Annotated in this window: 48 protein-coding genes (1 of these 48 running past the window's edge); 24 read left to right on the top strand and 24 right to left on the bottom strand. The window is 36.4% G+C overall.

The genetic code is table 11. From position 1 onward, the window contains the following. The 5 genes from ACY651_RS17500 to ACY651_RS17480 all read left to right on the top strand — a co-directional run. On the top strand, positions 1–1339 hold the 3' portion of the coding sequence (locus ACY651_RS17500) for a rhamnogalacturonan lyase (RefSeq protein WP_462254790.1). The gene continues 536 nt to the left of window position 1, outside the view; the window shows 1339 of its 1875 coding nt (coding positions 537–1875); its start codon lies beyond the left edge, outside the window; it ends in the stop codon at positions 1337–1339. Positions 1340–1451: 112 nt separating this feature from the next. Beyond that, a complete protein-coding gene (locus tag ACY651_RS17495; RefSeq protein WP_462254789.1) occupies positions 1452–2222 on the top strand; it encodes a rhamnogalacturonan acetylesterase in 771 nt (256 codons plus the stop codon). Between the two features lie 4 nt (positions 2223–2226). Further along, the gene (locus ACY651_RS17490) at positions 2227–3021 is read left to right on the top strand and encodes a rhamnogalacturonan acetylesterase (protein ID WP_462254788.1); all 795 of its coding nucleotides are present in this window, start codon (positions 2227–2229) and stop codon (positions 3019–3021) included. A gap of 130 nt (positions 3022–3151) precedes the next feature. Continuing rightward, positions 3152–6646 (top strand): DUF4450 domain-containing protein, encoded by a 3495-nt coding sequence (locus tag ACY651_RS17485; RefSeq protein ID WP_462254787.1) that lies wholly within the window; start codon positions 3152–3154, stop codon positions 6644–6646. 562 nt (positions 6647–7208) lie between these two features. Further along, positions 7209–9341 carry a hypothetical protein gene (locus ACY651_RS17480; RefSeq protein ID WP_462254786.1) on the top strand — a complete coding sequence of 711 codons (2133 nt, stop codon included), beginning with the start codon at positions 7209–7211 and terminating at the stop codon, positions 9339–9341. Between the two features lie 11 nt (positions 9342–9352). On the opposite strand, the gene ACY651_RS17475 is transcribed toward ACY651_RS17480, so the two are convergent. Beyond that, positions 9353–10654 (bottom strand): PQQ-dependent sugar dehydrogenase, encoded by a 1302-nt coding sequence (locus ACY651_RS17475; protein WP_462254785.1) that lies wholly within the window; start codon positions 10652–10654, stop codon positions 9353–9355. A gap of 52 nt (positions 10655–10706) precedes the next feature. On the opposite strand from ACY651_RS17475, the gene ACY651_RS17470 reads away from it, so the two are divergent. After that, on the top strand, positions 10707–12779 hold the full coding sequence (locus ACY651_RS17470) for a TonB-dependent receptor (RefSeq protein ID WP_462254784.1): 2073 nt from the start codon (positions 10707–10709) through the stop codon (positions 12777–12779). A 7-nt stretch (positions 12780–12786) separates the two neighbouring features. Here ACY651_RS17470 and ACY651_RS17465 read toward each other — a convergent pair whose 3' ends face one another. Further along, entirely contained in the window at positions 12787–13104 is a 318-nt protein-coding gene (locus tag ACY651_RS17465; protein WP_462254783.1) for an MmcQ/YjbR family DNA-binding protein, read from the bottom strand. A 372-nt stretch (positions 13105–13476) separates the two neighbouring features. Beyond that, positions 13477–13887 (bottom strand): DUF1801 domain-containing protein, encoded by a 411-nt coding sequence (locus ACY651_RS17460; protein WP_462254782.1) that lies wholly within the window; start codon positions 13885–13887, stop codon positions 13477–13479. Positions 13888–14052: 165 nt separating this feature from the next. On the opposite strand from ACY651_RS17460, the gene ACY651_RS17455 reads away from it, so the two are divergent. The 4 genes from ACY651_RS17455 (at position 14053) to ACY651_RS17440 (ending at position 19823) form a co-directional block, all read left to right on the top strand. Beyond that, positions 14053–15240, top strand: a complete 1188-nt coding sequence (locus ACY651_RS17455) for an MFS transporter (protein ID WP_462254781.1) — start codon at positions 14053–14055, stop codon at positions 15238–15240. 99 nt (positions 15241–15339) lie between these two features. Beyond that, positions 15340–16368, top strand: coding sequence for a PAS domain-containing sensor histidine kinase (locus ACY651_RS17450; RefSeq protein ID WP_462254780.1), 1029 nt, complete (start codon positions 15340–15342; stop codon positions 16366–16368). A 13-nt stretch (positions 16369–16381) separates the two neighbouring features. Next, positions 16382–17116: a phosphodiester glycosidase family protein gene (locus ACY651_RS17445; RefSeq protein WP_462254779.1), complete on the top strand. Its 735-nt coding sequence runs from the start codon at positions 16382–16384 to the stop codon at positions 17114–17116. A 202-nt stretch (positions 17117–17318) separates the two neighbouring features. Then, a complete protein-coding gene (locus ACY651_RS17440) occupies positions 17319–19823 on the top strand; it encodes a TonB-dependent receptor domain-containing protein (protein ID WP_462254778.1) in 2505 nt (834 codons plus the stop codon). A gap of 82 nt (positions 19824–19905) precedes the next feature. Here the strand turns inward: ACY651_RS17440 and ACY651_RS17435 are convergent, their stop codons facing one another. Further along, a complete protein-coding gene (locus ACY651_RS17435) occupies positions 19906–20754 on the bottom strand; it encodes a hypothetical protein (protein ID WP_462254777.1) in 849 nt (282 codons plus the stop codon). A gap of 29 nt (positions 20755–20783) precedes the next feature. After that, a complete protein-coding gene (locus tag ACY651_RS17430) occupies positions 20784–22025 on the bottom strand; it encodes a hypothetical protein (protein WP_462254776.1) in 1242 nt (413 codons plus the stop codon). A gap of 411 nt (positions 22026–22436) precedes the next feature. Here ACY651_RS17430 and ACY651_RS17425 point away from each other — a divergent pair, with 411 nt between their 5' ends. Continuing rightward, positions 22437–24113 (top strand): PQQ-dependent sugar dehydrogenase, encoded by a 1677-nt coding sequence (locus ACY651_RS17425; protein ID WP_462254775.1) that lies wholly within the window; start codon positions 22437–22439, stop codon positions 24111–24113. Between the two features lie 25 nt (positions 24114–24138). On the opposite strand, the gene ACY651_RS17420 is transcribed toward ACY651_RS17425, so the two are convergent. The 3 genes from ACY651_RS17420 to ACY651_RS17410 all read right to left on the bottom strand — a co-directional run bounded on the left by ACY651_RS17420 (position 24139) and on the right by ACY651_RS17410 (position 26688). Beyond that, on the bottom strand, positions 24139–24696 hold the full coding sequence (locus ACY651_RS17420) for a helix-turn-helix domain-containing protein (protein ID WP_462254774.1): 558 nt from the start codon (positions 24694–24696) through the stop codon (positions 24139–24141). An 83-nt stretch (positions 24697–24779) separates the two neighbouring features. Continuing rightward, positions 24780–25100, bottom strand: coding sequence for a hypothetical protein (locus ACY651_RS17415; protein ID WP_462254773.1), 321 nt, complete (start codon positions 25098–25100; stop codon positions 24780–24782). A gap of 115 nt (positions 25101–25215) precedes the next feature. Continuing rightward, positions 25216–26688: a Gfo/Idh/MocA family protein gene (locus tag ACY651_RS17410; RefSeq protein WP_462254772.1), complete on the bottom strand. Its 1473-nt coding sequence runs from the start codon at positions 26686–26688 to the stop codon at positions 25216–25218. A gap of 149 nt (positions 26689–26837) precedes the next feature. On the opposite strand from ACY651_RS17410, the gene ACY651_RS17405 reads away from it, so the two are divergent. From ACY651_RS17405 to ACY651_RS17395, 3 genes are all read left to right on the top strand, one after another. Then, the gene (locus ACY651_RS17405; protein WP_462254771.1) at positions 26838–27239 is read left to right on the top strand and encodes an RNA recognition motif domain-containing protein; all 402 of its coding nucleotides are present in this window, start codon (positions 26838–26840) and stop codon (positions 27237–27239) included. 100 nt (positions 27240–27339) lie between these two features. Continuing rightward, positions 27340–27786 carry a peptidylprolyl isomerase gene (locus ACY651_RS17400; RefSeq protein WP_462254770.1) on the top strand — a complete coding sequence of 149 codons (447 nt, stop codon included), beginning with the start codon at positions 27340–27342 and terminating at the stop codon, positions 27784–27786. A gap of 64 nt (positions 27787–27850) precedes the next feature. After that, positions 27851–28747, top strand: coding sequence for a M48 family metalloprotease (locus ACY651_RS17395; RefSeq protein WP_462254769.1), 897 nt, complete (start codon positions 27851–27853; stop codon positions 28745–28747). A 76-nt stretch (positions 28748–28823) separates the two neighbouring features. Here the strand turns inward: ACY651_RS17395 and ACY651_RS17390 are convergent, their stop codons facing one another. Next, positions 28824–29114 carry an isoamylase early set domain-containing protein gene (locus ACY651_RS17390; protein ID WP_462254768.1) on the bottom strand — a complete coding sequence of 97 codons (291 nt, stop codon included), beginning with the start codon at positions 29112–29114 and terminating at the stop codon, positions 28824–28826. A gap of 317 nt (positions 29115–29431) precedes the next feature. Then, complete coding sequence (locus ACY651_RS17385) at positions 29432–29830, bottom strand: hypothetical protein (protein ID WP_462254767.1); 399 nt, start codon at positions 29828–29830, stop codon at positions 29432–29434. Between the two features lie 573 nt (positions 29831–30403). Between ACY651_RS17385 and ACY651_RS17380 the strand changes: the two genes are divergently transcribed. Continuing rightward, on the top strand, positions 30404–31555 hold the full coding sequence (locus tag ACY651_RS17380; RefSeq protein ID WP_462254766.1) for a hypothetical protein: 1152 nt from the start codon (positions 30404–30406) through the stop codon (positions 31553–31555). Positions 31556–31617: 62 nt separating this feature from the next. Beyond that, complete coding sequence (locus tag ACY651_RS17375; RefSeq protein WP_462254765.1) at positions 31618–32544, top strand: hypothetical protein; 927 nt, start codon at positions 31618–31620, stop codon at positions 32542–32544. Here ACY651_RS17375 and ACY651_RS17370 read toward each other — a convergent pair. After that, positions 32541–34046 carry a YfcC family protein gene (locus tag ACY651_RS17370; protein WP_462254764.1) on the bottom strand — a complete coding sequence of 502 codons (1506 nt, stop codon included), beginning with the start codon at positions 34044–34046 and terminating at the stop codon, positions 32541–32543. The genes ACY651_RS17375 and ACY651_RS17370 overlap by 4 nt on opposite strands. Positions 34047–34109: 63 nt before the next feature. Here ACY651_RS17370 and ACY651_RS17365 point away from each other — a divergent pair, with 63 nt between their 5' ends. Genes ACY651_RS17365 through hutI form a run of 4 tightly spaced genes read left to right on the top strand, consistent with a single transcriptional unit; the run spans position 34110 to position 38570 of the window. Further along, positions 34110–34580, top strand: coding sequence for a hypothetical protein (locus tag ACY651_RS17365; protein ID WP_462254763.1), 471 nt, complete (start codon positions 34110–34112; stop codon positions 34578–34580). A 56-nt stretch (positions 34581–34636) separates the two neighbouring features. Then, positions 34637–35863 carry a TCR/Tet family MFS transporter gene (locus tag ACY651_RS17360; RefSeq protein WP_462254762.1) on the top strand — a complete coding sequence of 409 codons (1227 nt, stop codon included), beginning with the start codon at positions 34637–34639 and terminating at the stop codon, positions 35861–35863. Further along, entirely contained in the window at positions 35860–37239 is a 1380-nt protein-coding gene (locus ACY651_RS17355) for a UDP-N-acetylmuramate--L-alanine ligase (RefSeq protein ID WP_462254761.1), read from the top strand. Before ACY651_RS17360 ends, ACY651_RS17355 begins: the two co-directional genes overlap by 4 nt. A gap of 50 nt (positions 37240–37289) precedes the next feature. Then, the gene (hutI, locus tag ACY651_RS17350; RefSeq protein WP_462254760.1) at positions 37290–38570 is read left to right on the top strand and encodes an imidazolonepropionase; all 1281 of its coding nucleotides are present in this window, start codon (positions 37290–37292) and stop codon (positions 38568–38570) included. Between the two features lie 35 nt (positions 38571–38605). Here the strand turns inward: hutI and ACY651_RS17345 are convergent, their stop codons facing one another. Next, entirely contained in the window at positions 38606–39895 is a 1290-nt protein-coding gene (locus ACY651_RS17345; protein WP_462254759.1) for an acetyl-CoA hydrolase/transferase family protein, read from the bottom strand. Between the two features lie 178 nt (positions 39896–40073). Between ACY651_RS17345 and ftcD the strand changes: the two genes are divergently transcribed. Together ftcD and ACY651_RS17335 are read left to right on the top strand one after the other, a co-directional pair. After that, complete coding sequence (ftcD, locus tag ACY651_RS17340) at positions 40074–41720, top strand: glutamate formimidoyltransferase (RefSeq protein ID WP_462254758.1); 1647 nt, start codon at positions 40074–40076, stop codon at positions 41718–41720. Between the two features lie 513 nt (positions 41721–42233). Continuing rightward, a complete protein-coding gene (locus ACY651_RS17335; RefSeq protein WP_462254757.1) occupies positions 42234–42794 on the top strand; it encodes a helix-turn-helix domain-containing protein in 561 nt (186 codons plus the stop codon). Between the two features lie 30 nt (positions 42795–42824). Here the strand turns inward: ACY651_RS17335 and ACY651_RS17330 are convergent, their stop codons facing one another. The 3 genes from ACY651_RS17330 to ACY651_RS17320 all read right to left on the bottom strand — a co-directional run bounded on the left by ACY651_RS17330 (position 42825) and on the right by ACY651_RS17320 (position 48134). After that, positions 42825–43214 (bottom strand): DoxX family protein, encoded by a 390-nt coding sequence (locus ACY651_RS17330; RefSeq protein ID WP_462254756.1) that lies wholly within the window; start codon positions 43212–43214, stop codon positions 42825–42827. Between the two features lie 163 nt (positions 43215–43377). Next, on the bottom strand, positions 43378–45456 hold the full coding sequence (locus tag ACY651_RS17325) for a CHRD domain-containing protein (protein WP_462254755.1): 2079 nt from the start codon (positions 45454–45456) through the stop codon (positions 43378–43380). A 728-nt stretch (positions 45457–46184) separates the two neighbouring features. Then, on the bottom strand, positions 46185–48134 hold the full coding sequence (locus ACY651_RS17320) for a T9SS type A sorting domain-containing protein (RefSeq protein ID WP_462254754.1): 1950 nt from the start codon (positions 48132–48134) through the stop codon (positions 46185–46187). A 419-nt stretch (positions 48135–48553) separates the two neighbouring features. On the opposite strand from ACY651_RS17320, the gene yiaK reads away from it, so the two are divergent. Beyond that, positions 48554–49573, top strand: coding sequence for a 3-dehydro-L-gulonate 2-dehydrogenase (gene yiaK, locus ACY651_RS17315; protein WP_462254753.1), 1020 nt, complete (start codon positions 48554–48556; stop codon positions 49571–49573). 86 nt (positions 49574–49659) lie between these two features. Here the strand turns inward: yiaK and ACY651_RS17310 are convergent, their stop codons facing one another. From ACY651_RS17310 to ACY651_RS17270, 9 genes are all read right to left on the bottom strand, one after another. Continuing rightward, entirely contained in the window at positions 49660–50079 is a 420-nt protein-coding gene (locus ACY651_RS17310) for a contact-dependent growth inhibition system immunity protein (protein WP_462254752.1), read from the bottom strand. A gap of 17 nt (positions 50080–50096) precedes the next feature. After that, positions 50097–50585, bottom strand: a complete 489-nt coding sequence (locus ACY651_RS17305) for a PH domain-containing protein (RefSeq protein WP_462254751.1) — start codon at positions 50583–50585, stop codon at positions 50097–50099. 86 nt (positions 50586–50671) lie between these two features. Then, positions 50672–51124 (bottom strand): hypothetical protein, encoded by a 453-nt coding sequence (locus ACY651_RS17300; RefSeq protein WP_462254750.1) that lies wholly within the window; start codon positions 51122–51124, stop codon positions 50672–50674. A gap of 5 nt (positions 51125–51129) precedes the next feature. Next, a complete protein-coding gene (locus ACY651_RS17295) occupies positions 51130–51459 on the bottom strand; it encodes a hypothetical protein (protein WP_462254749.1) in 330 nt (109 codons plus the stop codon). Further along, the gene (locus ACY651_RS17290) at positions 51447–52238 is read right to left on the bottom strand and encodes a CPBP family glutamic-type intramembrane protease (RefSeq protein ID WP_462254748.1); all 792 of its coding nucleotides are present in this window, start codon (positions 52236–52238) and stop codon (positions 51447–51449) included. Before ACY651_RS17290 ends, ACY651_RS17295 begins: the two co-directional genes overlap by 13 nt. Positions 52239–52393: 155 nt before the next feature. Beyond that, positions 52394–53488: a DUF6544 family protein gene (locus ACY651_RS17285; protein ID WP_462254747.1), complete on the bottom strand. Its 1095-nt coding sequence runs from the start codon at positions 53486–53488 to the stop codon at positions 52394–52396. A gap of 20 nt (positions 53489–53508) precedes the next feature. After that, complete coding sequence (locus ACY651_RS17280; RefSeq protein ID WP_462254746.1) at positions 53509–54624, bottom strand: Acg family FMN-binding oxidoreductase; 1116 nt, start codon at positions 54622–54624, stop codon at positions 53509–53511. A 358-nt stretch (positions 54625–54982) separates the two neighbouring features. Further along, complete coding sequence (locus ACY651_RS17275) at positions 54983–55843, bottom strand: IS3 family transposase (RefSeq protein WP_462254745.1); 861 nt, start codon at positions 55841–55843, stop codon at positions 54983–54985. A 44-nt stretch (positions 55844–55887) separates the two neighbouring features. Beyond that, positions 55888–56259 (bottom strand): transposase, encoded by a 372-nt coding sequence (locus ACY651_RS17270; RefSeq protein ID WP_462254744.1) that lies wholly within the window; start codon positions 56257–56259, stop codon positions 55888–55890. A gap of 816 nt (positions 56260–57075) precedes the next feature. Here ACY651_RS17270 and ACY651_RS17265 point away from each other — a divergent pair. Beyond that, on the top strand, positions 57076–57543 hold the full coding sequence (locus ACY651_RS17265; RefSeq protein WP_462254743.1) for a hypothetical protein: 468 nt from the start codon (positions 57076–57078) through the stop codon (positions 57541–57543). Positions 57544–57671 lie beyond the last annotated feature (128 nt).

Here is a 57671-nt window from a genome sequence, read left to right as displayed (position 1 = left end):
TACTTTTTTGTGGCAAATTAATTTGGGAAAAAATGTAAGAGAGGGCGCTCACTACACACAGTTTATTGTGTACGATCTGGATGGCGATGGCAAAGCAGAAATTGCAATGAAAACAGGCGATGGATCAATGGACAGCAAAGGAAATGTAATTGGCGACTCTTCTAAAGACTGGAGAAATGAAAGAGGGTATATTTTATCAGGCCCCGAGTATTTGTCAGTATTTAATGGGTTAACCGGCGAAGTAATTAATACAACAGATTATACCCCTCCACGAAGTGAAAAATTAAATCCCACAACAGAAGAATTAAAAGCAGGTTGGGGTGATGGTTATGGAAACAGGATGGATAGATTTTTAGCCTGTGTGGCTTATCTTGATGGAGTTCACCCGAGTTTAGTAATGTGCCGTGGTTATTATACCAGAACAATTTTAGCGGCCTGGGATTTAAAAGATGGTAAATTAAAAAAACGCTGGGTGTTCGATAGTAAAGATGAAGGCAATAAATCTTATGCAGGTCAGGGTAATCATAATTTATCTGTTGCCGATGTAGATGGCGATGGTAAAGATGAAATTGTTTATGGGCAAATGACAATTGATGACAATGGCAAAGGGTTATACTCAACAGGTATTGGTCATGCCGATGCGTTGCATGTTTCAGATCTGGACCCTTCACGGCCCGGTTTGGAAGTGTTTAGCATACAGGAACGTTTTGATGATGCCGGTGCAAATTTTAGAGATGCAAAAACGGGGGAAGTAATTTGGAAAAAAGCTTCGGTAAAGGCTGGCGGCGATGGCGAAGGGCCGGGCAGGGGTTTGGCATTAGATGTTGATCCACGCTATCCCGGTTTTGAATGCTGGGTTGCAGGGGCAGGCATAACAGGTATGTTTGATAATAAAGGAAATAAAATTGCAGAAAAAACACCTGCCTGCAACATGGGTATATTTTGGGATGGCGATGCAATGAGCGAAATTTTAAATGGCGTTAATGTAAGCAAATGGATGTACGACAGCAGTAACACTAAAACATTATTTGATGGAAGAAATTTTGATTGTGTGAGTAACAACGGTACAAAAAGTAATCCTTGTTTATCTGCAGATTTATTTGGCGATTGGCGTGAAGAAATTATTGCCCGTACCAAAGACAGTAAAGAGTTACGCATTTTTACTACAACAATACCAACAGACAAAAAAATGTATACGCTGATGCAGGATCCGCAATACCGTTTAAGCATTGTATGGCAAAACGTGGCGTACAATCAACCGCCGCATACCAGTTTTTTTATGGGCAAGGATATGCCGCCGCCGCCCAAACCGAATATTATAGTGATGAAGAAACGATAAATAATGTATAATTAATAACGGAATAATGTATAATATTTTTTTTTCGCAGCCCTTGATTTTTGTTTCTTTTCATCAGGGAAAAGAAAAAAAGAAATGAATAAAATAATTTACGATGAAAAAAATAGTTATTTATTGTATTGTATTTGCAACGCTCACATCTTTTGTATTACTGCAAAAAGAAAAACCAACTTTATATATCATTGGCGATTCCACCGTTCGTAACAGTAACCGTCCACAATGCGGCTGGGGCGAAAAAATTGCCAATTTTTTTGATACTGCACAATTAAAAATTTCCAACCAGGCCATGGCCGGAAGAAGCACCAGAACTTTTATAAAAGAAAAACGCTGGGAAAAAGTAATGAGCACTTTGAAAAAAGGCGATTACATTATTATGCAGTTTGGCCACAACGAAGGCAGTAAGCCTGATACTAATAAAGCCGGTTACCGTGGCGTATTAAGAGGCGTTGGTGAAGAAACGGTAGAGCTAACCTGGCCCGACAGCAGCAAAGAAATTGTACATACTTACGGCTGGTACTTACGCAAATTTGTAAACGATGCAAAAGCAAAAGGCGCTATTCCAGTTATTGCCTCCATGATACCACGCAACCAATTTGTGGATGGCAAAGTAAAACGTGCCGGTAACGATTTTGGAAAATGGGCTGCAGAAGTTGCAGCAAGCGAAAATATTTCTTTTATCGATTTAAATAAAATTACTGCAGATAAATATGATTTACTCGGTCCTGATAAAGTAAAGGATTTTTTCCCCGGCGATCATACGCATACCAACGAAGCCGGAGCAACAGTTAATGCGGCATCTGTTATCGACGGAATAAAACTATTGTATCAATTAGGGTTGAATAATTATTTATTAAATAAAAATTAAGCGCATGTTTGCTAACAAAAAAAGAAATTTATTTTTAGTTGTTACCGTAATTTTATTTTCTTCATTTATTATTTTTAATAACGAAAAAAAGAAACGCACTCTTTTTTTTATTGGCGACAGCACGGTAAAAAATGGCCGTGGCGATGGCAGCAGCAACATGTGGGGCTGGGGCGATTTAATGGCACCATTATTTGATACCACAAAAATAAAATTAGAAAATCATGCATTGGGTGGCACCAGCAGCCGCACTTTTTTAACCAGGGGCTTATGGGATAAAGTGCTTTTAAAAATTCAGAAAGGCGATTTTGTGATCATGCAGTTTGGTCATAACGACAGCAGTCCGCTGGATGATACCGCAAGAGCAAGGGGAACGATAAAAGGTGTGGGCGATTCTGCAAAAGAAATTTATAATCCTATCACCAAACACAAGGAAGTGGTGCATACTTACGGTTGGTATCTTACTAAATTTACCAATGAGGCTAAAGCAAAAGGCGCTACTGTTTTTATTTGTTCGCCTATTCCCCGAAACGATTGGAAAGATGGGAAACTGATTCGTTACAATGGAACAAGTTATGGGTTGTGGGCAAAGGAAACAGCAGAAACCACCGGGGCCTATTTTATTGATTTAAATAGTATCACTGCAGATGAATATGATACACTGGGCCAGGAAAAAGTAAAACCATTTTTCCCCAATGAGCATACGCATACTTCAAGAGAAGGTGCCGCAGTAAATGCCGCCAGCATTGTAAAAGGCATTAAGCAATTAAAAAAATGCGAATTGAAAAAATATCTTAATTAATAAATTTATTTTTTTTGAACCCAGCTAAGTAACAATGTTCAACTTCATTGGCAGAGTTTATCCTGAGGAACGAAGGACACTCTTGTACTGTAAATCTTTATTCAGCTTTAATTGTGTTTTGCAGAAATCTTTGCAACAATCTCCGCATCAATCTCCTCCATTTCCCTTCCCTTGGGGAAGGATAGGATGGGCTTTTTTCTTTTTTGTTTGTACACTAAATGTTTCTGCTCAAATTTCACCTGCTAATTTATGGCATGGTCTTGAACGCACCATACATTACCAGCCGCATGGTAACGATTTTATTTTATACAAAGGCACACGGAAATTCAACAGGGCATTGTATGGAACCAATACTGGTTTTAGGGTGGAAACAGGTGATTTGCCAGAGTTTGCTTTGTACATGCCGGGCATGGGCGGCAATTGTAAAATTGGCATAAGTGTAAATGGAAAAAATAAATGGATTACTGAGGCAACTCAAATAAAAACTATCTACCGACCCGGTATAATGCTGTACGAAATTACAGACAGCTTACTGGGTAAAGGCGTTATCAATCTTTCTGTATTGGCAATGGCAGATGCCGAAGGAATGATTTTGAAAATAGAAAACATAAATGTTCCTGCAAACGCACACTTAATAATTGTTTACGGCGGCGCCACCGGAAAAAAATTCAGCCGTGATGGAGATATTGGCGCCGACCCTGAGTCAGTTTTTTATTTACAACCGGCGTATTGTAAAGACAACAGTTTTAAAATTGATAAAAATAATTTCCAATTATTTTATGGTTTGTCAAAAGCATTAAGTGAAGAAGAACGTTACGAAATTCAGTACGGCAATAAACAACCCGATACCAACGCAAAAGAAAAGCCAAAACTGCTTGCAGGTATTTTTCCACCAAATGCCATCCTAAAAATTACTGATGCAGAAAAGCAACTCTCACCCGACGAACTGTTTGCATCATCAGCAACTGCAGCTTTACCTGTTGTAGCCGGCAAAGTTTTGTTAAATAAAAATGATATTGTTTATTTCTCCATACAAAAACCGGGAGAAGCAATAAGTTATAATGATTTACCAAAACTTTTTATAAAAGCAGAAGCTGCAAGAAAAAAATTAGCTGATAGAATTATTTTGCAAACACCGGATGAATACATCAATCCTTTGGGTGGTGCATTAGCCATTGCTGCCGATGGCATTTGGGAAGATCCTTCTTACATGCACGGCGCTATTGCATGGCGTATGCGCTTGCCTGCTTGGCGTGGTGCTTATGTTGCAGATCCGCTTGGCTGGCACGACAGGGCAAGAATGCATTTTAGCAGTTATGCATTATCACAGGTAACAAAAATTCCTGCAGGGCCTGTTGTATTTGATACTGCATTGCATATTGCAAGGCAACAGGAAAAAATGGGTACTGCTATGTTCAGCAATGGTTATATCAGCCGCAATCCCGGTGGTGATATTCGTCCACACCATTACGATATGAACTTAGTTTTTGTGGATCAGTTACTAAACCATTTTAATTACACTGGCGATATCGAGTATGTAAAAAAAAAGTGGCCGCTTATTACTTTGCATTTGCAATGGGAAAAAAGAAATTTTGATGCCGATGGCGATGGATTGTATGATGCGTATGCTGCAATATGGGCAAGTGATGCATTGCAATATAGTGGCGGCGGCGTTACACATTCCTCTGCTTATAATTACCGTGCAAATAAAACTGCCGCACATTTAGCCAAATTAATTGGCGAAGATGGAACGGTGTATGAAGCCGAAGCCAATAAAATTTTATTAGCCATGAATAAAAATTTATGGCTAAAAGATAAGGGCTGGTTTGCAGAGAATAAAGATTTAATGGGTTTGCAACTGGTGCATCCATCTGCCGGATTATGGACGATCTATCATGCCATTGATGAAGGGGCAGCGGATGCTAAGCAGCAATATCAAATGCTGCGTTATGTTGATAATTACATTCCGCATATCCCGGTAAAAATAAATGGATTGAAAGATGAAGGATATTATTTACTGAGCACCAGCAACTGGCAACCCTACACCTGGAGTATCAACAATGTTGCGCTTGGAGAAAATTTACATACTGCATTATCTTACTGGCAGGGCGGAGAAAATGACAATGCTTATAAATTATTTAAAAGTACATTGGTAGAAAGTATGTATGCCAGTGCAAGCCCCGGTGGTTTTCAGCAACTAAGTTTTTACGATGCCATACGTGGCGAATTGTATCGTGATTTTGCAGATGGATTAGGCATGACGGCAAGAACTTTGACTGAAGGTTTATTTGGTATTCTGCCGGATGCATTGAATGATAAATTGTTAATCAAGCCTGGTTTTCCTTCATCATGGAAATTTGCCAAATTATCTGTGCCGGATATCAGTATAGATTTTAAGGGGGATAAAAATATTTCTATTTACAGCATTCGCCAATCTTACAGTAAGTTATTAAATGTTGTGCTGCAACTAAAAGCATTAAAAGATAAAGTTGTGACAGTAACAGCAAATGGTAAAATAGTTAAATGGAATTGGTTGCAAAATGTGGTGGGACAACCAATGATAGCTATTTATGCAGGAAAAGAAAAAAATAGTACAGTTAAAATAATTTGGGGAGGAAATGATTTTGAAAATATTGTTTTTAAACCTGTGTTATTTGCCGCAGAAAAAATTGTTATTGGTTTGTCTGGAGCAAGTTGTATTGGTATTGATGATCCTCAACAGGCAATCACAAAATTTAATGTGGATAAAAGTAACTTGCTTTTTGAAGTTGCTAAGGATGAAAATTATTATTCTGCATTTCTTCGTTTAAAACAAAGGGACGTTATTTGGCTTGAACCAATCAGTTTTAAAACAGTTGGCAGTGGCGTAATTCCTGATTCAGAATTTAAGCTTTCTGCAAATGCAAGTTTTACAACGATTGATTTGCAACCTTACTTCAATGATAAAGTAACACAAATTTTCAAGAACAAATATCTTTCACCAAGGCCACACTCACCCACATTACAAATTCCGTGGCAGGGCATTGGCAACTGGTGTTATCCATTAACGGAGGCTAACATTAATGATAGTGGGATGAGGGTAAAAGCTGGTGTGGAAAATAAAATTTACTTAGATAAAATTCCTTTTGCCACACCATCAGCAATGGAAGCTAAAAATATTATTTACACTTCGCAATGGGATAATTATCCAAAGTCTGCAACCGTACCAATATCAGGCAAAGCACAACATGCTTATCTTTTAATGGCAGGCAGTACCAATCACCATCAATCGCAATTTACCAATGCAACCATTGTTGTTACTTATTCAGATGGTACTATAAATAAATTGCCATTAATAAATCCCTGTAACTGGTATCCCATTGAACAGGATTATCTTGACGATGGCTTTGCTTTTACCACTGGTGCACCAAAACTATATCGCTTATTATTAAAAACAGGAACGTTCACAAAAACAATAGATAAATTCAATACAATAAAAGGTTTTAGCAACCGTGCTATTGATGGCGGTGCTGCAACGGTAATTGAAATGCCTTTGCAAAAAGATAAAGAATTAAAAAGTTTGCAATTGATTACATTAGCTAATGAAGTGGTGGTAGGTCTAATGAGTATAACGTTGGTGAAATAATGAATAATTGACTAAATAATAATCAATGTGCATGATTATGGATTGTAATTCTCAACTAATGTCACCCCATCGGGGTTGGGTCTTTAACTTTGTAACAATATCTATACTAATATCATCTCTTCGGGATTTTAAAGCCTGAAAGGCTGAAATTAATATAGCGCACAAATAAATTAAATGTAGCAAAACTCCGAAGGGGTGATATTAGGGAGTATGGAGTTTGACCTATCTAAATGACATTCCCTTTAGAGCAGGCATAAAATAAATTATAAGAGATAAGCTTTAGCCCAAATATCTTTTGGGCTAAAGCCCTGTTCAACTGAAAACTTACATCACCGCCCTAAAGGGACGGTGCAATTAAATAATGCAATGATATTTTTTAGTAACAGATGTTGAGCAATAGGTTATTAAGTTAAGGCAATTGAATTGCCCTGCCCTGCAGGGCAGGGATAAGATGGATATTTAGACAGGGCTTTAGCCCAATGAATATTTGGACTAAAGCCCTGTACAACTTGAGCTTTATATCGGTGCAATTAAATTAAAACAAAATTTAGATAGTTATTTAATGAAAAAAATATTTACATACACCATAGTCGCATTTTTGTTTTGTTTTCAACAAACAACAGCCCAACCCATCAACAGAAAAGCTCTTGTAGAAAGACATACTATCATCAATAAAACTATGGATACACTTTCATCTTTGTCTGTTGGCAACGGCAAATTCGCATTCACCGTTGATGCAACAGGTTTACAATCTTTCCCCGATGCTTATGCAAAAGGCGTTCCGCTGGGTACACAAAGCGAATGGGGCTGGCACAGCTTTCCCAATACAAATAATTATAGAGAAGAAGATGCTTTAAAAACATATCAACTTAACGGACGTGATGTAAAATATATGGTGCAATGGAATAACCCGGAACAAAATAAAAATGCTTCCAATTATTTCAGGCAAAATTTGCATCGTTTACATTTAGCCAATATTGGTTTGGAAATTATAAAGAAAGACGGCAGCACTTTTAAAGTGGAAGATGTAAAAAATATCCATCAAACATTAAACCTATTTACCGGCGAAGTGCATTCAAAATTTACGGTTGATGATGTGCCGGTTGAAGTAATTACATTTTGCCATCAGCAACTGGATATCATCGGAGTAAAAATTATTTCTTCATTAATTCAAAAAGAAAAAATTAGTGTGCGTATCCGTTTGCCTTATCCTACTGGTGGCTGGGCAGATATGGGAAATAATTTTAAAGATGAGGATAAGCATCAATCAACACTCAGGGAAATGTCGCACAACGATGCAGTAATTAATCATAGGTTGGATACTGCAAATTACGCAATAACTTTAAACTGGAAGGGCAGAGCCGATATCTCAACAAAACAAAAACATTACTTTGTATTAAAACCAAACAATACTAATGTATTTGAATTCAGTTGTCAATTTGCAGTAGATTCAAAAAATATCGATCTTCCTTCTTACGAAAAAATAAAAATCAACAGCATTAGTTCCTGGGCTTCATTCTGGCAACGGGGCGCTGCTGTTGATTTTACCGGCAGCACCGATACAAGAGCAAAAGAATTAGAAAGAAGAATTGTGCTTTCTCAATACCTTACTAAAATACAATGCGAAGGCAGCAATCCGCCGCAGGAAACGGGTTTAACCTATAACAGTTGGTATGGCAAACCACATATTGAAATGCATTGGTGGCATGCCGTACATTTTGCATTGTGGGGAAGAGTAGATTTATTAGAAAAAACTTTAGCCTGGTACGATAAGGTTGCACCAATTGCAAAAGCTATCGCACAACGACAGGATTACGATGGGGTACGCTGGCAAAAAATGACCGATAATGATGGGAGAGAAGTGCCATCGTCAATCGGTGCTTTTTTAATTTGGCAACAACCACATTATATTTATTTTACTGAGTTGGTGTATAGACAAAAAACAAATTTGCAAACATTGAATAAATATAAAGATCTTGTTTTTGCCACTGCCGATTTTATGGCTTCCTTTGCCCGATACGATTCAGTAACTAAAAAATATGTTTTAGGCAAAGGTGTAATTGCAGCCCAGGAAAGATTTAAAGCAGATACAACTTTTAATCCTACTTACGAATTGGCGTATTGGCATTGGTCTTTATCCAACGCACAAAAATGGAGAGAACGTTTGCACTTGCCACGTAATAAAAAATGGGATGAGGTAATTAATGATTTATCACCATTACCGATCCAGGGAGATAAATATTTGTTTACTGAAAGTGCAACTGACTCTTACACCAATCCCGAATTTAAAACGGATCACCCTTCTGTTTTTGGAGCATTAGGTATGGCACCCGAAACGCCGATGGTAAATAAAACCATCATGCAAAATACCTTTAACTGGATATGGGATAACTGGAGCTGGAACGAAACCTGGGGCTGGGATTTTCCGATGACAGCAATGACAGCCACACGATTAGGCCAACCCGAAAAAGCCATTGATGCTTTATTGATGAACATCACTACCAACACTTATTTAAATAACGGGCACAATTACCAGGATGGAAGATTAACCATTTATCTTCCCGGCAACGGCGGTTTACTTACTGCCATTGCAATGATGTGCGCCGGTTATGATGGTAACACTATTCAAAATCCAGGGATACCAAAAAATGGTAAATGGAAAGTGAAATGGGAAGGGTTAAAAAAGATGTTATAAAAATTTTATCATTATTTTTTTGCAACGCTCCAAATGGTGTTGCCCCTGTCATCTGCCACCAGCAGCGATCCGTTTTGTGTAAATGCCACACCCACCGGCCGGCCATAAACAGTGCTTTTATCTTTATCTGCAATAAAGCCGGTTAAAAAATCCTGCACAGGTCCTGATGGTTTTCCATTGGCAAAGGGAACAAACACCACTTTATAACCAGAGAGTACGCTGCGGTTCCATGAGCCATGCTGGCCTATAAACATGCCGCCAAAATAAGGACTGGTTAAATAATTATTTTCGTTAAAAACTAAACCTAACGATGCCGTGTGGGCTCCCATTGAAACATCAGGTGTAATAGTTGCTTTAACCAAATCCATCCTTTCGCCTTTCATTCTTGGGTCTGCATTTTTTCCATAATAGGCATAAGGCCATCCGTAAAAACCATTTTCTTTTACACTGGTTGCATAATCCGGTACAAGATCATCTCCTAAATTATCTCTTTCATTTACTGCTGTCCATAAAATATTTGTACCTGTTGCCCAACCCATTCCAACCGGGTTGCGTAAACCACCTGCATAAATTCTTTCGCCGCTGCCATCAGGATTTATTTCTAAAATATTTGCCCTGCGTATTTCATTATCAATGCCATGTTCTGCAACATTGCTGCCCGAGCCAACTGACACATAAATTTTTGTGCCATCTCTGTTGGCAATTAAATTTCTTGTCCAGTGATTATTATAACCGCCTGCAGGTAAATCTAAAATTTTTGTTCCTGTAACTGTCATTTCTGTTTGCCCGGTTTCGTAAGGATACATCCATAATCCATCGGTATTACCCACATAAAATTTATCTTTTAAAATAAGCATCCCTAATGGACGGTTTAACCCTGATAAAAACACTTTTTTAACTTCTGCAACACCATCACCATCATTATCTCTTAAAAATAAAATGGTGTTGCTGCTTTTGCCCAACTTTTTATCACCGGTGCTTTTTGTAAATCCATCGCTAACTGTATTGGCCATGGCTACAAAAATATCGCCGTTGGGTGCCACATAAATCCAGCGTGGGTTATCCAATCCCTCTGCAAACCTTGTAACAGAAAATCCTTCGGGAGCAATAGGAGCTTTATCCTGCGGCCAGCCAATTGTTTTAGAATTATTTCTAACCGCCGGCGTAGCAAACGGCGCAGGAAGTTGAACTGTATCAGCAAATCCTTCAGTGCTATTAGCATTTTTAGAACTTGCGTTGATGTTTTTTGTATTATGGCATGCCGTAAAAATTATCAGGCATAAAAAAGTTAAGTATGCAATTTTTGATTTCATCAGAAGTTATTTTTATAAAATTACGGCATAGCTTTGCTAAATAATGATTTTAATGAAAAAAAATATTCTTTGTTTATTAATCGTCTTATCGCTGCAAAAGAATGCTGCTGCACAGGAAAAAACTGTTACTGACTCATCCCTTACAATGAATGAAATTGTTGTTACGGCCTTTGAGCAAAACAGGATCATCAACAGCGGCACCATTGTAAAAGTGTTAAGTAATAGTAATGCCGACAGATTTAATAAAACTTCTTTGGTAAATGGTTTTAATGCTATTGCAGGCGTAAGAATGGAGGAGCGTTCGCCGGGCAGTTACCGTATCAATATCAGGGGCAGTTCGCTGCGTTCTCCTTTTGGTGTAAGAAATGTAAAAGTTTACTGGAATGGTATTCCTGTTACCGATGCAGGTGGGAATACTTATTTTAACCAGTTTGCATTTAATAATTTTTCTTCGATAGAAATAATTAAAGGCCCGGCGGGCAGTATGTATGGCGCAGGCACTGGTGGTGTATTGCTGATGCACAGTTTTGATAATTCTTTTACACCCTCGCTAAAAGCCGAATATGTTTTTGGCAGTTACGGCCTTCAAAATATTTTATCTTCCATAAGTTTTGGCGAAAAAAATAATCACAGTCTTATCAGTTATGCTCATAATGAAAGTGATGGTTACCGGAATAATGCAAAAAGCAAAAGAGATAATGCAAGTTTTATTTCTCGATTTAAAATTTCTGACAGGCAGCAACTGACAGCAAGTATTTTGTATAATAATTTGTTTTACGAAACACCCGGTGGTTTAACTAAAGCTGAATTTACAGCCAATCCAAAACAGGCACGGCCGGCAGCAGGAGTCTTTCCTTCCGCAGCCACAGCAAAAGCCGCCATCTATCAAAAAAATTTTGTTGCAGGATTAAATCATCAATATAATTTCAACGATAATTTTAAGAACACCCTAATACTTTACGGCGCATTTGCACAAATAAAAAACCCTACATTCCGTAATTACGAACGCCGGAACGAACCAGGCTTTGGCGGCAGAACTTCTTTTATTTATGATAAAAAAATAAATGAAACTAAAATACAATTGGTTGCCGGAGGAGAATTGCAGGAAGGATTTTTTAATACACAGGTTAGTAAAAATAAAAATGGCAACCCCGATACTTTACAAACCAATGATGATATCCGGTACAGCACCTACAGCATTTTTGCACAGGCAGATATTAGTATAAAAGAAAACTGGATTATTACTACAGGTGCCAGCATTAATAAATCGAAAGTTGATTTTACAAGATTGAACAGTTACCCAGTGGTGCAGCAAAACCGCACTTATAAAAATCAATTATCTCCAAGGCTTGCACTTCAAAAAAAAATAAATAACCATGCAGTATTTGTAAGTATTTCAAAAGGGTTTTCGCCGCCAACTATTTCGGAATTGCTTCCATCCACCGGGGCTATCAGCACTTTTTTAGAAGCAGAAGAAGGAATTAATTATGAAGGGGGAGGGAAATTTTCTTTTTTAAAAAATAGATTACGTGTAGAAGCAACAGGTTTTTATTTTAAACTAAACAATGCGTTGGTAACAAGAAAAGACAGCAGCAACGCCGATTATTTTGTAAACGCAGGCAATACGCAACAAAAGGGAATTGAAATAAGTGCCGACTATTCTATTGCTTTTAAAAATACTTTTCTTAATTACTTGGTGTTGAAATCTTCTTACACACTCAGTAATTTTAAATACGGGGATTTTAAAAAAGGTACTGTTAATTTTTCAGGAAAATATTTACCCAGTGTGCCTAAAAATATCATTGCTGTTTTGGCAGACGTACAATTTAAAAGAGGAATTTATTTTAATAGTACCTGGTATTATGCAGATAAAATATTTTTAGATGATGCTAATGCGGTATCGGCAGATGCTTATCACTTATTAGGTTGCCGGGCTGGTTGGAAAGTTAATTTGAAAACAAATAACAAACTTAATTTTTATTTTGGTGTTGATAACCTGCTTAACGAAACGTATAGTTTGGGTAATGATATCAATGCTGCAGGCGGAAGATATTATAATGCAGCTCCGGCAAAAAATTATTATGCTGGCATAGCTTTTGAATGGAGTAAATCTAAAAATCCTTAATGGATAATTATTTTTTTTCTTTCGATTTTATTAGATTGGTTAATTTTTTTGGTGCTACTTCACCATAAGCAAGGGTTAAAGCATCAGTAAACAGTTGCTTTTTAATTTTTGAAAGATCAATAAATGTCCATCCCTGTTTACCCCATTTGTTGGGCACCGGAAAAATAATTGACTTATCATAAAGACAAAAAATATCCTGATTGGGTATTGATAATTTAATACAGGCCCTGTTATTTTTACTGTCGTAAGTTGCAAATATTTTTTTACCCACCCTGAAAGATGTTTTTTCAAAATGCGGTTGTTCATTTGTTTCAGCAAATGACAACGCAATTTTTTTGAATGTCGCTATATTAATCATGTTGATGATTGTTTTTCAAGATTTATACCAATTAGACATTGAAAGAATACTGTCAAGCCTGTGCTTGTCGAAGGCGGGTTGACATTGCACCGGTTTCGACAAGCTGCTAATTACACATTATGCAAAACACTTACTTTCAAATTATTAGACTGTCAGCTTGAGCTTGTCGAAAGCGGGTTTAAAGAAGCACATCGGCTTCGACAATCCCGATTGCAATCGGGACTGACACTCCGATGGAATCGAAGTTTTGTCATTTGCAAAGAGCTTAAATTTTTCTTTTATGAGTACCTCAGCCTGACATTTTTTTAATCGGATAGATTCAATGTCTAATTGGTATTATTAATCTACAAGCTTCAACCATTCTTTAATAATTTTTTGTAAAGCCTTTTCTTTTACTCTAACATCCGCCATATCTTTTAATACTACAATTCTTCTCCCATCTTTATAATCACCGGTTAATAAGCCTGGTGTATCTTTTACTTTGGCGCCACTGGGAAAAACCAGCATTATCTTTTCTTTAAAAAGATTAAACACCACTATCTCTCTTTTATATTCTTTCGGGTCAAAAGGCTTCATTTCTCCGGTATAATAAAAACTGGGGTTGTTCCATTTTATGCGTTCACCAACCGATGGGTCGGCACTTAAAATAATTTTTCTGATGGTGTCAATAATTTTACCAAAAGCCGGGTCAAGTTTTTTTATATGTTGCGTTACCTGTTCCTCATCAGAAAGTTTAATTGCTTTTGCCATCTTAAAATATTTTGGGATACTAATTTTTAGTTAGCCAAATATACTCTACAAAATAATTAGTATTCTATTCGCCGCAAAACTTTATATAAATGGTTACCTGTCAAAATGGTGGTTTAAAAAAAAGTTCGTTTCTTTAATTAAAATCATAAAGCGAAAAATTGAATTATGAACGATAGCAGCACTAACAAATGGATATTGCCTGTAATTGTTGTTTCGCAATTTTTTTGCACCTCGTTGTGGTTTGCAGGTAATGCCGTTATGCCCGACATTATAAAAAATTTTGCAGCTGCCCCGGCTTTTTTAGCAAACCTTACCAGTGCAGTACAATTTGGTTTTATTACAGGCACTTTAATTTTTGCTTTATTCACCATTGCCGATCGTTACTCTCCTTCAAAAGTTTTTTTTGCATGTGCTGTTATTGCTGCGTTGTTTAATCTTGCAATAATTATACAGGGTATTTCTTCGGTAGAATTATTACTCTTCAGATTTTTTACAGGTTTTTTTCTTGCAGGCATTTATCCCGTTGGTATGAAGATAGCATCCGATTATTATGAAAAAGGCCTGGGCAAATCGTTAAGCTTTCTGGTAGGTGCTTTGGTTTTAGGAACTGCTTTTCCTCATTTATTAAAAAGTATTACCGCACAGTTTTCCTGGAAGTATGTTATCTATTCGATCTCTGCGCTTTCTTTACTTGGTGGTTTATTAATGCTAGTTTTAGTTGCTGATGGTCCGTATAGAAAGCAGGGGCAGCAATTAAAATTTTCAGCATTATTTTCAGGATTCAACAATAAAAATTTTAGATCGGCTGCTGTTGGATATTTTGGCCACATGTGGGAGCTGTACACTTTTTGGGCATTTGTGCCCGTAATTTTAACTGCTAATAAAAATTATTATCACAACAGTTTAAATGTTTCCTTTTTTTCTTTTTTAATAATTGCCTGTGGCGCTTTTGCATGTGTAGCAGGAGGTTTGCTGTCGCAATATTTTGGTGCAAAAAAAATAGCCACCATCGCCTTGTTTTTATCCTTTTGCTGTTGCCTGCTTTCTCCACTTTTTTTATTCAGCAGTTCGGCACCAATACTAATTGGCTTTTTATTTTTTTGGGGGCTGGTGGTTATTGCTGATTCTCCACTTTTTTCAGCATTAGTGGCACAAAATGTTCCTCAACAGTCAAGGGGCACATCGCTTACAATGGTAACCTGCATTGGGTTTTCAATAACAATTATCAGTATTCAATTACTAAAACTATTGGCTGAAAATATTAATGCACAGTATATTTATATGATACTGGCAATTGGGCCTGCAGCGGGACTTATTGCTTTGCTTAATAATAAAAAGACTAAGCAACTATAATTGTTGATAGATAAACTGCAGCTAAAGATAATTTTGTTTTAAATTGCAAACACTCCATTTAATTTTTTACTTTAAAAATAGCAAGATAATAATAACCTTATGAGCGCTGAATTTGAATTATCTGCTTTTTTTGAAATGACACCGGATCTTGTATGCATTGCAGGAAAAGATGGGTTCTTTAAAAAAATTAACCAGGCTGTTATTGATAAGTTAGGGTTTACAAAAGAAGAATTATTTGCACAGCCAGTTGCAACATTTATATATCCTGAAGACAGGGGTTTTACACAAAAAAACAGGGCTGGTTTACTTAGTGGTAAAACGTTGCGAAATTTTGTAAACCGTTATGTAACAAAAAAAGGTGAGATTGTTTGGCTAGAATGGACTTCGATATATTCGCCGGATAAAGAAATAGTATTTGCTATTGCAAAAGATGTTACAGAAAGAAAAGTGATTGAAAAAGAAGCGGAAGAAAAGTATATAAAACTTAAAAACATAGCTGCAAATTTTAAAAAAAGAGTAGAAAGAGATAAAAAATATATAGCTTATGAATTGCATGAAGAACTGGCCCAGCTGGTAGTTGCAGTAAAAATGGATGTAGAATGGATAGCTGTTAATATGCCCCGCTTGCCCGAAGCATTAAATTTACGGATTGAAAATGCCGTAGCTGTTTCCAAAATGCTGATCAAAGCAATTCAAAGAATTTCTTTTTCAGTTAGCCCGGCTATGATTGATGAATTAGGATTAAACGCCACTCTGGAATGGCTGTGTAATGAGTTTTCACTTTTGAATGGTGTGTCCTGCAGGTTTGCCAGTGCATATGACGAAGAAAATTTAACACCTGAAACGAGAATAGATTTTTTCAGGGTTTGCCAGGAATCCCTCATCAATATAACTTCTCATGCAAGGGCAGAGAATGTAGTAATAAATATAAAAGCTGTTGAAGATAAAATTCAACTAACCATTTTTGATGATGGTAAAGGGTTTGATGTAAATCAACAAAAAGAAACCCCGGGATTGATTAATATGCAAGAGCGTGCTGCTTCTATAAATGGACAGTTTGCTATTGAAAGCAAAATAGGAGCAGGAACAAAAATATATTTTACAGTAGAAAAATATAAGGCAGTATAAATTAATGGTATTTATGCGGAAGAATATTGTTTTTATATTAACGGCTGTCTTATTTCTTGCGCTTGCAGGAATATTTGTATTTGCCCAAAACAAAAATAACGCCGACAACCGTTTTGTAACTTATATGGTTGATATTAAAAAGAAGGAACTAAAATTGTATTGGAAAAATGAGACCAACGAAAATTTTAAAAGTATTGAAAACCTAAAATTGTGGGTAGAGAAAAAAAATAAAAAATTGTTATTTGCTGCAAATGCAGGAATGTATAAAACGGATAATTCTCCCCTTGGTCTTTTTATAGAAGATAAAAAAATAGTTTCCCGTCTAAACAAAGCAAATGCAACGGGTAATTTTTACCTTAAGCCTAATGGCGTTTTTCATATTACTGATGATAACGTTCCTTTTATTTGTACTACCGGCAAATTTTTAAACAATGGTAAAATAAAATATGCTACACAATCTGGCCCCATGTTGGTAATTGATGGAAAAATACATTCCGCATTTGTAAAAGGTTCTGCCAATGTAAATATCAGGAATGGTGTGGGGATTTTGCCTGATAACACCATTGTTTTCGCCATGTCGAAAAATGAAATCAATTTTTATGATTTTGCAATCTATTTTAAAAATATGGGTTGTAAAAATGCTCTGTATTTAGATGGCTTTGTTTCCCGAACTTATTTGCCTGAACAAAACTGGATACAAACTGATGGAAATTTTGGAGTAATGATTGGGGTAACTGGAAACAAATAATAAAAAATCGCTCAACTTCTCTTGATACACATTTAGTACCCCCACTCATCAGCAATAAAAACCAAAACTGCTTTTTTTATTTTTTTACTTTCCTGCTGTAAATAATTATTACCCTTTATCCTGTTTTAGGTTTTCTATACCTGCTCAAATTTACATTTTCGTTGCGCCATTATTAAAGTATAGAATACCAAAACAAATAGTCATGAAAAAAACAATCTTCATGCTTGCCGCTGTTGTAATAACAGCTGCAACGCATGCCCAAAACAAACCCGGGTCCATCTCGGGAACTGTTATCAGCAATGAAAATAAACCTGTAGAAGCTGCTACAGTGCAATTATTAAAAGCAACAGATAAAAGCCTGGTAAAAGTTGCCGTAACCGACAAGACCGGTAATTTTTTGATCGACAAAATTGCAGAAGGAAAATATCTTATCAGTATCAGTGCCATTAGCTTTGTAAAAAAAATTACAGATATTGTTGAAATAACAGCTGCTAATTTAAAAATTGATTTGCCCCAGGTGCAATTAGCTGCACAGGCAAAGGGATTGAGCGAAGTAACTGTAATTGCAGCAAAACCTTTTATTGAGCAGAAGCCCGATCGCACTATTGTTAATTTAGAAGCATCGCCATCCAATGCCGGTGCAACTGCATTGGAAGTGCTGGAAAAATCTCCCGGAGTTACAGTAGATAATGATGGTAACATCAGCCTTAAAGGAAAGCAGGGAGTTATTGTTATGATGGATGGAAAACCTACTTATCTTTCCGGCGCCGACCTGGCGAATATTTTACGTAATCTACCAGCCTCTGCATTAGATCAAATTGAGATTATGACTAATCCATCTTCTAAATATGATGCTTCAGGCAACTCGGGCCTAATCAACATCAAAACAAAAAAGAATAAAGGCAAAGGTTCCAACGGAAGTGTTGCAGTGGGTACTACCAATGCCCTGTTTAGAAAAAATGGTAACGAAGAAATGACCTGGAAGCCTTCTGTTTCTATAAATTACAATTATCGTAAAAATAAAATTAACTTTTTTACCAATGGGGTGTACAACTACCGTGAAGGAAGAGCCGCACTGGATATTACAAGCCGGTATTACCGTGATGACAAACCAATTGACAGCATCAATCATGTAAACACTTATTTTCGTTTTCGTAATAATAACTATACTTTAAAAACAGGATTTGATTATTCGCCCAATAAAAAAAATACCTATGGTGTGGTATTAAATGGTTTTCTTTTTGCAGGACGGCCGCAGCCAGCCACATTTACTACCTTTTCAAACTTAAACGGACAAATTTTTTCAAGGCTTCATACCAATATCAAAAATGAATTAAGCTGGAATAATTTTGGCGCCAACTTTAATTATAAACATACATTTGATACTACAGGCACAGAGCTAACACTCGACCTGGATTATTCCCGTTACAATAATGTATCCGACCAATTTTTAAGTACAGGTTTTTTTGATGGCAATTATAATAAAACTGCCGACTCTATGTTTTTAAAAGGGCATTTGCCTTCAACAATAAATATCTTTTCTATAAAATCAGATTTTGTACATACTTATAAAAACGGTTTACGTTTTGAAACCGGTATTAAATCGAGTTATGTAACTTCCGATAACCTGGTGGATTATTTAAGAAGCAATGGCGGAAACTGGGTACCCGATTCTAGAAATAATCATTTTATTTATAAAGAAAATGTTAATGCTGCTTATGTTAATTTGAATAAGCAATTTAAAAAATGGAATGTGCAAACGGGATTAAGGGCAGAAAATACCAATACGAAAGGGGTGCAGGTGTCGGATAATTCAACTGTAAAACGCAATTATGTAAGTTTGTTTCCAACAGCATACGTGAGTTATACAGTTAATGAAAAAAATATGTTTACAGTGTCGGCAGGAAGAAGATTGCAGCGCCCTAACTACCAGGACCTTAATCCATTTACTTTCTTCCTCGATTCGCTGAGTTACCGCCAGGGCAACCCTTATCTTACGCCGCAATTTTCCAATAATTATGAACTGATACATACTTACAATGGAAAAATAACCACCACATTAAATTATACCAGCACTACAGATGTAATTTCTCAAATTATAAAAAGAAAGAAAGGTAACAGTGGGGAGATCATCGGTTTTCTTACATCTGATAATATTGCAAAATATACCAACACCGGTATTGCCATTAGTGCACCTGTAAAATTTGCTAAGTGGTGGACCTCCAATCTTTACGGTAATGTTTACCGCAATCATTACATGGGTACTTATATCAGTAACGAAACAGGGCAACCGGTAGCGGTAGATCTCGATCTTGCTTTTACTTCTTTCACCATTAATGTTAACAACAATTTTACCATCGGTAAAGGTTGGAGTGCAGAACTAAGCGGTTGGTACCGTTACAAAACCATTGAGCAATTATCGCTCTCTTACCCAATGGGCCAAATGAGTTTGGGGCTTGCAAAAAATAATTTGCTTAAAGGTAAAGGAAGCCTGCGGCTAAATGCACGTGACCCTTTTAACTGGCAGCGCTACAGCGGCCTTACAAAATACGGCACTGTTGATATTGATATAAAAAACCGTTGGGATAACAGGCAATACGGTGTAAACTTTACTTACCGTTTTGGAAAACAGCAGGGGCAGCCACAGAACCGAAGAAGATCATCGGCAACAGAAGAAGAGCAGCAAAGAGTTGGCGCTGGAAATTAAAGGTACCCGCCCAGTTTTTTTGTTAGATCAACCTGCTGATATTATTTGAACAACGGTTAGTAAAAGTATTAACCGTTGTTATTTAAAATTTTATTGAAACACTTTTTGTGCGGAGTCCGATATTGGCTTTTGCTAATGCCTGCTGATTACTGTTGTTGGTTTGCGAATAGGAAATAATTTCCACATCCATTAGCTGTATGGTGATGAGTACAGTTTTAAAATCTGGAGATAACAGTTCAATTGTGCCATACTCTTTTTTTACCCCGCCGGCACCGGTTAAAAACCATTCATTCCATGGCGCTGCATCAACAACAGAAACATCAAGAGAAAAATTTTGAAGTGGACCATCTGCCTGAACTATGCTCATACCACTAATTTTAGAAATTCTGTTGGTTGGTAAACTGCCTAATTTAATCCTGAAATTTGATGCGATTGCGGATGTGCTTTTAGCCCCAATTTTACTGATAGCTTTATCATCGCCCTGCTTTACCTGCACAGATTCTGCTTTTATTTTTATTTTTATTTTAAGTGTTACTTTGGCAGTCGCATCCAATTGGGGCAGCTGCATTTCCAGTATAGAGGTGTTGATATAAGTTCTTTCTTCCTGGATATCTCCATTAAAATTTATTGTAGTAAATAAAAGTTGTGCGGTTTTATTTTTTTTCATGGATGACTGGAAAGATGATATAATTGATTTTGTGACCTCTGAATTTGAGAGCGTTATATCAAAACTGGCAGTGTGTATCATTTTATTATCTGGTCCAAGTGCATCTGTAATGGCCAGGTTGTCTGTTGAAATGCTGTTACCTTCAATTGTAAGCTGAATTAATGATTGCGTGTAGGAAGTTTTTTGTGCCGCAGTTTTGTTAGCATGTAATAGCATAATTGTAATGAATAGCCCAAGAATAAGCAGTGTTTTAGTGTGTTTCATATTTTATATTTTTAGTTGTTTTTAATTTTTTACCGCATCATGCAACTGATATTTGCAATTGGTGTAAAGGATATTGTTTTAAAATTTTCGTTAAGTACGCAACGCATGCCATAGTTTAAAATTACATTACGGCTTATACGCCAGTCGCCACCAAAGTTTATAATGTAAGGTTGTACCACATCCCATTTTACAGTACTGGTTATTACCGTTTTACCATTGGGCAAACTCAGTACATCATTTAATGCCTGTACTGGTGTTTTAAATGATTTGTTCTCTCTTATAAATTCTGCAAAAAAATTAAATACTGGCCCGCCATACCTGAAGTTTATGCCTAAAGTAAAAAGTTTGCTGGCGGCAATTGCCTGTTGTATATTTTCGTTACCCGTTGCTTCATCTTTTACTGTAAAAGTTAGTTCCTCTTCATAAAAAGAAGTTCTTATCAACCCTGATATAAGGCCTTTTTTTCCTGCACCAAAACCAAAGTTTAGCCACAACGCATTTCCTGTATTACGGTTAAGCGAAAGTTTGCTTAAAGAACCGGCACTGTCTGTAATGTAGCTGTAAATTTTTCCAAATGCAAGATCGAGGTATGCCGCATTCCAATTGTCACTAACATACTGCAACGCCTGTGTTTGTATGGCTGCATTTCTTCTGTTGTAAAAGCTGGTAAGCAGTGCATCATTAATTTGCAATGCTTCTCTTTTGGCTGCCAGCTCTGCAGGTTTTACAAGTGTATCCATTGCACTCAGCAACTGTTTTTCTTTAATTTTTAATTCGATCAATTCATCAGCAAATTTTTTTTGTATGTCATCGTAAACACCTTTCAGCAATAATGGATCCTGTTGTTTGTATAAATTTATTTTTAAGGCACCTCCAATACGCCGCTCATTATTATCGCCCAGTACTGTACCCAACGATACATCCAGCGAAGCCATCATCTGCTGAAACTTGTTGGCCTGTTGATATTTTTTTAAATCTTTTCTGTTATAAAATAATTCCCAAACCGGTTGCGACTGAATGGATAAGTTAGGGTTTACCCTCCAGTTCTTCAGCGACCAGTCAACTTTAAAATCTTTTATATCTGCAGTACGAGATACCTGGCTTGGTGCTGCACCCAGCAAGTCAAACAATGGAGATGTGGGGATGGCTAATTCTCTCGGCATTAGTTTACTGCCGGCGTTTTCGCTGCCTGTTTGTGCTTTTGTATTTAAAACAGTTATACTGCATGCTATGCAAAATGAAATAGCGGTAAAACTGCGGCTATATATCATCGTTGTATAATGCAGCCTTTTGTAACTGCAACACAAAAGTGATAAACAAATAGCTGTTGTGCAATCGCTAATAGTAGTTATGTTGTTGGCTATTTATTAGTAAAAGGCTCCAATAACGTGCTATTGTAGCTAAATGTAGTGAGTGTACTTTTTTTACTTTTAATTTATTACTTCATGGTTGCGTTGGCTCCTGTTATTCTTTTTTCAGAATAATGTGTTTATAAGTTGCCGGAATTGAGAGTGATAGCTAAAATGGAAAAGGCGGGTATTTTTTTCCTCAACTTTAAGTTTAGCCAGTTGCCTTCTGCCATTATTGTAATTACAGGTAGCTGCTAATCAAAATAATAAATTGATAACCTTAAGTAATGGAGCATGGCATTAAAGTTGTTAATTTTTTGTAAACAAACTTCTATGTCAAAAAATATACCTTTAATCATTGGTCTTTTATTGCATGGGGTATTTAATTTATACAGCCAGCCAGTGTTAAATTTTACTCCCGTTATTAGTTCTGGCTTAAACAGCCCAGTAGATGTAGTAGCAGCCAATGATGGTACCAACCGCATTTTTATTGCTGAGCAGGGAGGTACTATAAAAGTTTACGCTAACAATTATGCTTTGTTGAATAATAATTTCTTAACCATCACGGGTAATATTTCTACCGGTGGAGAAAGGGGATTATTAAGTTTAGCTTTTCATCCTGATTATGAAAACAACCGGTACTTTTTTGTTTATTATACTAATGCAGCAGGGGGTATAAATGTTGACCGTTTTCAAACATTACTGGCTAATGCAAACCAGGCCGACGCAGCAACAAGAACCAATGTAATGACGATTGATAAGCCGGTAACATTTGCCAATCACAATGGCGGTAAATTAAATTTTGGTACCGACGGCAATTTATATTTTGGGTTAGGAGATGCCGGCAATGGCGGTGACCCCAGAAACTTTGCACAACGTGGTGATAGTTTATGGGGCAAAATGGTCCGGATTAATGTAGATAATTTTACTATACCACCTTACTATACTATTCCTGCAGATAATCCTTTTGTAAGTGACCCAAATTTTCTTGATGAAATATTTTCATTAGGATTACGCAACCCGTTTCGCTGGAGTTTTGACAGGTTAAATGGTAATTTCTGGATTGCTGATGTGGGGCAAAATGCAAGAGAGGAAGTAAATGTGTTAACGCCTGCACTGGCAAGTGGTGCAAATTACGGATGGAGATGCTATGAAGGGTTACAGCCTTTTAATACATCAGGTTGCCTGCCGCAGGCCAGTTATACATCTCCTGTTTTTGATTACCCACATAATAATGCTACTGGGGGTTTTTCTGTAACGGGAGGTTATGTTTACAGGGGAAGTTTGTACCCTGCAATGTATGGTTACTATATTTGTTCCGATTATGTTAGCGGAAATGTTTGGGTTATTAACAGCTCAACATATGCAGCTACAATACAAGCAGGTGCATTATCGAATGCATCGGGTTTTGGCGAGAGGGAAAATGGGGAGTTAGTAGCACTTTCACTTTCTGGGGTATTGTACAGCGTTAGTACCAGTACGGTTCTTTCTTTAAAATTAGTAAATTGGGATGGGTATTCTTACGGTAACTATAACCAGTTAAATTGGCAAACAGCTGATGAGAATGCGGTGCTGCAATTTGAAGTGGAATACAGCAATGATGGTGTTGTATTTAAAAATGCCGGCGTAATTGCTGCAAAAAACGAAAGCCCTTCGGCATACTTGTTCAGGCATTATATACAAAATGATTTATTGTATTACCGCTTAAAAATGCTTAACAAAGATGGTAAAATTGAATACTCCAATACCATTATTATAAAAAACAAAACTACAGTAAAAGAAAAAATCATTAATTCTTATAATGGTAACTCAAGAATAATATGGCTAAATATTCCTCCTGACGAGAAAGTAGATTTTCAGCTTTTTAATTTGAACGGACAAAATATAATCAGCATAAAAAATTACCAGAATAACGCCATTATAAATTTGCAAAAAATACCATCGGGTATTTACGTGGGTAAAATAATTTTAAAGGGCGAAGCAGTAAGTGAAAAAATTATTGTTAATTAGTATTGCAGTAAACTTTTAATTACCGTTACAAATCCTGTATACTTTTTCTTCTGATGCTTCTTAATTTTTTAAAATGAGATGCAGGTAAGCCTGTTACTTTTTTAAACTGGGTTGAAATGTGCGATACACTGCTGTAGTTTAACCTGTCGGCAATTTGGGTAAGGGTTAAATCTTCCAGCACCAGCATTTCTTTTACTTTTTCAATTTTTAATGCAATAGTGTATTGCTCAATTGTGTTGGCCTGCATTGCAGAAAAATAACTGGATAAATATGCGTAATCGTAATTTAATTTTTTACTCAGGTAATCAGAAAGATTTGTTTTAATGCGGCTGTTATTCTCAATATATTCTGCGATTAAAGCTTTTATCTGATCGGCAAGAACACCTTCTTTACTTTTTACAAGCTCAAGCCCTGCCTTTTTTATAGCAACACCAAATTGTTCCTGTTTTTTTTCAGAAAGTTTTTCTTTTACATCAGCTTCGCCAAGCTCCACCTTTAAAGGATGGGCACCAATTTTTTCAAGTTCTTCTTTTACCAATACTTTGCAGCTTTCGCATGCCATATTGCGGATATATAATTTCATACAGGTTGCTGTTAGGTTGTAAAATTACAACGGTAATGCAATTATATATAAACTTTAATGTAACACGAAATTAAAATGGATTTTTACTGGTTTAACACAGAAATTAAAAGGCCGGAGACGGCATTGTCTTTTTTTACTTCCAGTTTATTGGCGGCTGTAAGGTTAAATTGATAATCATTTGTACTGAACATTTCAGTTTGCTGATGCTCTTCTTTAAAAAATTCAAAAATATAAACTGCCGAGGCGCTTGGTAAAATAATTATTTGTATAGAAGAATTAATTTTATGCTCTTCATTATTTTTATAAAAAATAACTTCGGCATCAAAAATAATTAACCCGTTTACCCTTTTGAGGTTATTAGCTGTAATAAAGGGTTGCAGTTGTTCTTTGTTGGGTATAGTCATAATAAAGCAACTGCAAATTAAATCAGCCGCTATATAAAGCTGTTATATAATTTCGTGTTTTTATTATATAGTTTTTGGAAAATGCGATAAACTAATCTTTTAAAATAACTAAAATCTATTTTCCCAATGCCCAGCCTTCTCTGTAAGTTCTTTTTACAAATTGATTGGCATCATCAAAATTGGTAATTTTCATATTGGGGCCATCCCACAATAATTTTATTCCTCTGCCGGGATAATCAAAACCAGCAGCACCGTTGGGTTTAATTTTTCTAACATCATAACTTCTTATAGCAAGGTTCCCCATTAAAACGGTTTCGGTTAGCGGCCCGGCAATACTGAATGGCGAACTTAAATTATTTGCTTCTTTACTGTTATAACCTGCAATACATGCTTCTACCCACTGTTTGTAATGGCCGTTTGCACCACCCGGCACCCTGGCAATAGTTAACCGTGTTTTAACTTCTTTGTTACGGCTTAGTGGCAGCAATCTTGCATTGGCACCATAAGTATCACACATCATCTTGCCTTTTGTGCCCACAAAAATTACACCGTTGCCGCCATCACCCATTTGTTCGTTAGCGCCTAATTCATCAGGCCGCTCGGGTTGTATACCGCCATCCATCCAATGCATATTAATATGATCTTTGCCTTTTTTATCATTAAATTTTAAGGTTACATGCGATGCTGCCGGTGCACTTTCAGGGAAATATCCCCTGCGGAAAGGCCCGGTATAATAAGAACTTACACTGCATGCTGCTTCTGTTGGGTAGCCCAGGCCCAGTACTCTAAAAGGTGCTTCAATTAAATGACAGCCCATATCACCTAGTGCACCGGTACCATAATCCCACCAGCCACGCCAGTTAAATGGTGCAATATTTTCAACATAATCTTTTTGTGGTGCAGTACCTAACCAAAGGTTCCAGTCAATTTCCGAAGGTGCTGGTGCAGTTTTGGCAGGCCATGCTATGCCCTGCGGCCACACGGGCCTGTCAGTCCATACATGCACATCATGCACATGGCCAATAACACCTGCATTATACCATTCCATCAGTTGCCTTACGCCATCGCCGGACGAACCCTGGTTACCCATTTGTGTAACCACTTTATATTTCAGTGCAGCTTCGGTTAACATTCTTGCTTCATAAATGTCATGGGTAAGCGGTTTTTGTACATATACATGTTTGCCCATTTGCATAGCTGCCATTGCCTGTATGGCATGGTTATGATCGGGTGTGGAAACAGAAACGGCATCAAAATTTTTACCTTCTTTTTCCAGCATCTCCCTAAAATCTTTATAATATTTTGCTTTAGGAAAACGCTCCCTGCTTTTTGCAGCCTGCCTGTCATCAACATCGCATAAAAAAGCAATGTCGGCTTTGCCGCTTTTAAAAAATTCATTCAGGTCGCTTTCGCCTTTGCCACCAGCACCAATGCCGGCAACAATTAACCTGTCGCTTGGAGCAATAAAACCACGGCCTCCCAACACATGGCGGGGAATAATATAAAACCCGGCGGCAATTGCTAAACTATTTTTTAAGAAGGACCTTCTTGATCTATTTTCGGCGGTAATAATTTTTTTCTTTTTCATATTTATCAAACAATTAATTTAAAAGTAGATTTTGAAATTTAATTTAATGCATTTTGTTAAAAACAGCCTCATTTTTTTAAATAATTTTAAAATAACAATATTTAAAAGAAACAAGCTATAAGTTACTTACTTTTACAAAAAATATCTCCATGAAACTTTTTGTTGCTGGCTTACCTTATGACCTGGATGACGCTGAGCTGGAAGAAATATTTGAGAAATTTGGCACCATTGCTTCTGCAAAAGTGGCTATTGATAAAGAAACCGGAAAAAGCCGGGGCTTTGGTTTTGTTGATATGCCCGACCGTACCGAGGCTAAAGATGCGATGGACAGTCTTAACGAGATCTCTTTAGGTAAAAAACCTTTAGTTATAAAAGAAGCCGAAGAACGCAGTGGCCCACCACCAAATCGTGGTGGCGGCGGTGGTTACAATGGCGGCGGCAATAGTGGTGGTGGCGGAGGCGGTTACCGTGGCGGTGGCGGCGGAAACAGCGGCGGCGGCGGTGGATATGACAGAGGTAACAATAATCCCCGTGACAGGAACCGGTATTAATTGCTGGATTTCTGCAAGTAAAATAATCTTCAAATTTTAGTGTAATAATTTTGCCGTACAGCGGCGAAATTATTTATGCAGTAACTTTTAAAAATACAACATGAGCGAAACAGTACTTACAAAAGGCGAAATACATACTAAAAAAGGTGTTTTACAATTTGAATTATACGATGATGATGCACCCATTGCAGTAGCAAATTTTAAAAAATTAATTAGTGAAGGTTTTTATAACGGTTTAACTTTTCACAGGGTGATACCTGAATTTATGATACAGGGCGGCTGCCCGAATGGTACTGGAGCAGGCGGGCCGGGTTATACCATTAACTGCGAATTAAAAGGTGCTAAACAACAGCACGACAGGGGGGTACTATCGATGGCGCACAGGGGATTAAATACAGGAGGCTCTCAATTTTTTATTTGTCATAACAGAAGTAATACCAAACATCTTGATGGGGTGCACACCTGTTTTGGTAAAGTAACCGGTGGTATAGATATTATTGATGAAATAAGAGGAGGAGATGTTATGGAGAAAGTAATCCTTTTATAAGAAGAAATATTCCATCAATTATAGTTTTATGATTTAAAAACTTATTTTAGTGAAAAATAAGTGTATGAAATATTTTAGAAGCCTGTTTTTTTTATGCTGTTTTTTAATAGTTATAGCTGCATCGGCGCAGCAGGTAAACAGCTGCGGTTTTAAAATTCCTCCCAAATCTTTAATTACAAAATTTCAATCCGTTTACGAAGCAAGGGATATTGTAAAAAATATGCTGGATACAATAAAGTGGAAAGAAAATTTTTCGTTGAGAGAACAAAATGGAATTAATAATGCGTACGCCACTATACTGCAAAATAAGCGCTGGATAATTTACGATAATGATTTTTTAGAAAATATTGATACTTATGCCGCTACCAAATGGGCATCAATAAGTGTACTGGCACACGAAATGGGGCATCATTATTATAACCATGTTGTAAGCGGAAGAGGCAGTACAATACCAACAGAAATTGAAGCTGATGGTTTTTCGGGTTACATGATGAATAAACTGGGAGCTACACTGGCACAATCGATAGCTGCAATGAAATCTATTGCAACTGATAAAGCCAGCAGTACACATCCTGCAAAGGCAGACAGGATCGCATCTATAACTAAGGGTTGGAATGTAGCGCTGAATGAAACTAAAAATACCGGCACAACCGGCGGTGGTAATACAGGAAACACAGGTACTAATACCGACCCTTCAACCGACCCCAGCTGGATCGCATTAAGTTTTAACAGCACAAAAACAGAAACTGTTTATTTAAGCGATGATGGAAAAAATTATCAGCCTGCACAAATAAAACCCGGGGAGCCTTTTGTTTTTAAATTTGAAGTTTATAATTACGGCTGGTTAAAACTGCCCTACTATAATGGTGCAAGGGTTTTTAAATTAACGCATGGTAAAGATTACACCATAATTTGGAACCGCCGTACAAAAAACTGGACGGTTGTGGAAGTGCCCGAATAAAATTACTGCTTACTTATTAAAATAAAACAGGCCGGTTAATTACTAACCGGCCTTGTCAATTTTTAAAATATATTTTTTATAAACTTATTACACTGTTGGTGCCACCAAATTCATTAGCTTGTTCGCTGTCGGCTTCCGGTTCGTTTACCCAGGTAGTTTCGTTAACCCTGTACTTAAACTGGTGCTGGCTGTTTTTTGGTAAAGATACATCGCAGGTAAAGCTGCCGTCTTTTTTCTTACTCATTATAATTGAGTTTTCCCAATCGCTGTTTAGGCCAAGCACTTCAACAGTTTCTGCATCTGCTGCAGTAAACACAAATTTTACTTTGCAATAATCTTTGGTTTTAAAATAAGTCTTTTGTAGCATTTGTTTTCTTTTAAATTAATAAATATAAATTGAATGTGCTACTCAAGTAAGGTAAACACAAACAGTAAAAGTTCGTTCAGTTATAGCAGGCAGAAAAAAGCTTCGTTAAGCAGTTACAAATTTTGTACCGTAGTTATTATGATCAAAAGATTTGCAGGTATTATTTTCTGTTGGTTAATACCATTTATTTAAAAAGGTAACCCTGCTGCAAAAAACAGCTTAAACACAGTTTATTACACCTTAAAACAAAAAAACTCATAAGCACTTTTATAGAAAGCACTTATAAGTTTAGTTTTAGTTGTAGTTTTTCCGGGGGTTTATAATATTACCACGTCGTTTTCATTAACGGTAGTTTTTTCTATTAATATAGTACTTGCCGAAAATGTTTTGCTGTATGTTTTGTTACCTGATAAAAGTTTGAAGTTTAGCTCCTGGCCATCTTTCTTTTCAATTTTAAAAGTTTGCAGCTTTAAATTGTTTCTCAGGCTTTGAGAATACAATTCGCCTTCTTCTTTGTCGTTAATTTTTAACATGGCAAAATTGCTGTTACCGGTGTTAATTTCTACCTGAAAATAAAGGTAATCCGCTTCGTTACCAATGTACTTTACGGTAAAAGTTTCGTTTGCTGCAGCAGGTTTAACTGTTTGCGCTGCGGCTGAAGTTGCAAATAAAATTACTGCAACAATTGCTGTGGTGATGTTTTTTAAATTTTTCATTTTGTTTTAGTTTAACGGTTAATTAATATTTGTTTTTTAAGGTTACTCAAATTTTAGTTGTGCCAACTGCATAACAGTTAACGGTTATAAAATCACATTCATGCAGCAGGCTAATTGTTGTTGATTATTTCAGTATGGCAGGCAAACGGATAAAGTGCGTACGGCAACTTTGTAAAGTAAGACACAGTGACTACAGGTTCTTGAATTTTTAATGTCCTGTTTTTATTTTTTTAAGAGCACTGATTAATTATGATGTAAACATACAATGCTTTTTTGTTGGCTTTAAACCAGTTTTTTGCAGATTTTATTACTGCAAAATTGTTAAATATTTTTGTAAACCCTTGCTGGCATTGAGTTTTAGTAAAAACATTTTATTATACCCAACACAATTTTTAATTATAAGGAAAGGTAAAATACCTGTAGGATGAGCAGAATATTTATTTTATACACCTAACTGTATAAAAAAATTGAGAATTTCTGCTTAAAAGATTAGTCACATTTTTTTCACAACGTACATTTGTGCTTGAGTTAATTGACTTAATATAGTAATTTTAAAAAAAATATTTTACCCAAATGTTCCCTTTTTGTTCAAAACGCTTATTAAGCATAGTAATTGTATTGCTGTTAAGCACCCCTTTCGTTTCTGCCCAAAGTAGTTTTAAGCTTAAATACGATAACTCGGCTGTGTATGCCGGCATTGAGGTTGGCTCCAAAGGTGTAAAAATGAGTATTTTAGAAATTGGAAGAGGTGCTCAAAAAAGTGGTGCCTTTAATATTTTAAAAGATACTTCAGTAAACTCCGATTTTATTTCTTTTAGTCCGCAAACATTTCAATCTACCGTTAATGGCTTTACATCATTATATAATGCTGCAGTAAAAGATTATAATATTCCTTCAGAAAAAATTTATACCGTAATCAGCAGTGGTGTAAAAGGCCAGGCAGAAAAAGATAACAAAGAACCCTGGATAAAGAATTTGATTGATTCATTTAGAACAAAAATAAATGACCCTGCCAGGGAAGTTGATGTAATTGATGTGGTACAGGAGGCAAGGTTATCTCATATTGGTATTGTACCGGAATCAAGAAGGTACTCCACTTTTTTAATTGATATTGGCAGCGGCAATACCAAAGGCGGATTTTTTCCCAATGGCGATACAAAATTTTTAAAACTTTTTCAATTGAGCTGGGGTACAAAAAGTACCGCCAACGCAACTGAAAAAAGAACCGATGATGATAAAACTATTGAGAATTACAATAAGCAATTGACAAGAGTATTAACCGGTGCCGAAAATTCGGAAATTATTTACATGGTTAATGAGAGTGGAGCGTTCCCAATGAGTGATTATATTGCTTTTAGTGGCGGTATTGCATGGTCCGTGGCTACACTTATTTCGCCGGAGTTAATTGGTAATTCAGTTGTGCCGGTTACTTATGATGATGTGGTAAAACTTAATGAAAGAATGTATAAAAATTATGCTTCGCTTTCTGATGCTGCAATCTTAAAATCGATAACGGATAAAACTTTAGATAAAGATCTTATTGGCAAAGAAGTAAAAAGAGTGAACCAGGTTTTTGATCAAAGATCTTTAATGGCGGGTACAGGTTTGCTTTTAAAAATTATGCGCCAGTTTGAAGGCGTTTACGAAAAGAAGCAATTCTTCCTGGTAAAAAATGGCCAGGTGGGCTGGATTTCTGCATACGTTGACCAGCATATCAACAAATAGATTTTTACTTTTCCAATTTATTCATGCAATTGTTTTTTAAACAATAATATACCCGGAATTTGATGAGAGATACAAAATCATTATCACTTTTATTATTATCATCGGTATTATTTTTATTGTCTATTATACTCTTATGCACCTGGGGCTATCAATATTATCATCAGATACAGCAGGATAAAACCAAAGCAGCCGTTGTTAAAAACACACCACCTCTTGTACCCGATGGTACAAGAGATTCTCTTTTAAATATTTATAAAGCCACTTTAAACAGTCTCGATAACCGCTTTGATACCGCATCGTACTACGCCGATTCATTAACGGGCACACTGGATATTAATTTAAAAGAATTTTACAGGCTTAGAGATGAGATTGCTGTTTTGCTTCAGGATAAAAATGCAACAGTAGATATTAATCTTGCCCGAAAAAAAATTGGCGAACTGCAGCAAAAAGTTGATGTGCTCAAGTACCGTAATACCGATGTGGAAACTGAAAATAAAAAACTTAAAGCCATTTTAGAAGAGATGGCCAGGCAAACAAAAGGTATAGAACAAAATACCAAACAGATAGAGAAAGAAAATAATAATTTAGCCGAAAAAATAAACACCTTAGTTGCCGTAAGTGCAGCTAACCTTAACCTTTCTGCACTGGCTAGTAATGAGCAGCAGGAAACTACAGAAGCAGCGCAAACAGAAAAATTAGTAGGATCGTTTACTGTTAAAAGTAACATGACTGCAAGATGCGATATTGTGGTAGTGGTGGTGCAGCCCAATGGACAGGTGTTGCAAAAATCTGCATGGGAATCGGGGAGTTTTGAAACACCCGACGGCAAAAAAATTTACTCCTGTAAAATTCGCTGCGAAACTGCTAGGGGCGAAAATAAACAAGTCAACTTTTCTTTAACTGCCGATAAATACCTGCAGGGAAAATATACCATGCAAATTTATCATAATGGCGTTTTAATTGGCCGTATGAATAAAACGCTTTCTTAAAAATAAATTCCGGTTACTAAAAACATTGCACTCAGCAGCATTAGTATTATCAGCAAAGGATAAATAAATTGCCACCACGCTTTTAAACTTACATTTACCAAAGCTAATGATGGTAATATTAAACCTGTAGGAGTTATAAATCCCATAATACCCATTCCAAATAAATAAGCATTTACAATTTCTCTGCCCGGTACATTTACCATAATGGCTAATGCGCCAATAATGGGCATGGTTAAAACTGCCATACCCGATGAGGAAGAAATAAATAAGGTAAATATCATGTACAACAACAAAAGCATTACAATAAATAAAGCTGGTGGCATATTGCCCACCAATTTAGAAGAGTAATATAAAATAGAATCGCTGATATGCCCGTCGTTTAAAATTATGGTAACGCCCCTTGCAACACCTACAATAAATGCCACACTTAACAAATCTCCGGCACCTTTAATAAATTCAGTAATAAAAATATTTTCATTCATTTTTAGCAGTATGCCCAGCAAAACAGACGATGCTAAAAATAATGCCGACATCTCCAGCAGCCACCATTCAAAAAAAATAACACCCCTAATCATAGTTAAAAAAGTAATTAAGAAAAGCAGCAATAATAATTTAGTTCTTGTATCCAGTGCCGGTACTTCGGTATTATTGGTATCTAAATTTGGGTAAAGAGATTTTACATTGCCATCAATACGGTACACCAGCGAAGCCGCCGGATCTTTTTTAACTTTATTGGCATAGCGTACAATATACCAAATGGTGATGGCGGTGGAAATAATAAACATTAAAATTCTTTCGTAAAAACCATCGCTCCAGTTTATACCGGCAGCATTGGATGCAATGATTGCAGAAAACGGATTGCTGAATGAAGACAGTGTACCTAATTGTGTACCGGCAAAAATTACGGCAACAGGTACAATTAAATCATATCCTGCAGCCAAAAAAAGCGGCACCATTACCGGGTAAAAAACCAAGGCCTCCTCTGCCATACCATAAGAAGAGCCGGCAAATGAAAATAAAAAAGTAAGGATGATTATTAACCAGGCTTCTTTTCCTTTCATAGAATATGCCAGCGCTTTTAAACCTTTAACCATAGCGCCGGATTGATGAAAAATATTCATAAATCCACCGATGATTAAAATGAATAAAATAATATCAATAGAATCGTAAATGCCTTTTAACGGCGCCTGTAAAATTTTTATAAAACCCTGCTCATTTTTTTCTAACGATTGATAAGAACCGGGAATAGATACCGGCTTGCGGATAGCACCGGTTGCAAAACTTTTTAAAGCAATTTTTATTTGTAAACTGTCTAATGTTTTTTGTGTAAAGGGCAGGGTGGTTGTTTCGCCTTTGGCAGATAATACAGCAAAACTTTTGTCGTCATTAGCAGATAAGGTATTGTAACGTCCGGCAGGTACAAGCCAGGTTGCAACAGCTGCAATTATAATTACCACCATTAAAATTGGAATAGGAGAGGGAACTTTTTTTAGTTTAGCCATGCAATTTTATTTAATGATGATATTTAAAAGTACAGAAAAAAACATTCTCTGTATTTTAGCAGCATGAAAGCAGCAACAATAAACGAATTAAAACAGGAATTACAAACTACTTCCCCAATAAAAGTAACTGAGCTTTGCCTGCGGCTTGCACGTTTTAAAAAAGAAAATAAAGAATTACTGACGTATTTGCTTTTTGAAGCACATGATACTACTGCTTATATTGAAAATGTAAAAGCAGAAATGGATAACCAGTTTGAAGACATTAATAAAAGTAATGTTTACTTTATAAAAAAAACCTTGCGTAAAATTTTACGCACTGCCAATAAATACAGCAGGTACAGCGGCCTTGCCAATGTAGAAATTGAATTGCTCCTTTACTTTTGCACCAGGATGAAAGCATTGAATATACCTATCAATAAAAATCCTGTGCTCACTAATATATATAATAATCAATTAAAAAAAATAACCAAAACTGTTGCAACATTGCATGAAGATTTGCAATACGATTACCTGCGAGAAATAAACAAATTATAGTATTGGATTTTAAACTTTAAATTAGCACAAAAATAAGCAACAGCTCAATAGTAATTATGGCCAGTAAACGCAACGCAGCAATAGGATTTATTTTTATTACACTTTTAATTGATGTTATTGGATTTGGAATTATTATACCTGTAATGCCAAAACTTATCGCCGATTTAAAACAAGTTGATATTAGTACTGCTGCAAAATACGGCAGCTATCTTACGGTTGCTTATGCATTAACGCAATTTGTATTTGCACCAATTTTAGGAAACCTCAGCGATAAATATGGCCGCAGGCCTGTATTATTATTTTCTTTGTTTGGTTTTGGAATTGATTATCTTTTTTTAGCATTAGCACCAACATATGGCTGGCTATTTTTAGGAAGAATAATTGCTGGGATCACCGGAGCCAGTTTTAGCACTGCTGCTGCTTATATTGCAGATATCAGTTTGCCTGAAAACAGGGCGAAAAATTTTGGAATGATCGGCGCCGCATTTGGATTAGGTTTTATTATTGGTCCGTTATTAGGAGGATTGTTGAGTACTTTTGGGCAACGCATTCCTTTTTATGCAGCTGCAGGATTAGCCTTATTAAACTGGGCTTATGGTTTTTTTGTATTACCAGAATCTTTGTCTAAAGAAAATCGCAGAGATTTTAATTGGAAGAGAGCAAACCCGGTGGGTACATTGTTGCACCTGCGAAAATTTCCTTCGGTAACGGGGTTAATTATCAGCGTACTGTTGTTGCAAATTGCATCACATGCTGTAATGAGCAACTGGAATTATTTTACCATTCACCGCTTTAGCTGGAATGAAAAAATGGTAGGCATATCACTTGCTGTGGTAGGTATATTAGTTGCTGTAGTGCAAGGCGGGTTAACCCGTTTTATTAATCCTAAAATAGGGAATGCAAAAAGTTTGTACACTGGTTTAATATTGTATAGTGCTGGTATGTTATTATTTGGTTTAGCCAACGTGAGCTGGATGATGTTTGTTTTTTTAATTCCTTATTGCCTGGGAGGTATTGCTCAACCGGCCATACAAGCTATTATGGCAGGCAAAGTGCCACGCAATGCACAGGGTGAGTTACAAGGCGCACTCACCAGCCTTATGAGTTTGGCGGCTATAATTGGCCCATTGGTAATGAACAACCTTTTCTTTTATTTTACACATAATGAAGCGCCAATTTATTTACCGGGTGCGCCATTTTTTCTTGGCGCTATGTTAATGGGTGCAAGTGCTGTTATTGCATTTAAAACTTTACATCAAACAAAAGCATTTGAAATTGTATGATAAAAAGTATTAGTGATTTTAAAAACGTTTTCTTCATTGGCATTGCCGGTGTGGGCATGAGTGCTATTGCACAATATTTAGCCGGTGTTCAAAAAAATGTTAGCGGCAGTGACAGATATTTTAAAGATGGCGAATTTAATGAGACAAAAGAGAAATTGGAAGCAGAAGGAATACAATGTTTTTTACAAAATGGCGAAGGCATTACAAGCGAAACGGATTTAGTTGTAGTGTCAACAGCAATAGAAAATACTGTTGCAGAAGTACAAAAGGCAAAGCAATTAAATATTCCTATTTTAAAAAGAAGTGAAGTGCTTTCACTTATTGCGAAAAGCAAAAAAACGATTGCAGTTGGCGGCACCAGTGGTAAAAGCACTACCAGTGCAATGTTGTTTGATATTTTACAACATGCCAATATGCAACCCAGCATTATCAGCGGTGCCGGATTAACCAGCATTATTAAAGAAGGAAAAATTGGTAATGCAAAAGTAGGAGCAGGAGAGTGGTTGGTAATTGAAGCAGATGAAAGCGACGGCAGCATTGTGCAATATCAACCCGAAGTAGGGTTGTTATTAAATGTAGATAAAGACCACCAGGAGATTGAAGAGCTGATGCAGATATTCGGCACATTTAAAAATAATACTAAGGAATTGTTTATAGCAAATCAATCCAATGCATTGGCTAAACAATTATCTCAAAATATAAAACATGATTTTTCTTCTGATGAAAAATCGAATGCCCGATATGTTGCAAGCAACTTTAAACAAAATGAATTTGAAATATCATTCACCATTCACCATTCACCATTCACCCTTAACGCCATTGGCAGGCACAACATGGAAAATGCTTTAGCCGCTACTGCAGTTGCCAACCAGTTAGGTGTTGATTTGAAAATTTGTGCGGCAGCATTAAAAAACTACGAAGGCATCTATCGCCGCAATCAAATATTAGGTAATAAAAACGGCGTTTGGGTTATTGATGATTATGCACACAATCCGGTAAAATGTGCGGCTGCTATTGCTTCCTGTCAACCATTGGCCAATAAAGTTATTGCATGGTTTCAACCACATGGTTATGGCCCAACAAGATTTTTACGTAATGATTTTGTAAAAGAATTTGCAACTGTTTTAAGGGAAGATGATGAAATCTGGATGAGTGAAATTTTTTATGCCGGTGGCACTGCTGTAAAAGATATTAGTGCAGCAGATTTAATAAATGATATTAAAGCTCTTGGTAAAAAAGCTTTTTTTGTAGAAGATAGAAATAATTTTGTGGAAACTATGAGGCCTCATTTAACAGCGAATACTGTTTTACTTTTAATGGGTGCAAGGGATCCGTCGCTTGAAACTTTTAGTAAATCTGTTTTTAACATGGTCTGACGTCTCCGTCTGATCACGTTAAAAAAAATGCAAATGGTATGCAATAAAAAATGACAACACTCATTACTAACATACAACAACTTATTGGTGCAAGAGAAGAAACAACTTTGCTCCGTGGTGCAGCTCTTGCACATCTCCCCTCAATTAAAAACGCCTTTATTTTAATAGAAGACGGTATCATTGCAGATTACGGTGCGATGTACGAACTGGAATTAAAAGTACCACAACTCCCAAAAAATATTATTGATGCACAGGGGCAATTTGTTTTGCCCTGCTGGTGCGATAGTCATACCCATTTAGTTTTTGCAGCAAGCCGGGAAGAAGAATTTATTGATAAACTAAAAGGCCTGAGTTATGCAGATATCGCAGCTAAAGGCGGCGGCATTTTAAATTCTGCAAAAAAACTACAGGCAGTAAGCGAAGACGAATTATTTTTATCCGCACGGAAAAGATTGGAAGAAGTGAGTAAACTGGGTACCGGTGCAATTGAAATAAAAAGCGGCTATGGGTTATCGGTACATGGCGAACTAAAAATGCTGAGGGTAATAAAAAAACTGAAAGAAAAATCAAACCTGAGTATTAAAGCCACTTTTTTAGGGGCACATACTTTTCCTTTGGAGTATAAAGAAAATCACCAGGGATATATTGATTTAATAATAAATGAAATGTTGCCGGTAATTGCAGAAGAAAAATTGGCCGATTACATTGATGTGTTTTGCGAAACTGGTTTCTTTTCTCCGCAGGAAATGGAAATTATCTGCAAAGCCGGGATGAGTTATGGACTAAAACCAAAGCTTCATGTAAACCAACTTAACTCTATTGGAGGAATTGAAGCCGCTGTAAAACTACATGCGCTGTCAGTAGATCATTTAGAAACGATGACGGATAATGATATTAAATTATTAAGCGGTGGCACCATAGCGGGTGACTCACCCCCAAAGGGTGAGTCACCCGCTATGGTTGGTACACTGTTACCAACCGCCGCATTTTTTTTAAGAATGAGTTATCAGCCTGCCAGAAAATTAGTTGATAGCAATTGTGCCATTGCATTGGCCAGCGATTATAATCCCGGCTCATCACCCAGCGGTAATATGAATTTTGTGGTGGCACTCAGTTGCATACAAATGAAAATGCTGCCTGAAGAAGCGATTAATGCCGCAACAATAAACGGTGCTTATGCAATGGAATTGCAAAACGAAGTGGGCAGTATAACAATTGGCAAAAAAGCTAATCTTATTTTTACAAAACCAATTCCATCCTTGGCCTATTTGTCATACGCTTTTGGTAATAACTTAATTGATAAAGTAATGATTAAAGGAGAATTTATTTAATTTAAAAAATAAATAAATTCTCTGCCTGCAAAGATTTACAAAAATATTTTAAACCTTTCAAAGCAATATTTCATTAAACCCTCCCTGTCATCAGGGTGAGCAATATCAATTAAAAGTTTTGCCCGCTGCCGTAAATTTTTTCCAAATAAATAAGCCACACCATATTCCGTAACAACATAATGCACATGCCCCCTGGTAGTAACTACGCCGGCACCTTCTTTTAAATGCGGTACAATTCTGCTGATACCTTTTGTAGTTCGACTGCTTAATGCAATGATAGGTTTGCCACCCACACTTAATGCTGCCCCACGCATAAAATCCATTTGGCCTCCAATGCCGCTGTATTGCAGTTCGCCAATACTGTCTGCACAAACCTGCCCTGTTAAATCTACTTCAATAGCACTGTTTATAGCAATCACTTTTGGGTTGCGGCGTATTACATGCGGATTGTTTACATAATCAATATCTAAAAAAGCAAATGAAGGATTATCATCTAAATAATCATATAATTTTTTACTGCCAATTGCAAAGGAGGTTACGCTTTTGTTAGGGTGAATAGTTTTATTTTTATTATTTATCACATCTTTTTCAACTAAATCAATAATGCCATCACTCAGCATTTCGGTATGTATGCCCAGGTTTTTGTGATGCGATAAAAATTGCAACACAGCATCGGGTATAGTACCAATACCCATTTGTAGTGTACTGCCATCTTCAATCATGCCGGCAATATTTTTACCAATAATGGTTTCTGTTGGTCCAATTTTATGTGTATAGCTTTCTTCAATTAAATCTGCTTTATAAAAAACCATTTTAGTAAAACGATCGGTGTGAATCATGCCATCGCCATGTGTACGGGGCATTAAGGGATTAACCAATGCAATTATTTGTTTAGCACTGTCTACCGCCGCACGGGCAATATCAACCGATAAGCCTAATGTGCAATAACCATGCATATCAGGTGGCGAAACCTGCACAATCGCCACATCTAATTCTAAAATTTTATTTTTAAAAAGATCAGGGATATCACTTAAAAACACGGGTATAAAATCTGCACGGCCTTCTGCCACAGCAGCCCTTATTGGTGTGGAAACAAATAAAGAATTGATGTGAAAAGCATCCTGGTAAGTTTCCTGCACTACTTTTATATCGCCTTTTAAAGTTATAGAAACCAATTCCACATTTTTAAGCCGGTCACTTTCTTTAGCAAGCTCATGCAAAAGGTAAGTGGGGGTGCATATTCCACCATGAATAAACACTCTCATGTTGCTTTGTATTATAGATAAGGCTTCCGGTGCAGAAACGTAATTGTAAGGATGAATCATATTTAAGTATATTTATTATGGCAAAAATGTACTTTTTTAAAATTTCATTAGCAAATTTTCGTCATGTATTGGCATGATTGTAATAATGACGGGTATGATTGTTTCTTTGCATAAATGCAAAGAAAAACTAATTTGCAGATATTTTATTTAGTAAAAAATTTTAACCTCAACCTGTATTATGCAACTTATTGAATGTGTCCCCAACTTTTCCGAAGGAAATGATTTAAACATCATTAAACAAATTACTGATGAAATAGAAAAAGTGGAAGGTGTACGTTTATTAAATGTTGATCCCGGTAAAGCCACTAACAGAACCGTGGTAACTTTTGTTGGAGAACCGAATGCGGTAATTGAAGCGGCATATCTTGCCATAAAAAAAGCAGGAGAATTAATTGACATGAGCAAACACAAAGGCGAACATCCACGAATGGGAGCTACCGATGTTTGCCCCCTGATACCCATTGCAAATATTAGCATGGAAGAAACAGCAGTGTATGCACAGCAACTGGCAAAGCGTATTGGGGAGCTCCAGCTTCCTGTGTATTTATACGAAACTGCACAACCCAAAAAAGAACGAAGTAATTTATCGGTTATACGTGCCGGCGAGTACGAAGGCTTTTTTAAAAAAATTAAACTGCCCGAATGGAAGCCTGATTTCGGTCCTGCTGAATTTGATGCTAAGCGTGGCGCAACTGTAATTGGCGCAAGAGATTTTTTGGTTGCTTACAATATTAATTTAAATACTACAAGTACACGCCGTGCAAATGCCATTGCCTTTGATGTACGTGAAGCAGGAAGAAATATTGAAACAGATGGAAAGAAAATAAATCAACCCGGAACTTTAAAAAGTGTAAAAGCGATTGGTTGGTATATTGAAGAGTATGGCGTGGCTCAAATTTCTATGAATCTTACCAATATAAATATTACTCCGGTGCATATTGCATTCGACGAAGTGTGCAGCAAAGCCACAGCAAGAGGGATAAGAGTAACAGGAAGTGAACTGGTAGGATTAATACCATTAAAAGCTTTGCTGGATGCCGGAAAATATTTTTTACAAAAACAGCAACGCAGCATTGGCGTTAGCGAAAATGAATTAATAAAGATTGCCATCAAAACTATGGGTTTGGATGAATTGCAACCCTTTAAGCCCGAAGAAAGAATTATAGAATATTTACTTGCTGAAAAAGCCAGCAGTAAATTAATAAACATGCAACTGAATAATTTTGCTGATGAAACGGCAAGTGAAAGCCCTGCACCCGGCGGAGGTTCTATTGCCGCCTATGTAGGAGCGTTAGGTGTATCATTGGCAACAATGGTGGCCAATCTTTCGTCGCACAAAAAGGGGTGGGACGATCGCTGGCAGGAGTTTAGTAACTGGGCCGAAAAAGGGCAGCAATATAAAAATGAATTGTTGCAATTGGTAGATGCCGATACTGCAGCCTTTAATAAAATTATGGAAGCGTTTGCATTGCCCAAAGCTACTGCCGAAGAAAAAACACAACGTACCGAAGCCATTCAGCAGGCTACAAAATATGCTATCGAAATTCCTTTTAAAGTAATGCAAACTGCAGCTGCAAGCATGGAGTTGGTAAAAACGATGGCTGCCGTTGGTAATCCAAATTCTGTTAGCGATGCAGGTGTTGGCGCATTATGCATACGCAGTGCCGTTATGGGGGCATTTATGAATGTACGTATTAACGCTTCCGGTTACAGTGATAAAGATTATGTAAAAGATATTGTTGCAAAAGGAAAAGCAATTGAAAATAATATTATTGCTCAGGAAGCTGAAGTATTACAAATTGTAAATGAAAAAATAGGAGTGTAAACGGAGTTGTATCACAGTATCAAAATTATTTTTTTAATTTTTTTTTTGAGCCAGGTAATATTTCTATGTTCATCTTCAGTAGCGTCGTCCCGATGCATCGGGATACATTATATCTTTATTGAACTTTTACCTTAGCTAAGATTATGGAGTAAAAGCTTATTAAAGTAAATTGTATTTAATCCTGCAATCAGCCTTATCTTTTTACTTTACAATTAAAGTGGATATCTTTCTTTATCTCCAATACCTCGTTTTTTTACTCCATTAACATAATCTTAAGTATTTGAATTCGTAATCCTGTAATTAATGTGGCGCCTACCCACAGTTACAAAATACTCAAACTGTGCAAAATTTTACACAGTATTTCCCTTAGTTCATATTACCACCTCATAAATACTACTATAATATATTTTGGCATACAATTGATAACTATATGTATGACTTTATTACCTGCTGAATATGTAGGGGGTAATATTTTAGATATTTCAAGACATTTTAAAATCTCATTTTACAAATATGAAAATTATTATAAAATATATGGTTAGCAATCCTTGTATTGTGATTGTAAAGGAAGAGTTGAGAAAACTTGGGTATGATTACGTGAGTGTAAAATTAGGAGAAGCTGAAATAAGTGAAAATATTACAAATGAGCAGATTGAAGAAATTAAATTTGCTCTAAATAAATTTGGCCTTGTAGTAATTGAAGATAAAAAAAAGCTGCTGGTAGAAAAAGTGAAAAATATAATAATTGAAATGGTTCATTACGAGGAAGAGATGCCCAAGATAAAATTTTCGTATTATATCAGCCAAAAATTAAATTACAATTATACTTACCTGGCCAATCTTTTTTCTCAAACTGAAGGAATAACTATTGAAAGTTTTATCCTTTCTCATAAAATAGAAAAAGCAAAGGAATTAATTGTTTACAATGAATTAACCCTGACAGAAATTGCTTCAAAGCTTGATTACAGCAGTATTGCACACTTTTCTAACCAGTTTAAAAAAATTACGGGTTTAAGAGCTTCAGATTTTAAATCAATGAAAGAAAAAATCAGGATACCACTTGAGCATGTATAGCCATAATTTACTATCAATCATTACGTACAGCTAATGTGTTTTGTTTAATGCATTTGGAAACATAATGGCAATTAAAACGCAGATCAGCAGAAAATTATATTCCACACCATTTCTTCCGCCGCCAACTACAAACCAGCCTTCGGGGTAATGCACCATTATAATACCGGCAATTAAAATAAAAATGGTAATAAAGCCTGCCCATTTTATAAACTTATTCAGCAGTAAAAGAACGGCACTTGCCACATGCGATAATTTAATGGCCCACGCAATGTATACACCCAATGGATTAAAGCCTTTTGCATTCAAATAAAAATTACCAAAGTCGTTAATGCCATTATTAAACATACCGGGTATGCTGTGCGATAAAAGAATAATGGCCACGGCCAGCCGGAGTATAAAATTATTGTCTAGTATTTTCATTTTTGCAAAACGGTTTTATAATAACTGAAATTGTATTTACAATGCTGCTTTCTTTACTGTGTTTGCTAAAGTTAAATAATAAGCAGTAAAGTTTTAACTTGGTATAAAAAAAGCCGCCTCATTTATTCATGAGGCGGCTTTCTATTTATTTTAAAAATAAAATTTATTTTGTAAAACTCTCCTGCAAAATATTTCCATCGGTGTGTACAACCAAACGGTACATACCAGCGGCTAAATTACCAATAGCGATATTGTTAATCATAAGCGTTCTTGCTGTAGTTTTCAAAACTACTTTTCCTGTGTTATCAATAATTGCAACTGCTGCCTGCTTATTAGCAGGTAAACCAGTTATTACATACCGCAATATGCCATTTGATACTGGGTTGTTACTTATTGACAGGGTTGCTGTGGCTGTTTTAAAGTTTATCTTAATTACATTCGAATAAACTATTTTACCATCAACATCAATCATTTTTAAGCGATAAATACCATAGCCTTTACTATTATCTAACGGTAAATCTGTAAAAGTGTAGGCAGTTGCAGCATTTAATTTTTTAGCTGCAACGGTACCTTTACTAATCCATTTTCCTGGTTCAGTACCCTGTTGTTCTATTTCATACTGCTGCAGGTTTAATTCTTCTGTACTTTCCCAAACAAGCACTACATTATTATTTTTTTTGTAACCATTAAAATAACTAAGCTTAACCGGTAGTACCTGGTTGCCCAGCTGTGCCCTTATTTCTCCACCCGGGAAAGAAGCGTTATGAATATTTACATAAGCAAAACCAAAAATCATGGCATCTGCAAAAGTGGTTGAAACCGCAGCACCTCCGTTAACACTTCCGGCTGTAGCAAGTGTAGGGGAAAGGCTTACTACCACGGGGCCATTAGATCCGGCGGCGCCATTATGAATATGTGCTGCTGAAGCATTGGCAGCTAGTCCGCTAAAATTACCGGTTAAAAAAACTTCACTGGTCACCCTGTCTAATAATACTGTTACACTACCTGTAGCAGTAGACGCATTGGAAGGAATTTCCTGTGCACCTGTTAAATTACCTGTTAGATAATAGGTTTGTGTGCCGGGTGATGTTGTAGTGAGCTGTCCTCTTATTTCTCCTCCGGGAAAACTTGCATTGTGTACATTAACATACATTAAACCACTTAATAAATCTACTTCCTGTGGTGCCGTTAAAGTTACGCTGGCAGTTAAAGCACCAGACGTGCCGCCGGTATTAGTTACGGTAAATAATACACCTGCATTTGCACCAACTGCTGCCGGGCCGTGAATATGCGAAGCAGAAATAGCTGCAGTTATATTTTGATAATCTCCCTTTAACTCCAATGATTTTACTGCTTTGTTGTACCGCACTATAATTGTACCAGTAGCCGTAGAGCCATTAGCAGGAACTTCCTGGCTGCCCTGTAAATTTGCTTTTAAATAAACCAGGTCTTGTTCAGGAATAAGTTGCCCCCTTATTTCGCCGCCGGGATAAGTTCCCGAGTGAATATTAATATAAGTATTGCCGGCAATCATTTGTGTTTGATCACCCGGTGATATTGGAATTGCAACATGAATAGTGCCCTGAGTAGCTGCGGTAAAACTAATACCAAAAATAACCGGACCGCTAATGTTTGCAGCTGCTGAATGAATATGAGCAGCAGTTGCGGCTGTTGTTAATCCTGTAAAACTGCCAGTCATGTAAACCATACCGGTAGTTTTATCTAACAAAAGTTTTGCATTGCCCGTAGCAGGCGATCCATTAGGTGGTACTTCCTGTGCACCTTGTATTCTTGCCGTTAAATAATCTGTTTGCCCGGCGGTTGTAGTAGTAAGCTGTCCTCTTATTTCTCCTCCGGGAAAAGCGGCACTGTGTACATTTATATACATGTTGCCTGCCAGTAAATCTGTTTCCTGCCCGGCCGTTAAAGTTGCTGTTAAAAATAATGTTCCCGTAGATCCGCCGCTATTGGAAACTGTAAAAAGAACGCCGGCATTTACACCGGGAGCTGCAGGGCCATGAATGTGTGAAGCGGAAATAGCGGCTGAAAGTGCCTGGTAATCGCCATATAATTCTAAAAATTTTGTTGCCGCATCGTATTTTACAATGGCAACACCGTTTGCAGTGGAGCCATTAGACGGTACTTCCTGCGCAGCATCTATGGTAGCTTTTAAATAAGATATTTGCGATTGGGCAGCAATTACAAATAACAGGTAAAACAAAAAGGTAGTAATTTTTTTCATGGTAATTGTGTTTTGTTGTGTTTGTTATTGAATATTAAGAAGAAGTTTGATAAAATTAAAGTAAGGTTATTAATAGTAAATAAATGGTAGCTTTATTACTACAAAATAAAAGTGGGTTTGTTTTAAAATTTTGAAAAATAACTTTGAAAAGTATACATACTAAAAATATAAAGTGATTAAATTTTTACCCTTATAAAATATTTTTGGTGAAAAAAATCCCCACTTTATTCTTAAACTGATGCAAAACAGGCATATCTAAAACGGCTCTATTGGATTTTGCCGAATGGATACTCCGTAATTTTGTTTTGGATTAAACCGTCTTAATGTTCTACCCTCAAACAGTATGCCATCTAAAAAATGGCTGAAAATTAGCAGCCAGATATCGCTTTAATAGATTCAAATTTTGTACACCCGCCACAGTTACAGAATTTCACTTTTATTTTTTTATGATTCTGTTCCCATTTTACTCAAAAAAATAAAAATGATTTTTAGTTGAAGTGGTGCAATATGAGCTAATGTTGATTGGTAAAGATAGTATGAAGCTGGTGTTAGCGTCTATCTGCAGGCAAATCCTGATAGATGATGCAAAGGATATTGCATAAGTATGGAGTTATATTCCGGACATGAAGTAAAGCAATATTTGTACTGCCCGCTTTTTAAATACAAATTTTTTTGTACTGCTGCAGTAAACAAATATTTATATGAAATAATTTTTTCTTAAAAAACACTTAATTCAATTTTAATACTTTTTGTGTAATACTGCCGGTAATTGTTTTAATTTTTACAAGATACACACCTGCAGCACTATTAGATAGGCCCGGCAATTGTATCAAATTTTCTCCTGCAACAATATTTATTGTAGCAGTAGTAATCAGTTTGCCCTGCATATTCCAAACAGCTATTGGTGCGGTTTCATTTACAGTACCTTTTACAGAAAGCCATAGTTCGCCGTGTGTTGGATTGGGGAATACAGATGACGCCAACTTGTTTCCGTTATTATTTTGTAAAACAATGGTGTTACTGTATTTAGTTCTGCCATCAATTGCGGTTACTTTTATCCTGAAATAAATAACCGCAGCATTTATTTTACTCAATGCATGTGATAAATTGTAATCCGCAAATGCTGTTTCGTTACTTGCAGGTAAAGTTGCAAGTTGTAAAAAATTACGGCCATCTAAACTGTATTCAACTGCAAAGTTTGCAGCTTCATTATTATTTGATGCCTGCCAGCTAAATTCTGCAACTCCATTTAATTGGGCTGCTTTAAAATTGGTGAGGTTAACATTCATTACCCTGCACACACTATCAAAAAATATTTTTACAGAATCTCTTGAATAATAGGCACAGGCAACATTTAATTGCTGTGCTACAAAATAAGTTCCCGGGGCATCCACATTTATTGTAATGCCGGTATTGGTGCCAACAATATTTCCATCGGGTGTACTCCAGGTATAGGTTGATGTTGGGCTTGGGTTAATTACGCTGATTGGTGTTATGGGGAAAGTGTTGCAAAAATAAAGCAGGTTAGTAAATGCATCAACCGGCGGAAAATCGAACATGCTGAATGGGGCAATAAAATCTTTTAATTCCGATGTAAACGAAGTGGAAGACCTTGATTTTATTAATACCCTTCTAAAAGGGGTACCGCATGGATTATTACTGTAGCTGGCCGGGTCGATACCGAGTTTAGAAAGGTTTACAGAAAATTCCATAAACTGCCCCGGTATATAATCCGGTACAACACTGTTATCCTGCCTTACTAAAGCAAAGGGACCGGCCCATGTACTGCCAGATGATTGCAAGCCGGTATAAAAATTACCAGATGTTTTTGGTAAAATGCTGGCGTAACCATAAACTGCCGATGGACCATCTCCATCAAACTTACCACCCCAGTTAAAGTTAACCGGAGTAGTTAATAACGCATTTTTATGAACCCAAATTCTTGCCTCAATAAGCGTTAAGGAAGAACTGCTGAACTCGGCACTAAAAATAATATCACCGGCCGTAACCACATTTCCAGCAGCATTAAATTGCCAGGCTGTGTGCCCGGCGGTTGGGCCATAGCCACTAAACGTTCTTGTTGTACGGTTGTAAACGATGTTTGTCTGGTATAATTCAAAATCGAAGTAGCGGTTACCGCTAGTATTTTCAATAGAAATACCACCAAACATCCAAAGCGAATCTGTAACACCGGGCCCATCTCTTCTTACATGTGTAAACCCATCAAGTATATCATTTTTATCGGGAATATTTTGTGCTATCGGGCACGACCATATTGCAGGGCTCATACCATTTTTATTACTGCCCGATGCAAATACGGTTGAATCATCTCCATGAAAGTCGCGGTGAAAAATAGCATCAATAGCCAGTTTATTTTGCAGTACACTGTAAAATGCAGGTTTCATCAGCCTGGAAAAAGACAGCATTCTGCTGGCAGGATTGCTGGTGTAATTGGCAACTATACCTGCGGCACCGGCAGTATCAATAATAAATTGGCCGGCTGCTAACTTATTATTTTTAAACCAGTCATCGCTGGTGGATATAACATTGCCAGTAAAATAACCGGTACGTAATTCTGCATCTACACCAAAATTGGCTTTTACTGCAGGTATTGTTATTTGAGCCGCTAAGGAATTAATAAAAGTTGAGATTACAAGCAGGAGTATATTTGTTTTCATAGATTTCCCAATTTAAATAAACTTAGAGGTACGGATTTGGATAAATTGTTTAGATACTAACGATGGCATCTATAACTTAAACTTAAAGTTAGATTAATTATTCCCCAAAAAACTACTCGATTTTTATGTAATTTCCCTCGTAAAACTACTTTAATGTGAAGTATAATAAACGTAAAATAATTTTATAGTGAGTTTTTGCAGTAATTATAAAACTGATGATTAAAGTATGGTGAAGTTTGCAGGTTTTTTTTTGCAATTTATGCATTGTTTTTTTTGAAAAAGGTTACTTTAAATCCAAACCTTTTGTACACCAGTCATTCAGTTTTCGCCGGTCATCATAATAAAACAGATTTTAAAAAATATCCTGATTCGATAATGGCAGACAGAAAGTTTATTTTGCAATAAAATTATTAAGGCTCATGCAGCAAAATGGCACCACCAATATAATGGCTGATACAATGAAAGCTGTTTTTAAATCCATTTTATTAAAGCATGGATTTGAAAATGATAAAGCCGAAACTTGTGCTGCAATATTTACTGCCAATAGTGTAGATGGCATTTATACTCATGGCGTAAACCGTTTCCCCCGCTTTATAGAATACATTCAAAAAGGGTATGTAGATAAAGACGCTATCCTGTCACTGCAAAATAAATGCGGCGGCATACAGCAATGGAATGGTAACATGGGCCCGGGCATATTAAATGCTATTCATGCTACCGGTATTGCAACAGCACTTGCCAATGAATTTGGTATTGGTTGCGTGGCATTATCCAACACTAATCACTGGATGAGGGGAGGCACTTATGGCTGGCAGGCCGCCAAAGCAGGTTATGTATTTATTGGCTGGACAAATACCACAGCATTGATGCCGGCATGGGGTGCAAAAGATGCAAGGCTTGGCAATAATCCTTTGGTAATAGCAATACCTTATAAAGATGAAGCGATTGTTTTAGATATGGCTATGTCGCAATATTCTTTTGGTGCAATGGAACAATCGGCTATCAAACAGGAATCGTTATCAGTATTTGGCGGTTTTGATACAGCAGGAGAATTAACCAAAGACCCATCAGCCATCATACAATCGAAAAGGCCATTGCCCATTGGTTATTGGAAAGGTGCCGGTTTATCTTTGTTACTGGATCTGCTTGCGGCCATTTTATCCGGCGGTTTGGCTACACATCAAATTAAAAATAAGAAAGCCGAGGCTGGGTTGTCGCAGGTATTTATCGCTATTGATATTTCCAAACTCGGCAACTCATCAGCTATCGCCGGTATAATTGAAAATATTATTAACGACTATAAACAATCTGTACCTGCAGGTGAAAAAGATACCATAACATGGCCCGGCGAAAGGGTGCTAGCGGCAAGGGAAAAAAATTTAGCCAATGGCATACCGGTAGTTACCGGCATTTGGCAACAAATTTTACAATTACAGTAAAGAAATATACAGTGTAAAAAATATTGTTGTTCTTTCGATGGCGGTTTGTGGTTGGGTAATAATAGCAAATAAAAACGAACCACTTTTTAGTAAGAACACCCTAGGCGGTGGAGACATTTATCGAAGTTGTGGGTATTGAGTTTTTTAGCAGCAATTTCACTTCGTCTGTATCTTATTAGTTCCTCAAGGGTTAGCCAATAATTTTTATTATTGTTCCAAAAATCAGTCTTAATTGCCAAAACATTTTTTAAAAGGTCACCTTCAAAAAAATCACCTTCTGCAAATAAATCAATTCTCAAAACTTCAAGAGCCAAAGGAATTAAATAGTGCAAACCAATTTCTTGTCCAATCATTATTCTTAGGTCTTCGGTTGTAAAATTGTCCAAAGGAAGTTTTCTAAGATCGTGGCAACGTGTTACTAAATGGCTGTCATAGTCTGGTTTACCCCAAAAATCTTTTTCCAGATTTTCAAGAGTCTTTTGTCGCCAATTGTTTTCAAGTTTCATTTTGCATTTGTAAATTTTTATGCATTACAATTTGCAACAAATTTTTCAGCATCATCTGGGGTTAAAATTATTTTTTTGTTGTTCAACATTTCAACTAAAACTATCTTGTCTTTACGTGTTGCATACCACGTCATAGTGCCAAGTTTTGCATTTGCAAATTTTCCAAAATAACCGAAAAACCCGCCCACTCCAAAAACCCGAACAGACCAACTTAGTTTTTCTTTATCCAGCAATTGCACACTTTTAATTTTGCTCCGCTCAATTTTTACGTCCGAAAAAAGCCTGTGCACAATAAGGGTGTCATTAGTAAGGCTGTACTTAATTGGCCTGAAAGCAAAAGCAAGAAAATAAAATATCAATAAACCAACTGTTGTATAAATTGGTGTTGCAATTCCTGACGAATCTTTAATTATGGAATATTGCCCAATAATGATAGCGGCAATTAATACTGTAATACCAATTGTAATCACTTTGGCCACATTCCCCAAAGATGCTTTGTATGTCACAGTTGAAGCTTTTTTAAAATTATTATGAAATTTCCCAAATCTATAGAAATTATCAAATAAAAAGCTAAAATATTTCTTTTCAATTTTCATTTTTTATAAAAGTTTCTAACCTGTGGTAAACATGCAACAAAAATTAAAGGAATAGAAAATAGCATGTAAAAAGTTTGCAGCCAACCAACTCCCTGTATATAAATTGTTTCCACCTGTATCCAGATGATAAGTGCAAAAGCCACATAAATACTAAACGACCAGGCCCAATGCATATCCTTAAAAAAATTGAAACGTTCTGCAAATAAAGAGCGGGATTTTTTTAGCAAAGCAAATATTAGTAAGACAGGGATAACACCCAAAACAACAAATAAAATAATACCAGGAATCAAAAAATCATGGAAAGGCGAACGTTCCAAAATTGACAAAGGAAGGCCCCCAAGTAATTTTCCCGAAGGAGAAATTATTAATGCACCGCCACCGCCGATTGCACTTAACCCGAGAAAGGCTAATAAGAACAAATGGATATTTCTCGCCGTTCTTGATTTCATAAATATTAATTTATAAGTCTGTAAATGATGCCGCAAACTATGATGATAAAAAAGGCTGTATAAATTTGCTTATTGTACTTTGCCAGCCATTCAGGCAGATAAATATCAAAGTTGTCTTTGTTAGAATCAGAAAATTTACGGGCCATAATTGTGAGCGGACACATTTTGTTGAAAACCAGCAGTACAATGCCTTCCAATATAATCAGCCCAATCCCTATCCAAACAAATTTGCCAATTTTGTTGGTGATTACTGCATAAGCCATGTAAAATAATACCACGTTGAAAAAAATACAAATGATAGTGTGAATTATTTTAATCCCGGCTAGTTTTGACATGCCAGTTTTTTCGGTTTGAAAATGATGATGGTTAATATACCCCAGACAGTAATAAGAAATCCCAAATAGTTTACAACGTTTTTGTCTGCAATGTCTGCTGTAAATGCAATATCAATTGTAGAGTGAAAAACGGCACATATCAAAATGCTTTCTCTCGATGAGTTATACAGCCAGGTTAATAAAATACTGCCTGTTAATAAACTAAAGATCCAACCAAAGATAGCTCCACTGCTCATCGTAATATAGCTAGGTCTGTAAAAAAATAAAGGCAAATGCCACAATGCCCAAAATATGGTAAGACCGATGCTTGCAGTTAGCGCATTCATTTTATTTTGAAGACGTGGTAATGCAAACCCACGCCAGCCAACTTCTTCACCAAAACCAAAAAAGAAAAGATTGTAAATAAAAAATGTAAAGAGGCTGAATTGAGGAAACTCTTTTATATGCAGCAATTCGGTAAAATCAATGGGTGTTTTGTTTATAAAATAACTTATGAGTATAGCTATCACAGTAAGGATGAAAGGACTTAGTAATGCAATCGCTAAATATAGCAATGGTTTAATTTTAAAACATTTTGCGATAAGATTTTTTATGCCTTCTTTTTTAAGAAAAATCCAAGTTGTAATGAATGAAGCAATTAAAGGCCCCAATGCACCAACAGCGTGTTGAAAGGGCAGGGCCGGTAAATTACTCAACCCGAAAATATGACCGTACAATGGCAGCCAGATTATCCAGGAGATTAAATAAGTAAGTCCAAAATATGTAACTAATTGTTTCATGTATTCATTTTTCTTTGGCAGTAAATTCATTAAATAATTTTTGCTATTTTTAGTATTGCAATTCCTGCATTTAAAAGTTTATTTAATTTGCTGCCACCTGTTATACAAACCTTAAAAAAATAGAGTGAGTGGTGATTTAGAAAGTTGAGTTTACATTATCTATAATCAGTAACATTGTACTCAATACTTTTTAAAGTAAATTTTCCATACACAAATTCCCCATCAGGATAATGCCACACAGTTTCTCCATATTCCATAATCTTTATCCCTCCAATTGGAGTATAGTTTTTTACAGGAGTGCTAAAACGATATTGCTTCATTTCGCCAATTGCATACCTGTCATCAGAAATAAAATTGATTAGTTGTCCCTGCTCATTAAAATAAAGTGTTGCAGTTATTTTATTTATCCCGTTTGTAAATGTTGCATTTGCAGATAAACTGTCAATAGCAGTCCATTCAATTCGTTTGTCTATTAATGCAGCAGGCGCCATCAGACACATATCATTAAATACTGTTACAGTTTCGGCTTTGTTCATTTCTGTGCCTTTTACATTTACTACATTAAACAAGCCTAACAATTTTATCTGCATGGTTGCAGTTTCATTTTGGTAGCGATGATAACCTGGCACTGTAGTTTCATACATTTTAGCTTTCATAAAAAATAACCTTGCTGGTTTATCAAAAAAATTATATTGAACTGAAGTGAATTTAAAAAAATCTTTTCCTTTCTCCCTCATTTCGCCATCAAATACAACTTTCATATTTTTCACTTTCGATTTATTAACTGCACCCGTATAGCGAATATATTTTTGAACAGGCATAGGTAGAGAAGCAATATCTGCTTCTCTCAATAAATCATTATTATAAAAATCAGTTTGAGCAATATGTTTTTTTACATCTGCTTTAAACTCCATCTCAAAATGATCAATTGCCCAAGATGCAATGCCAACAAAAAGAATAATAATATTCAGGATGGTTCCAAACTTTGCATCTTTCCAAACGGTTATAATGAGGATTTGTGAAATAACCGCAGCAACAATGGCGATATATGGCCAACTTTCTTTTTTAAGCAAGAATAAAAGGGTAGCTGCGATAAAAAGTATTGCAGCAAACAACCAAAGTAAACCGTTGGGTTTTGAAATATCTTTTATTAATTGTGTTATGTTGCCAAAACCGTAAGCCTTTGCAAAGCCCATAAAATGTATAAGCCCATGAATAAGCATAATAAAGGCAAAGAAATATTTAAGCATAAATTTGTTTGAAGTATTTTTTATGTTCTGATGAACTGCTCAACCGAACGCCGCAGTGTAACAGGCTCAGGATAATTTTTTAAATACCCTGTTCGTAAAATAAATTGAACAGGTTCGTTAATGCCAACGGAATTATTTAATAGTTGGTTGGTAGATGCTTCTTCAATTATCTGCGTCATAGGGTGAATGGCAATATTTCTTTCCCGAATTTTTAAGAAAAGCCGTTGCATTTGTTTGCCTGTTTCCAATAGTGTCGCTACAGAATTATCTTTGCTTGTAATCAGCAACCAGCCTGCAGATTGCGATACCTGCTTTACCACTTTATCAATACTCTGTTCTCTAAAACTTTTTTTCATCACATTTTCTTTACCATAAAAATTTCGTAAATACCAACCGGGTATGCCTTCTATTTCCATTCCGGCTAAAGTCAATCCATCTAAATGTTCTGCCGCATCTTTACTGGAGAACCTTATCCAGTTGGCTAATTCACTTTGTGCCGCATCTCTGTACGCTTGTATCCTGTTGGCTTCAATTGTTTGTTCATTCAGCCATTGGTGTTCTTTTGAGGTATTAGGAATGTAGTGGATGAAATCAGTTTCTTCGTTAATTAAATAGGAGCTGTCTTCTTTTTTAATTACATCGCTTAAATAGTTTGAGCGTACAGTACGGCGATGTTTTATTTGCTCAATATCATACGTAATAATTTTTGTTGCTTTTGTAAGTTTTACATCAATTATGTTTTCATCCTGGTTAGTTGTTGCTGTAATATCAAACTGGCAGTTATAACCAAGATTTCCTGCAGCATACTCCAGGTTTTGCAAAAATGCACCGATTGAAAGAATAGTTTCTCTTTGTGCAGGATCTACCCCGGGCAGCCAACGGCTTTTATCATTGCCAATTATCCAATGATAAGGTTCGATATATTTTACAAACCAGGGTTGTGTATTGTGGCCGCTGGGGGCAAGAGAAGCTAAAAATAATATTTCCCTTTCATCGGGTTGCAGAGGAGTTTTTGTAGTTTCTTTTTGTTTAGTGTCTGCTCTTACAAAATTATTTTTATCACTCCGTTGGTAATAAGTTACTCCACCAATTATGATTGAACTTCCGGCAATGGCTAAAAATTTCCCTCTTGTCATTACTTACTTTTTGCAAAAGTATGTTCACCATTCTCATGTACAGGCAACTGAAATCAGCATCCGGTATGAAGTTGGTCACTATTACTTTTAAAGATGTTATCAAAAGAGCTTTGCGATTGATCAAAGTTTGTCTCGCAAATTGAAGCTAGAAATAAATAGCAGGGTACTCCGTAAACCAGTCAACTTATGACCCGTCCTGAAAAAAGTTGACTGGTTACTAATAAAAATCCTGTTATTGGTTTACTAAGATAAAACATCCTGAATAAGGTTGATTAAAAAAGTTTTTTGTTGAGCCGGGGCAAAAAATATTTTTGTAGCCGCTATAGCTAAAGAAAATATTTTTTTGTGCGCCGGCCGTTTAGGTTGATTGCATATTGGCTTTGTTTTTTGAGTTGTTTTGATAATAGTTTTTCCATCTTCTTATTTGCGGCCCCTGTTGCAGGTGAACTTCATGCGGTATCTGCCAGTTAAGACTGCTGTGGCGGCGTTTGTAATTGTAAATGGTAATGCATCGGGTAATATGTATGGAAGCATTATCGATGTTATCATACTGCCTGCTGATGAGTTCTGTTTTTAAAATACCATTTACTCTTTCCGCAATAGCATTTTCATAGGGGTCCCCGTTTTGTGTCATGCTGATGTGAGCATTGTGTTGTTGTAACAATTGTACATAAGCAGTACTGCAATATTGTATACCCCTGTCGCTGTGATGTATTACAATAGTATCGGCAGGTTTTTGCGCCAACGCTTTTCTTAATGCAAGAGTAGTGCTGCTAACCTTCATATCATCACTAATATGGAAGCCAACGATCTTTCTGGAATAAGCATCGGTTATCAAAAATAAATACGCAAACCTGTTTTTAAGCGGTATGTAGGTAATGTCGGCCACCCATAGTTCATGAGCTTTAAGTGGCGTAAAATCCTTTACCAGGTTGGGATACCTGCGAAAGTGATGTTTGCTGTTGGTGGTGTGCACACTTCGTTTTACCCGTCTTACTAAAAGCTTATTTCTCCTCAGTAAATCAAAAAAAATATCTCTTCCAATAGTGATCTGATGTTGCTTTAAAAAAGGTTGCAGCATAATAAAAAGTTTACGGCCGCCACATCGTGGCTGATATTTACGTATGAGATCAATCTGTTGCAGAATCAACACTTCATTAGATAACTGCACGACGTTTCGGTGTTGTTTTTTGTGATAAGCCTGTGGCGAATAACCCAATAGCCGGCAAATCCGTTGTACACTAATGTACGGAGTTACCTTTTTTACTTCTCGGACTGTTGGGTGCCAGGCTTTTTTCTGATAGAGATGTTGAGTTGTTTTTCAGCCACCGTAATTAAGGTATCCAGCACAATCACTTTAAGTTGCTGGTCTTCCAATTGTTTTTCCAGTGCTGCAATTTTTTGCAGCAACTCTTCATTGGTCTCTTGGCCTGCTGCTGATTTTTTAGGCGAACTTTTCATGCTGCTGTTGGAATAAGATTCTTGCTTTTGAGTAGGGGGCAAATTATGAATTCCCTGGTGAATCTGTACCCATTTGCAAATCGTGGTTCGGCTGATGCCATACCTGGCGGCCAATTTTCTAAAGCCGCAGCCTTGTGTTAAATACTCCTGAATGATCTGTGTTTTTAAGTCCATTTTGGTTGATTTTGTAGTCAACCTATTTCAGGACGAGACACAATTAGCTGAAGTTTGTTTGTCCAGCCACACTTGCGCAAAACCCAATGTTGTACGTAGTTTATCACGGAGACTTCCTTATTATCTATGTTAAAAGTTAATCTAAAATCTGTGTCCCAAACGTTGTAGTCTTAGAAAAATACGTTTTGTATCGTTGTCAAATGGTTGGATTAAATAACCACCAGAAACTTCTCTTATTAGATAACTTGTCACTCTTTTGGGTCGAATATCTCTGTCATATTTCAAGAATATTGTGTCAAACAATGGCTGGTTTGAAAATGTGCCTGAATAGTATTCTTCACTTTTTACGCTGTCATTATTTAAAATCGTGTAATGGAATTTATTGTCTTTTGTCAGTGCAAATTGATAACTATGTATAGTGTCTTCATTCCATGCTAATAGAGAAATGTTCTGATAACTTATTTTCTTTTTCAGTAATGAAGATTTGCTTGATCCGCAAGCTGTCAACAGAACCAAAGGCAAAAAGAAAAATATGGAAGAGTAATGGGTCATATAAATTACGTACAACGAACAGGGCTTTGTGCAGATTGGGAAATAGAATTCCGTCTGCCCGGAACCGCTGCTGATTGAAAGTATAAAGTTGAAGTTAAGAACAAAAGTTCAGCGATGTACGTCCTGCCCGAACAAAAGCCAAATAGAATTACAAATACTCATTGTTATTCCGTCTGCCCAACTTGCACAAAACCCCATGTTGTGTGCAGTGCTGGGTAGTCAAACGAAACTTTAATTTAATTATTAATTTATAAAAAACGAAAAATGAAAATTGTAGTAAACAAATGTTTTGGCGGTTTCTCTTTATCAGAACTTGCTGTAAAAAGAATGGCAGAATTAAATAACAAACCTTGTTATTTTTTCAAATCAGAATTTAAAGACAATAAAATTTTTCACATCCCAATAGATATAAAAGATTGTGAAAAAAGTTTGTTCTTTTCAGCATATACTGTTGAAAACCCTGATGAATATACTTCTAATAGTAAAAACTGGCATACAATGACTGATGCCGAAAAATCAGAACAGAATAAAAAGTATGATGAAATAAGTCTTTCTACAAGACCCGAAGACCGAACAGACAAAATACTTATTCAAGTTATCGAAGAACTTGGTAAAGATGCAGATGGTAGTTGTGCTTCATTGTCTATTATTGAAATACCTGATGATGTTGATTGGCAAATTGATGAATATGATGGCTTAGAAAGTGTCCACGAAAAGCACAGGTCATGGTAGGCATTGCACACAACGGTAGCGGCTTGCTGATGGGCTGGATTCTGTGTTACGTCCGCCCAGTGCTGAACCTGGTTAAATAAATTGATCTTAAAATTATACCTGAGCTAAGTTTAAAAACGGTCGCACCA

The sequence above is a fragment of the Ferruginibacter sp. genome (assembly GCF_031391665.1).
GTDB lineage: Bacteria > Bacteroidota > Bacteroidia > Chitinophagales > Chitinophagaceae > Ferruginibacter.
The sequence above is the reverse complement of the archived record's forward strand: the minus strand, read 5'-3'. Positions and strand labels throughout refer to the sequence as shown.

Bases quoted from the DNA above. Each gene is read 5' to 3' on its own strand.
- ACY651_RS17495 (WP_462254789.1), top strand. From the start codon at position 1,452: ATGAAAAAAATAGTTATTTATTGTATTGTATTTGCAACGCTCACATCT.
- ACY651_RS17490 (WP_462254788.1), top strand. From the start codon at position 2,227: ATGTTTGCTAACAAAAAAAGAAATTTATTTTTAGTTGTTACCGTAATT.
- ACY651_RS17480 (WP_462254786.1), top strand. From the start codon at position 7,209: ATGAAAAAAATATTTACATACACCATAGTCGCATTTTTGTTTTGTTTT.
- ACY651_RS17475 (WP_462254785.1), bottom strand. From the start codon at position 10,654: ATGAAATCAAAAATTGCATACTTAACTTTTTTATGCCTGATAATTTTT.
- ACY651_RS17470 (WP_462254784.1), top strand. From the start codon at position 10,707: ATGAAAAAAAATATTCTTTGTTTATTAATCGTCTTATCGCTGCAAAAG.
- ACY651_RS17460 (WP_462254782.1), bottom strand. From the start codon at position 13,887: ATGGCAAAAGCAATTAAACTTTCTGATGAGGAACAGGTAACGCAACAT.
- ACY651_RS17455 (WP_462254781.1), top strand. From the start codon at position 14,053: ATGAACGATAGCAGCACTAACAAATGGATATTGCCTGTAATTGTTGTT.
- ACY651_RS17450 (WP_462254780.1), top strand. From the start codon at position 15,340: ATGAGCGCTGAATTTGAATTATCTGCTTTTTTTGAAATGACACCGGAT.
- ACY651_RS17445 (WP_462254779.1), top strand. From the start codon at position 16,382: ATGCGGAAGAATATTGTTTTTATATTAACGGCTGTCTTATTTCTTGCG.
- ACY651_RS17440 (WP_462254778.1), top strand. From the start codon at position 17,319: ATGAAAAAAACAATCTTCATGCTTGCCGCTGTTGTAATAACAGCTGCA.
- ACY651_RS17435 (WP_462254777.1), bottom strand. From the start codon at position 20,754: ATGAAACACACTAAAACACTGCTTATTCTTGGGCTATTCATTACAATT.
- ACY651_RS17430 (WP_462254776.1), bottom strand. From the start codon at position 22,025: ATGATATATAGCCGCAGTTTTACCGCTATTTCATTTTGCATAGCATGC.
- ACY651_RS17425 (WP_462254775.1), top strand. From the start codon at position 22,437: ATGTCAAAAAATATACCTTTAATCATTGGTCTTTTATTGCATGGGGTA.
- ACY651_RS17420 (WP_462254774.1), bottom strand. From the start codon at position 24,696: ATGAAATTATATATCCGCAATATGGCATGCGAAAGCTGCAAAGTATTG.
- ACY651_RS17415 (WP_462254773.1), bottom strand. From the start codon at position 25,100: ATGACTATACCCAACAAAGAACAACTGCAACCCTTTATTACAGCTAAT.
- ACY651_RS17410 (WP_462254772.1), bottom strand. From the start codon at position 26,688: ATGAAAAAGAAAAAAATTATTACCGCCGAAAATAGATCAAGAAGGTCC.
- ACY651_RS17405 (WP_462254771.1), top strand. From the start codon at position 26,838: ATGAAACTTTTTGTTGCTGGCTTACCTTATGACCTGGATGACGCTGAG.
- ACY651_RS17400 (WP_462254770.1), top strand. From the start codon at position 27,340: ATGAGCGAAACAGTACTTACAAAAGGCGAAATACATACTAAAAAAGGT.
- ACY651_RS17395 (WP_462254769.1), top strand. From the start codon at position 27,851: ATGAAATATTTTAGAAGCCTGTTTTTTTTATGCTGTTTTTTAATAGTT.
- ACY651_RS17390 (WP_462254768.1), bottom strand. From the start codon at position 29,114: ATGCTACAAAAGACTTATTTTAAAACCAAAGATTATTGCAAAGTAAAA.
- ACY651_RS17385 (WP_462254767.1), bottom strand. From the start codon at position 29,830: ATGAAAAATTTAAAAAACATCACCACAGCAATTGTTGCAGTAATTTTA.
- ACY651_RS17380 (WP_462254766.1), top strand. From the start codon at position 30,404: ATGTTCCCTTTTTGTTCAAAACGCTTATTAAGCATAGTAATTGTATTG.
- ACY651_RS17375 (WP_462254765.1), top strand. From the start codon at position 31,618: ATGAGAGATACAAAATCATTATCACTTTTATTATTATCATCGGTATTA.
- ACY651_RS17370 (WP_462254764.1), bottom strand. From the start codon at position 34,046: ATGGCTAAACTAAAAAAAGTTCCCTCTCCTATTCCAATTTTAATGGTG.
- ACY651_RS17365 (WP_462254763.1), top strand. From the start codon at position 34,110: ATGAAAGCAGCAACAATAAACGAATTAAAACAGGAATTACAAACTACT.
- ACY651_RS17360 (WP_462254762.1), top strand. From the start codon at position 34,637: ATGGCCAGTAAACGCAACGCAGCAATAGGATTTATTTTTATTACACTT.
- ACY651_RS17355 (WP_462254761.1), top strand. From the start codon at position 35,860: ATGATAAAAAGTATTAGTGATTTTAAAAACGTTTTCTTCATTGGCATT.
- hutI (WP_462254760.1), top strand. From the start codon at position 37,290: ATGACAACACTCATTACTAACATACAACAACTTATTGGTGCAAGAGAA.
- ACY651_RS17345 (WP_462254759.1), bottom strand. From the start codon at position 39,895: ATGATTCATCCTTACAATTACGTTTCTGCACCGGAAGCCTTATCTATA.
- ftcD (WP_462254758.1), top strand. From the start codon at position 40,074: ATGCAACTTATTGAATGTGTCCCCAACTTTTCCGAAGGAAATGATTTA.
- ACY651_RS17335 (WP_462254757.1), top strand. From the start codon at position 42,234: ATGAAAATTATTATAAAATATATGGTTAGCAATCCTTGTATTGTGATT.
- ACY651_RS17330 (WP_462254756.1), bottom strand. From the start codon at position 43,214: ATGAAAATACTAGACAATAATTTTATACTCCGGCTGGCCGTGGCCATT.
- ACY651_RS17325 (WP_462254755.1), bottom strand. From the start codon at position 45,456: ATGAAAAAAATTACTACCTTTTTGTTTTACCTGTTATTTGTAATTGCT.
- ACY651_RS17320 (WP_462254754.1), bottom strand. From the start codon at position 48,134: ATGAAAACAAATATACTCCTGCTTGTAATCTCAACTTTTATTAATTCC.
- yiaK (WP_462254753.1), top strand. From the start codon at position 48,554: ATGCAGCAAAATGGCACCACCAATATAATGGCTGATACAATGAAAGCT.
- ACY651_RS17310 (WP_462254752.1), bottom strand. From the start codon at position 50,079: ATGAAACTTGAAAACAATTGGCGACAAAAGACTCTTGAAAATCTGGAA.
- ACY651_RS17300 (WP_462254750.1), bottom strand. From the start codon at position 51,124: ATGAAATCAAGAACGGCGAGAAATATCCATTTGTTCTTATTAGCCTTT.
- ACY651_RS17295 (WP_462254749.1), bottom strand. From the start codon at position 51,459: ATGTCAAAACTAGCCGGGATTAAAATAATTCACACTATCATTTGTATT.
- ACY651_RS17290 (WP_462254748.1), bottom strand. From the start codon at position 52,238: ATGAAACAATTAGTTACATATTTTGGACTTACTTATTTAATCTCCTGG.
- ACY651_RS17285 (WP_462254747.1), bottom strand. From the start codon at position 53,488: ATGCTTAAATATTTCTTTGCCTTTATTATGCTTATTCATGGGCTTATA.
- ACY651_RS17280 (WP_462254746.1), bottom strand. From the start codon at position 54,624: ATGACAAGAGGGAAATTTTTAGCCATTGCCGGAAGTTCAATCATAATT.
- ACY651_RS17270 (WP_462254744.1), bottom strand. From the start codon at position 56,259: ATGGACTTAAAAACACAGATCATTCAGGAGTATTTAACACAAGGCTGC.
- ACY651_RS17265 (WP_462254743.1), top strand. From the start codon at position 57,076: ATGAAAATTGTAGTAAACAAATGTTTTGGCGGTTTCTCTTTATCAGAA.